The following is a 56315-nucleotide window of genomic DNA, read 5'->3' as shown; positions in this document are numbered from 1 at the left end:
GCCCCCTGCTCATCGAGGTCCACTTCGTACGTGGCCAGCAGGCTGGTCGTATCGGGAATGCGGGGGAGTTCGAGTACATCCACGTCGACGTGCCAGCCGCCGTCGGTCCGCGAAACAGCGGAGACGCCTTCAGTTCTGTGACTGATCAGCCTCTTCAGGCTCAGGCATGCGCGCTCGGCCGCCTCCTCCGCACCCTTCACCCGCTTTCTGTCCGCGGTGGTGGATTCGGATCGGGAGGTCCCGGATTTCCGGGCGCGCTGTTCTGCCATGTCCGTCATTCTGTGGACCGCCCGGACACCCCGCATGCGGGGTGGGCCGAAAGGATTGCGGCGGTGCCGCGCCCTTTACCAGGCTGCGGCGCGGCCAATCAGGATCTACACGAATGGCGGCCTGGCGAAGGCCGGAGGACATTGGAAGGAGAGGTGCGTACCTCGATGTGGGTCAGCGCCGACTGGACGCATCCCGTCGCCCTCACAGACGCCGGCCTTCTTCTCACTGGAGGATCTCCCATGGCCAGTAACGACAGCACCGGCAGCACCCACTCGACCACTCTGGGCGGCAGCGGCGACAGCGGCAGCACCCGGGGCACGACCACCATCGCCGACACGGTCGTCGCGACCATCGCGGGCATCGCGGTCCGCGAGACCGACGGTGTGTACGCGGTGGGGGGCAGCGCCTCCCGGGCCATCGGATCCGTCCGCGACAGGGTCTCGAAGACACCCGCACCCAGCAGGGGAATCAAGGTCGAGGTCGGAGAGACACAGGCCGCGATCGACGTGGACGTGATCGTGGAGTACGGCGAGCCCATCGCGGACGCCGCGAAGGAGATCCGTACGCGTGTGACGGACGCGGTGGAGACGATGACGGGTCTGGAAGTCGTCGAGATCAACATCAAGGTGTCCGACGTCCACCTGGCCGGGCCGGACGACGACAGCGACGACGACGAGGACAGCGGACCGAGCGGGCGGGTCCGGTAAGGCGGAAGCTCGCTCGTCTCCGGGCAGCCCGACGAGGGTGCGCAGCCGCGGCGACGAGAGGGACCTGTCGCGTGAGCGCGCCCCTCTCAGACCTCGCTCCGCGTCCTCGCCATGGTGCGCGCCCCGGGGCCGGGGCCCGGACAAGCGGTGATCCAGCTCTGATTGAGGAGCAAGCATGGAGAACAGCACGAAGGTGTCACTCGCCGCTGCCGTGGCGGCTGGATATGTCCTCGGCCGGACGAAGAAGGGAAAGCTCGCCATCGGGCTCGCTTCCCTGGTAGCCGGCCAGCAACTGCCGCTCAATCCGCGGGACATGATCACCATGGGCGCCCGGAAGCTGGCGGAGAACCCTCAGGTCGCTCCCCTGATCGAGCAGGTACGGGGTGAGGTGCTGACGGCCGGGCGTACCGCCCTGTCGGCGCAGGCGAACCGCCGCCTCGAATCCGTCGCCGACGCGCTCCAGCAGCGGACCAGCGCCCTGCTGGAGCCGCCGGGTGAAGAGGATGAGGACGAAGAGGAGGAGTACGCGGCAGAAGAGGACGAGGACGAGCCTGAGGACGGGGAGGCCTCCGACGAGGAGGAGGACGAAGAACCCGAAGAGCCGGAGGAAGAAGAGGACGAAGACGAGGAGGAAGAGGAGGAGCCGCCACGTCGTCGTCCCGCGAAGCGGCCGGCGGCGAAGAAGCCTGCTGCCAAGAAGGCGCCCGCCAAGAAGACACCGGCCAAGAAGACCGCGTCCACGCCTGCCGGGAAGAAGCCTGCCAAGAAGGCGGCAGCGAAGAAGACAGCGGCCAAGAAGACTCCGCCGAAGAAGGCTGCCGCCAAGAAGACTCCGAGCCGTAACAGCCGTAGGAGGTAGCTCTCATGGCGAAGCAGGAGGCCAAACCAGCGGACGACGGCCTGTCCGCCCTCGACAAGGTCAAGGACGAGCTTTCCGCCTATCTCGGGGCACAGGGACAGCGGTTGGTGGATTCGGCCACGGGGAAGATCTCGGATCTGGCAGAAGGACTGGGAGATTCCGATGGCGGCGGCGGGGGCCTCCTCGACATCGGGAAACGGGTCATGGGCGGTGAGAATCCCGTCAAGGCCTTTGTGGGCGAGAAGGCCGGCGATATGAAGGACAAGGCGGTGGACTCCGTCAAGAGCGCCTTCGGCGGCGGCAGCGGCAGCGGTAAGGCCGGGAGCCCCAAGGTCATCAATATCATCGAGGCTATCGACGTCGGAAAACCACTGCGTACGGTGTATGACCGGTGGACCGAGATCGAGGAGTTCAGCTCGTTCACCAAGGGCGTCACCGGTGTGAAGCAGTCGGATGAGATCGAGAGCGACTGGAAGCTCAAAGTCGCCTTTTCCAATCGCAGCTGGAAGGCCTCGGTACAGGAGCAGGTACCCGACGACCGGATCGTCTGGACATCCGAGGGCGGCAAGGGCACGACCCGCGGCGCCATCACCTTCCACGAATTGGCCCCGAGCCTGACCCGTGTCGTCGCTGTCGTCGAGTACACGCCCGCGGGCTTCTTCGAGAAGACGGGCAACATCTGGCGGGCACAAGGGCGCCGGCTGCGCCTGGACCTCAAACACTTCCAGCGTTACGTCACCCTGACCGGGGACGACGACGAGGTCGAAGGCTGGCGCGGCGAGATCCGCGACGGTGAAGTCGTCCGCAGCCACGAAGAGGGCCTGGAGGACGACGAGGACCAGGGCGACGAGGAAGAGGGAGAAGACGAGGAGGAGGGGGACGAGGACTACGAGGACGGGGAGGAGGAAGACGGGGAGGAGGAAGAAGAAGGAGACGACGAAGAGGACGCATACGAAGACGAAGACGACGACGAGGACGAGGACGAGGACGAACGCTGATGTGGCAGGTGGGCGGGGGCCGGAATGGGATTCCGGCCCCCGCCCACCACGTGGCTGCTGCTCCCGCTCAGCCGCTCACAGGTTTCCGCGTCGCTCCTGCTCCCGCTCGATCGCCTCGAACAGAGCCTTGAAGTTCCCCTTGCCGAATCCCATCGATCCGTGCCGCTCGATCATCTCGAAGAAGACCGTCGGCCGGTCCTGGACCGGCTTCGTGAAGATCTGCAGCAGGTAACCGTCCTCGTCCCGGTCGACGAGGATCTTCTCCTCACGGAGGGTCTCGACGGGGACGCGGGTCTCGCCCGCCCACTCCCCCAGCGTGTCGTAGTACGAGTCGGGCGTGTCCAGGAACTGGACGCCCGCCGCCCGCATGGCGCGGACCGAGCCGACGATGTCGTTCGTCGCGAGCGCGATGTGCTGGACGCCCGCGCCGCCGTAGAACTCCAGGTACTCGTCGATCTGCGACTTCTTCTTCGCGATCGCCGGCTCGTTGATCGGGAACTTCACCTTCAGCGTGCCGTCGGCGACGACCTTCGACATCAGGGCGGAGTACTCGGTGGCGATGTCGTCGCCCACGAACTCCTTCATGTTGGTGAAGCCCATGACCTTGTTGTAGAAGGCGACCCACTCGTTCATCTTGCCGAGTTCGACGTTGCCGACGCAGTGGTCGATGGCCTGGAACGTGCGCCGGGCGGGCGGCTCGACGATCGGGTCGGCAGCGGCGTACCCGGGCAGGTACGGGCCGTCGTAGCCGGTGCGTTCCACCAGGGTGTGGCGGGTGGTGCCGTAGGTGGCGATGGCCGCCAGGACCACCGTGCCGTGGTCGTCCTTGACCTCGTACGGCTCCTGGAGCCCGGTGGCGCCGTGCGCGGTCGCGTAGGCGTACGCGGCGCGGGCGTCCGGCACCTCGATGGCGAGGTCCACGACGCCGTCGCCGTGCTCGGCGACATGGCCGGCGAGGAAGCGGCCGTGGTCTGTCGCGGGCTTGATGACGGAGGTGAACACGAAGCGGGCCGACCCGTTCGTCAGGACGTAACTGGCGGTCTCCCGGCTGCCGTTCTCCGGTCCGGAGTAGGCGACGAGCTTCATGCCGAAGGCGGTCGCGTAGTAGTGCGCGGCCTGCTTGGCGTTGCCGACGGCGAAGACGACCGCGTCCATTCCCTTCACCGGGAAGGGGTCGGCCTCACGCGCGGTGTCCGGGGTGTGCTGGGTGGTCTCAGTCATGGCAGAAGCGTCCCGCCGTATCGCAAGGTGCGCAATAGTTCGGGATTCTGCTGGGCAATGTGTGTACTGGGAGGCCAGGATGGGCGGTCTATCTGTACAGGGTGACCACAGAACAGTGGCATCCGTGAGCGGCGGGAGCGAAGCGTGGGCATCGACGCACTGGACGGCCGGCTGATCGTGCTGCTGGCCCGTGAGCCCCGGATCGGGGTGCTGGAGGCGTCACGGCGGCTCGGCGTGGCGCGCGGCACCGTACAGGCGCGGCTCGACCGGCTCCAGTCGCATGGAGTAATCCGGGGATTCGGCCCCGACGTCGACCCGGCCGCCCTCGGCTACCCGGTGACCGCCTTCGCGACCCTGGAGATCAAACAGGGGCAAGGCGCCGATGTACGGGCGCACTTGACCGGGGTGCCCGAGGTGCTGGAACTGCACACAACGACCGGCCACGGCGACATGCTCTGCCGTCTGGTGGCCCGGTCGAACGCGGATCTTCAACGGGTGATCGATCTGGTGGTGGGTTTCGATGGCATCGTGCGCGCCTCCACGGCGATCGTCATGGAAAACCCTGTTCCTCTGCGGATCATCCCGCTGGTGGAGCAGGCGAGCCGAGGAAGGGGCCCCGAGGGGTGAATTTCTGGGAGTACCTCGGCAACCGCTACCAGCAGCTGCTGGCGGACGCGGGCCAGCACGCGAGCGCGGTGTTCCAGGCGATGGTCATCGCGACCGCGCTCGGGGTGCTGATCGGGGTCCTCTCGTACCGCAGGGAGTGGGCGGGCAACGTCGCCATCACGACGACCTCGTCGATCCTGACCGTCCCCTCGCTGGCCATGATCGGTCTGCTGATCCCGATCGTGGGTCTCGGTGTCGCACCGACGATGATCGCCCTGGTGCTGTACGGACTGCTGCCGATCGTCCGCAACACCATCGTCGGGCTGCGCGGGGTGGACGAGGACCTGGTGGACGCGGCCACCGGTATCGGGATGTCCCGGATCAGCCGGCTGCTGCGGGTGGAGCTGCCGCTGGCCTGGCCGCCCATCCTCACCGGCATCCGGGTCGCCACCCAGATGCTGATGGGGATCGCCGCCATCGCCGCCTTCGCCTCGGGTCCCGGCCTCGGTAACCAGATCTTCCGCGGGATCTCCAGCCTCGGCAGCGCCAACGCGCTCAACGAGGTGCTGTCCGGGACACTCGGGATCATCATCCTGGCGCTGCTGTTCGACGCCGCGTACGTCCTGATCGGACGCCTGACCATTTCCAGGGGTATCCGTGCCTGATCACACACCGTACGAGGGTTCGGTGCCCGGGCCGGAGCGGACGGAGCGGCAGCCCGCGGCAACGGACCCGCGGAACGCCGTCACCGGCGCCACCATCCAGCTGGAGAACCTCACCAAGCACTACCCGGGGACCCCGCTGCCCGCCGTGGACGGCGTCAGCATGGACATCGCGGCCGGGGAGATCGTGATCCTGGTGGGTCCTTCGGGGTGCGGGAAGTCCACGACCCTGCGGATGATCAACCGGCTGATCGAACCCTCGTCCGGGGTGATCAGGATCGGTGGCGAGGACGTCACCGGCATCGACCCGGTGAAGCTGCGCCGCAAGGTCGGTTACGCGATCCAGTCGTCCGGCCTGTTCCCGCACATGACGGTCGCCGACAACATCGCCCTCGTACCGAAGATGATCGGCTGGTCCAAGCAGCGGGTGAAGGACCGGGTCGAGGAGATGCTCGATCTCGTCGGGCTCGACCCGCGCGAGTACCACGGCCGCTATCCGCGCCAGCTCTCCGGCGGCCAGCAGCAACGGGTCGGCGTGGCGAGGGCGTTGGCAGCCGACCCGCCGGTCCTGCTGATGGACGAGCCGTTCGGCGCGGTCGACCCCATCACCCGGGACCATCTCCAGGACGAGCTGATCAGGCTCCAGCAGGAGCTGCACAAGACGATCGTCTTCGTCACCCATGACTTCGACGAGGCGATCAAGCTCGGCGACCGGATCGCGGTGCTGCGCGAGCAGTCGCACATCGCCCAGTTCGACACCCCCGAGGCGATCCTCACCAACCCGTCCGACGACTTCGTCTCCGGTTTCGTGGGAGCGGGCGCCGCGCTCAAGCGACTGAACCTGACCCGCGTACGCGAGGTGGAGATCGCCGACTTCCCGACGGCGACGATCGACGACCCGCTGGAGTCCATCTTCACCCTGCTGCGCACCGGCAGTACGAACGAGGTGCTGCTGCTCGACAGGCACCACCGTCCGTACAAGTGGCTGCGGCGCGGCGATCTGATGCGGGCCCGCGGCTCCCTGGCACGGGCCGGGACGCTCGTGCACGACCACGTGACCCGGGACGCGACGCTGCGCGACGCGCTGGAGGCCGTGCTGACCGACAGCGGCGGTCGGGCCCCGGTGACCGGCCGCAGGGGCGAGTTCATCGGTGTGGTCACCATGGAGACGCTGATGAACTCGGTGCACGAGATGCTGGAGGCCGACCGGCTCGCCGCACTGGAGCACCAGCAGGACCTGGCGGATCTGCGGGCGCGGCAGACCCACGCGCTCCAGGAGGGTGGGTCCGGCGGTGGGTCCGGCGTACGGGAAGACCCGTCGTGAGCTCCGGCCGGCGGCGCCCGCCGCAGCGGCCCGACGGCGAGCACGAGGTCCGCGGGCTGGCGTTCCGCGACGAGCAGGCCGAGCAGGACGACCAGGACGAGGCCGGGGCCGAGGAGACGGGGCGGGGGCTGACCGCCGCGCGCCGGCCGCCCGGACGGCCGGTGCGCCGGCTGACCTGGCTCAAGCTGCTCTTCATGCCGGTGCTGCTGGCCGTCGTGGTCGGCGCGACCCTGATCTGGATCACCCACGCCCATCTGGACTCGATCTCCCGGAACTCACTGGCCCACGACGCGACGCAGACCGCCCTGTGGCAGCACATCCAGCTCACCGCGATCTCCACCTTCTTCGTACTGGTCATCGCGATCCCGCTGGGGATCGCGCTGACCCGCAGCGCGCTGCGCAGGGCCTCGCCGTACGTCGTGGCGCTGGCCAACATCGGACAGGCGACCCCTGCGATCGGCCTGCTCGCCCTGCTGGTGATCTGGCTCGGCACCGGCCGGGAACCGGCCCTGATCGGCATCACCGTCTACGCCGTGCTGCCGGTCCTCAGCAACACCATCGCGGGCCTGCGCGCCACCGACCCGGGCCTGATCGACGCGGCACGGGGCATCGGCATGTCGGCGCCCGGCGTGCTGCTGCGGGTGGAACTGCCGCTGGCCGTACCGCTGATCCTGGCGGGGGTGCGGACGGCGCTCGTGCTCAACGTGGGCACGGCCACGCTGGCCACGTTCGGCGGTGGCGGCGGCCTCGGGGACCTGATCAACGCCGGGATCACCAACCAGCGGATGCCGGTACTGATCCTGGGCTCCGTCCTGACCGTGGCGCTGGCGCTGCTGGTGGACTGGCTCGCCTCGATCGCCGAAGTGCTGTTGCGGCCGCGCGGACTGGAGACGTGATGCGGGTACGTACGACACTCGCGGCGGTCGGGGCCGGGGTCCTGGTGGGGTCGGCCGCGCTGTCGGGGTGCGGGCTCACCAGTGGCAGCCCGATGGTCGACGACGTGAAGCCGGGGTCCATCGGCCGCGGGCTGCCGCTGAAGGGGGCGAGCCTCACGGTCACGTCGAAGCAGTTCACCGAGCAGATCATCCTGGGCCAGATGATGGGTCTTGCCTTCAAGGCGGCCGGTGCGTCGGTCCTGGACCGGACGGACGTCCAGGGGTCGATCGGCGCGCGCGAGGCGGTCAAGTCCGGTTCGGCGGACGGGATGTACGAGTACACGGGCACGGCCTGGATCACCTATCTCGGGCATACGAAACCCATCCCCGACCCGCGGAAGCAGTGGCAGGCGGTGCACGACGCGGACCTGGCGAACGGCATCACCTGGCTGCCGCCCGCACGGCTCAACAACACGTACGCGCTGGCGGCGAACAAGAAGAACGCGGCGAAGTACCACCTCAAGGACCTGTCCGACGTGGCACGGCTGGCGAAGGAGAACCCGTCGGCGGCGACGGTCTGCGTCGAGGCCGAGTTCGCGGTACGCAACGACGGGCTGCCCGGAGTGGAGAAGGCGTACGGCTTCTCGATCCCGCCGTCGCACATCAGGAAGATGGACAGCGGCGTCGTCTACACCCAGGTCTCCGGCGGCAGCACCTGCACGCTGGGCGAGGTGTTCACGACGGACGGCCGCATCCCCCATCTGGGGCTCACGGTCCTCACGGACAACAGGAAGTTCTTCCCCAACTACAACGCGGCGCCCGAGATGTACACCAAGGCGATGAAGAAGCACCCGGCCATCGCGGACGTACTGAACCCGATCACGAAGAGGCTGACGACGCGGATCGCTCAGCAGCTGAACGCGAAGGTGGACGTGGACGGGCAGGACCCGCACGAGGTGGCGAAGGCGTGGCTGATCAGGGAGGGCTTCATCAGGAACGGGTGAGCGGGGCGGGGCGGCCGGGAGCGGCGGAACGGAACCGGGCCGGAATCGGGCCCTGCGCCGGTCAGCAGCCGGGGACCGGACCGCCCTTCTTCAGCGTCCGCAGGACCGACACCGCGCCCTTGAGCGTGGTGACCGGGATCAGCCGCAGCCCGTGCGGCAGCCCGGACCTGGCGTCCGAGCACTCGGCCTTCGGTACGAGGAAGACGGTGGCCCCGTCCCGGGCGGCGGACTGCGTCTTCAGCGCCACTCCCCCGACCGCGCCGACCTTCCCGGAGTCGTCGATCGTTCCCGTACCGGCGATGGTCCGGCCGCCGGTGAGGTCGGCGCCCGCACCGTCGCCGTCCAGCTTGTCGATGATGCCGAGCGAGAAGAGCAGTCCCGCACTGGGGCCGCCGACGTCCGCGAGGTGCAGGGCCACTCTGATCTTGTCCGAGCTGTCACCGAGGTAGGAGAGGGCGGCCTCGGTCGCGGCGTCCTGCGAGCCCTTCATCTCGTCGAGGTTGTGCTGCTCGATCTGGGAGTCGCTGCCGCCGCCCGGATAGACGGCGTCGCGCGGCATGACCGCCCGGTCGGTACGGAACCAGCCGTCGACCACCTGCCCCAGATCCACGTCGGTGGACGGCCCGGTCGCCTCGATGGTCACCATCCGCAGCTGCCCGGACGTCTTCCGCACGGGTGCGCCGGTGATGCTGATCACGGGCTGCCCCTTGTCGTCACCGAGCACGTTGGCGGTGAGCCCCGGCTGCGCCACCGAGAACGGCAGCGGCGCGAAGGCCGCCGTACCGAGGAGGGCGAGCACCAGGACGGCACAGACGGCGAGGACACGGGAGCGCGGATTGCGGAGGAGCACGGTGCCAATCTATCGGGCGGGGCAAATCAGGCCTGCCCGGCAGGCGGGCACGGGGTTCCGGGGCGGCGGGCGCACGTGCGCACACCTCAACCCGGCGGCGCCTCCGCTCACCGCAGTGCCTCCGCGACCTCCCGTGCCGCCTCGACCACACGCGGCCCCACCCGCTCCGGTATGGAGTCGGCGAGCATCACCACCCCCACGCTCCCCTCCACGCCGGTCACCCCGACCAGCGGCGCGGCGGCGCCACTCGCGCCCGCCTCCAGTTCGCCGTGGGTGAGCGTGTAGCCGGGCCCGTCGGGCAGCCCCTGCCGGGAGGCGAGGATCGCGCGCCCGGCGGCGCCCCGGTCCAGCGGGTGGCGGAAGCCCGCCCGGTACGCCACGTGGTAGTCCGTCCACGTCGGTTCGACCACCGCGACGGCGAGCGCGTCCGAACCGTCGACCAGGGTGAGGTGGGCCGTCGCGCCGATGTCCTCGGCGAGCGAGCGGAGCGCGGGCAGCGCCGCCTCCCTGACGAGCGGGTGCACCTGTCGGCCCAGGCGCAGCACACCGAGCCCGACCCGGGCACGGCCCCCCAGGTCGCGGCGGACCAGGGTGTGCTGTTCCAATGTGGCGAGCAGTCGGTAGACCACGGTGCGGTTGACCCCGAGTTTGTTGGACAACTCGGTGACGGTGAGCCCGTGGTCGGTGTCTGCAAGCAGTTTGAGGACGCGGAGTCCCCTGTCGAGCGTCTGAGAAGTCTCGGCGGTCACGACGCCCACTCCTTACGTGGTAGTCGCGGCGGCTCACCACGGACGTCACGACGCCGGTTCCCGTCGGCGACGCGCGCGCAGCGGCCGCCGGCAGGCCAGGGCACCGGCTGCGCTCCGAGGCGGCTCTGCCACGGGGCGTATGCGTTGCCGGGACAGTAGCGAGCCGGTCCGCTCAGCGGAAGGGTAAGTCCAGAATCCGGGCAGTCGGCGCGAGGTTTGTCCCGTTGGTGACGGAATGACCGCAGTCCGTGACCGAATCACCTTCCCTTACCGTCGCTCTCTTTATGCCGACCTTTTACCTTCACGCCGGGCCGCTACGCGCCCGGCGAACATCCCCACCTCCCTGCCACCGGCCGCGCCAGGGTGAGGACCATGCCGAAGAACGTAGCCGTCCTGTCCGACATCCACGGAGTCCTGCCCGCCCTGGAGGCCGTGCTCGCCGAGCCCGACGTGCGGGCCGCGGACCGCATCGTGCTGACCGGCGACATCGCCGCAGGCCCCCAACCGGCCGAGGTGATCGACCTGTTGGCCGGCCTCGGCGACCGGGCCGTCTGGATCAGCGGCAACGCCGACCGCGAACTCCTCGAATACCGCCGCGGCGAGCGCGACTCGATTCCGGACCCGATCGCCCCCTGGGCGGCCGGGCAGTTGCGCGACGACCACCTCGACCTCCTCAGCAGGCTGCCGGGCTCGCTCCCCCTGCCGGTGGACGGCCTGGGGTCCGTGCTGTTCTGCCATGCCACTCCCCGGGACGACGAAGAGGTCGTCCTGGTCGACTCGCCCCTCGACCGGTGGAAGGACGTGTTCGGCGGAGTCGACCCCGCCATCCGTACGGTGGTCTGCGGCCACACCCATATGCCGTTCGTCCGGCTGGCCCACGGCCGGCTGGTGATCAACCCCGGGAGCGTCGGCATGCCGTACGGCAGGAGCGGCGCCCACTGGGCCCTGCTGGGGCCCGGAGCCGAACTGCGCACCACGGCGTTCGACATCCCGGCCGCTGTCTCCCGGGTCTGCCGGGAATCCTCCTACCCCGGCATCACGGAGTGGGCGGACTACTTCCTGCACGCGCGCGCCACCGACGCCGAAGCGCTCGACACGTTCAGGCCAACACCGGGGAACCGGGGTTGACTTCACGACGCACTGCCCGGGTCTGCGGACTACTGTCGCGGGCATGGTCGAACACGACACCTTCAGCGCCACCCGCGAGGCCTACGACGCTGCCGCCCCCGCCTATGCGCAGCTGTTCCGCGACACGCTGCGTGACAGCCCCCTGGACCGCGCCGTCCTGGGCGCCTTCGCCGAGTCCGTCCGTGCGAGTGGGAACGGTCAGGTCGCGGACCTGGGGTGTGGACCCGGCCACATCACCGCCCATGTGCATGAGTTGGGGCTGACGGCGCGTGGCGTCGATGCCTCTCCCGCGATGATCGGGTTGGCCCGCCAGGCCTATCCGGGCCTGCGGTTCGACGTGGGCTCGATGGCAGCGCTGGACATCGCTGACGGCGCGCTGGGCGGCGTACTCTCACGGTGGTCCGTCATCCACACTCCCCCACCAGAACTCCCTTACGTCTTGACGGAGTTCCACCGTGTGCTGGCACCCGGCGGTCACCTTCTGATCGGCTTTTCGGCCAGCGATGACGCGTCCCACCCGACGCAGGTCTTCGACCACACGGTCGCGCCGGCCTACCGGTGGTCGCCGGACCACCTCGCCGCGAAGCTGCGCGAGTCCGGGCTGACCGAGGTGGCCCGGCTGGTTCGCGAGCCCCAGCCCACCGACCGGCGGCAGTTCCAGGAGGTTCACCTGCTCGCCCGCAAGGACGGCCGGCCCCGCTGAACTCTGCGCGTGAGCGGGCGCGGCGGCGCGTGGTGAGAGCGGAACCGTGCGAGAACCCGTTTGGCCGGCCACCGCGACCACTGCTACGTTGCCGGAGACCGTGCTGGAGAACGAGGAGGTGGTACCCGTGAACGTATCGACATGGGTGCTCTCCTCCGGGGTCACGGTCGGGCGATAGGTCGTCGTCCGGGAGCGCCACTCTGAGCACTCCCGAAAGGCACGACCGTGCACTTCACCTCTGAACAGCATCTCGACGACGGTGTCATCGAGCGCACCTTCACCCTCGACGAGATCCCCGGCATCCTGTGGACGCCCGGATCCGCGACCGCGTCCGCACCGGCGCCGCTGATCCTGCTCGGCCACCCCCCACTCGGACTGCGCACGATGTACCCCCGGCTGGCGGGGCGGGCCCGGCACTCCGCGGCGGAGGGCTTCGCCACGGCCACCATCGAGCTCCCGGGAAGCGGCGACCGGCCCCGTCTGCCCGCCGTCGACCAGGCCCGCGCCGCCCTGCGCCGGGCGATGGGAGCCGGCGAACCGGTCAGCGACGAGATCATCGACGCCCTCATCCTCCCGCTGGTCGACAAGGCGGTCCCGGAATGGCGGGCCGCGCTGGACGCCCTTCTTTCCCTGCCCGGGATCGGCGGACCGGTCGGGTACTCGGGGGGAGTGATCTCCATCGGAATCCGGCTTGCGGTCGTCGAGCCGCGCATCGCGGCCGCCGGACTCTTCGCCGGGAGTTTCGTGCCTCGCTCCATGTTCGAGGAGGCCCGCCAGGTCACCATTCCGCTGCATGTCCTGCTGCAGTGGGACGACGAGGGGAACGACCGGCAGGCGGCCCTTGACCTGTTCGACGCCTTCGGCTCCAAGGAGAAATCCCTGCACGCCCATATGGGCGGACACACCGGCGTCCCGCAGTTCGCGGGGGCCGCCGCGGCCCAGTTCTTCACCCGGCACCTGAAGTGAGACCGGGCCGTCAGGCCACCAGCGGACGGTGAGCCGTGCCGGCCAGACGCTCCCGTCGGGGGGGGAGGCCCGGGCACTCCTCCGCTGTCTGCGCCGCGGGCCCGTGCCGAGTCGGCACGGGCCCGCACGACGGCAATAATCGATTATCTTCTGGATCGTCTATTGTGGTGCCATGATCCGGACACCCCCTACCTCGACCTCACCGGGGAAGCAGATGCTCTCCGAGCAGGTCTACGTACACCTGCGGGACGCGATCCTGCGCGGGGACTACGCCCCCGGTGACGCCCTCAAACCCCAGGAGCTCGCCAAGGAACAGGACGTGAGTCTGGCCGTCGTCCGCGAGGCGCTCGTGCGGGTGGTCGGCGAGGGCCTCGCCGACCGGCTGCCCAATCGCGGCTTCGCCGTCCCGGCCTACACCGACCGCCGCTGGCAGGAGATCGCGGAGGCCCGCCGGACCATCGAACCGGTTCTGCTGCGCATGTCCGTCGAGCGGGGCGACGTCGACTGGGAAGCCCGCGTACGAGCCGCCCACCACCGCCTGGCCCGCACCCCCGCGTACGTGCCCGAGGAAGGCGAGCACTACAGCAGCGCATGGGCCGAAGCCCACCGGGTCTTCCACCGCACCCTGTTGGAGGGCTGCGGCAACCCCGTCCTGCTGGAGACCTTCGACCGGATGTGGACCGCGAGCGAGCTGGCCCGCCGCTGGTCGGCACACCGCAACCCCAACCGGGACGGCGTCCTGGAACACCGCCGACTGGAGGAAGCCGTACTCGCCCGCGACGCCGACACCGCGGCCGAGGTCCTGACCCTGCACCTCACCCGGACCGCGGCCGGACTGACCGACTGCTCCGGCCACGAACCCACGGGCGAAGCCTGATGCGCCTCGCCCGCCCGACCGTACATCCACACCTGATCACCGACACAGGAGCCACAGCATGACTGCCTTCGAAGCGAGCACGGGCCGCCACTGCCACAACGCCGTCAGCCCCCTGCACGCATCCATGTACTTCGCGCCGGAGCCGGAGGACGAACTCGCGGCGCTCGGGCTGGAGCGCGGGACCATGATCTACCTCGCGGGCCGCGCGGCCCCGCTCGGGGCCGTCGGCGCGGGCACCGTCACAGCGACGTTCTACAACTTCAACCACGAGCACGTACAGCGGTACATACCCGCCGCGTGGACCGTCACCACTCCGGAGGCGGTGCTCACGGCACGGCTGCGCGGCGCGGACCGGACGCTGCAACGGCTGCTCGGGAAGGAGACCCTCACGTCCACCGATATGGCCGAGGCGGCCGAACTGGCCCTGCACGCCGCCGAAGCCTGCCGCCGAGAGGCACGGCCGCTGTACGCCGCCAACGCCGACCTCCCCGTACCCGAGGAGCCGCACCTGGCTCTGTGGCACGCGGCGACGCTGCTGCGCGAGCACCGGGGCGACGGACACCTCGCCGCCCTGGCAGTCGCCGGCCTGTCCGGCATCGAGGCGCTGGTCCTGCACAACGCCACCGGCAAGGCGCCGACATCGGCACTCTTCATGCGGACCCGCGGGTGGTCCGCGCAGCAATGGGGCGGAGCCCGGGACCAGTTGCGTGAGCGCGGCCTGCTGGACGAAGCAGGCGACCTCACCGAGGCGGGCGCTGCCCTGCGCGGGGAGACCGAGGCACTCACCGACCGCCTCGATGCCGCCCCGTACGACCACCTCGGCCCGGCAGCCACCGCGCGCCTCACCGAACTGGCGGGCGGCTTCACCAGAACCCTCAGGGCAGCGGGCGCCTTCCCCGCGGTGCACTTCGGCAGGGGCTGAGGGCCGAGGCGGGCGCCCGGGCTCGTCCGCGTCGTGACCGTCGAGGAGTGGTGAGGTCGCCGCCCGCCGCACACCCGCGCGGGACGGCACCCGTCGGGGTGCCGTCCCACCGCGTACCGCACACCGCACACCCGCTCCGACCGGGTGTCACCGCATCCGGGTGGCCCACTCCTGGACCTTCGCGATCCGCTCCTTCAGCTGGCCGGCGGTCGCCTCCGCGCTCGGCGGGCCCCCGCAGGTGCGGCGCAGCTCCGTGTGGATCACGCCGTGCGGCTTGCCGCTCTGGTGGGTGTAGGCCGAGACCATCGTGTTGAGCTGCTTGCGCAGTTCGAGCAGCTGCTTGTGCGTGACGACCGGGCGCGCCTCGGCGGCCTTCTCCAGCAGGTCGGCCTCCTCGGCCGGCTTCTGGCGGCTGTGCGCGATCTGCCGCGTCTGGCGCTTCTGGAGCAGCAGCTGCACCTGGTCCGGCTCCAGCAGGCCGGGGATGCCGAGGTAGTCCTGCTCCTCCTCGCTGCCCGGGTGGGCCTGCATCCCGAACTCGGCGCCGTCGTAGAGCACCCGGTCGAAGACCGCGTCGGATTCGAGGGCCTCGAAGGGCAGCTGCTCCTCGGTCTCCTCGTCCTCCAGCTTCTCCGCGTCGGCGAGGAGCTTGTCCTCCTCCGCGTACGGGTTCTCCTCGTCGCTGCCCTTCTTGGGCTTGTCGAGTACGTGGTCGCGTTCGACCTCCATCTCGTTCGCGAAGTCGAGGAGCATGGGGATCGTCGGCACGAAGACGGACGCGGTCTCGCCGCGCCTGCGGGAGCGTACGAAGCGGCCCACGGCCTGGGCGAAGAAGAGCGGTGTCGAGATGGTGGTGGCGTACACGCCGACGGCGAGGCGCGGTACGTCGACGCCCTCCGACACCATGCGGACCGCGACCATCCACCGTGACTCGTCGGCGGCGAACTGGTCGATCTTCTTCGATGCGGCCTTCTCGTCGGAGAGCACGACGGCGGGCCGGTCGCCGGTGATCTTCCGGAGGATCTTCGCGTACTCGCGGGCGGTGTCCTGGTCGGAGGCGATGACGAGACCGCCGGCGTCCGGGATGCCCTTACGGACCTCGGTGAGCCGCTGGTCGGCGGCGCGCAGCACGTTCGGGATCCACTCACCGGTCGGCGCGAGCGCGGTGCGCCAGGCCTGGCCGATGGCGTCCTTGGTCATCGGTTCGCCGAGCCGGGCGGCGATCTCGTCGCCCGCCTTGGTGCGCCAGCGCATGTTGCCGCTGTAGCTGAGGAAGATCACGGGACGGACGACGCCGTCGGCGAGCGCGTTGCCGTAGCCGTACGTGTAGTCGGCGGAGGAGCGCCGGATGCCGTCGTTGCCCTCCTCGTACGCGACGAAGGGGATCGGGTTGGTGTCCGAGCGGAACGGCGTACCGGTCAGCGCGAGCCGCCGGGTCGCCGGGTCGAACGCCTCCTGGCAGGCCTCACCCCAGGACTTGCTGTCGCCCGCGTGGTGGATCTCGTCGAGGATCACGAGCGTCTTGCGCTGCTCGCAGCGGTTGCGGTGCAGCATCGGGCGCACGCCGACACCGGCGTAGGTGACCGCGACGCCGTCGTACTCCTTGCTCAGGGGCCCCGCGCTGTAGTCCGGGTCGAGCTTGATCCCTATCCGGGCGGCGGCCTCCGCCCACTGCTTCTTCAGGTGCTCGGTCGGCGCGACGACGGTGATCTGCTGGACGACGTGGTGGTGCAGCAGCCACGACGCGAGGGTCAGCGCGAAGGTGGTCTTCCCTGCGCCGGGGGTCGCGACCGCGAGGAAGTCACGGGGCTGCTCATGGAGGTAGCGCTCCAGGGCGCCTTCCTGCCAGGCGCGCAGCTTGCTGGCGGTGCCCCAGGGGGCGCGGCCGGGAAAGGCGGGTGAGAGGTGGTGGGAGGCGGTAGTAGTCACGGTCTCCGTCGGTTCTCAGAGGTGCACGGGGCGTCGGTACGACAACCGGGCCACCCTACCGGGGACGACCGTGGCTTGAGTCAGCGCGCAGCGAAGCTGGGCAGCTGACCGGCAATCCTGGGCACATCGAGCAAGCCCTGGCAGACATCCAGCACGAACCGCTCGGCCTCGTTCACATCAAACGCAGCATCCAGCGGGTGCTCGTTCATGTGCAGAAAAACCCAGGTCGCGTACCACGCAATGCGCTTATTTCCATCGACAAGCGCGTGATTCCGGGCCAACGACTCCATCAGCGCAGCACCCTTGTGCCAGACATCGGGATACGCGTCCTGCCCGAACACGCTCGACTGCGGGCGTGCCAGAGCGGAGTCGAGCAGACCGTAGTCGCGCACCTCGTCCGCTCCCAGCCGCTTTGCGAGGTTCAGCAGCTCAGGGAGTGTCAGGTAGTACATCAAGCGAGCCTGCGGTTGAGCTCCGCGCTGGCTGCGAGGACATGGTCAGCTGCCTGGTTGAAGAGCCGGGAATGCTCGTTCATGGCAGCGATGACGGCATCGTGAGCGAAGACCTGCATGCTTCGGCCTTCTGCGGCCGCACGCTCCCGCAGCATGTCGAGTTCTTCGTCCGTGAATCGCAGATTCAATCCAGCCATGCCCCGATGGTACTACGTGGTACTACGTAGTGCCATCAGGCTTCGCCCACCCGCAGCCGCGTAGCCACCCAAGCCCCCGCCAGGGCCACCGCCGCCATGGGCAGGAACACCGCCGCGAACGCCGCCGGGTGCGGGGCCGAGGCCCCGTCGTGCAGGGCGCCCACCGCTCCCCCGCCCAGCGCCGCGAAGGCCGCGCCGCCCGCCGCGAGCATCAGGGCGTTCGAGAGGCCGTCCGAGATCTGCAGGGCGGCCGAGTTCGCGCCCGCCTCCTCCGGTGCCGACAGCTTCAGCATCATCACGCTCGTGGAGGCGACGACCGTACCCATCCCGTAGCAGCCGAACGCCCACGCCACCGCGACCGTCCAGGCCGGGACGGAGTGGAACAGGACGCTCGGCGCCGCCAGGATGGCCGCCGCCACGAGGAGCATGCCGATGACCATCAGCCGCTGCCGGTACGGCTCCATGCGCGGCCGGGACTGTACGTACGAGCCGAGCGCCCAGGTCCCGCCGCCGGCCGCCAGCGAGAGCCCGGCCAGCGTCGGCGAGAGTCCGCGCTGGGTGACCAGCATCAGCGGTACGAAGCTCTCGGCCGCGATGAACGACCCCGCGGCCACCCCGCGCAGCAGGACGACAGAAGGCAGCCCGCGCGCCGCCCGGCAGGTGCCGCGCGGCAGCAGCCCGAGCACCGCGGGGACCAGCAGTGCCGCGCCCAGCGCCGCCGGGACCAGGGAGAACCACCGCAGGTCCTGGCCCGCGTACTGGAGCAGACCGGCCCCCACCGAGATCCCGAGCGCGAGACGGATGCGCCGCCGGTCGAAGGCGGGCGGCGGCACGGAGGGGTCGGCGGGGCCCGCCGCCTTCCGGCGGATGGCGGGCAGCGCGAGGGCGAGCGGCGGGACCACCAGGACCGGGATGGCGATGAAGACCCAGCGCCAGCCGAGGTGTTCGGTGACCGTTCCGGCGGCGAGCGGCCCGACGACGGAGGGGATGACCCAGCTCGCGGCGAAGGCGGCCATGATCGAGGGCCGCAGCCGCTCCGGGTAGGCACGGCTGACGACCACGTACAGCGCGACGATGACGAGCCCGCCGCCGAGGCCCTGCACCGCACGGCCCGAGACGAAGATCCACATCGTGGACGCCGTGCCGGAGAGCAGCAGTCCGGCCGCGAAGGCGGCGATCCCGGTGGCGAGCGGCCGCAGCGGCCCGTTCCGGTCGGCCCACTGGCCGGAGAGGACCATCGCGAAGAGCGAGGTGGTGAAGTACGCGGAGAACGCGAAGGCGTAGAGCGCCACGCCGTGCAGCTCCCGCGCGGCGACGGGCATCGCCGTGCCGACGGCGGTCGCCTCGAAGGCGATGAGCAGGACGACGGTGACGATGCCGATGCTGAGCGCCCGGTGCGCGCTGCCGAGAATCCCGCCGGTCGCAGGGGCGGATGTGCCGTCGGGTACGTCGGTGGATGCGACCTCGGGGTCGCGGGATTCCAGGGCGGTCATGGAATCAGAGTAAGGGGCGAAATACCGGATGGCCCCTGTCGGGAGGCGGGGCTCGGCTCGTCCCTTGGTCGTACGACCATGAACGGGGTGTGGCAGTCACGTTGCGGGACGGCCCGCGGCCTTGAGGCGGGGGGCGAGGGGCGCCTACGGTCGGCGTACTGGATCAGTTCCGAGCGGACGAACGGAGCGGATTCCGGTGGCTTGGCCGTGTGCCCGAGTGGTTTAGGGACTCGCCTGCAAAGCGAGTTACGTGGGTTCGATTCCCGCCACGGCCTCTGTGTACGGAGGCCCGGCGCCCCCGGTTGTTCCCGGCCGGGGGCCCGGCTGCTGGTCCTTCGGGCCCTAGCTGGCTAAGGCCTCTTCAAAGTCCCGCCTGCCCTTCGGGCGACGACGCGACTTTGCGCAAACGGCCTAGAGCTGCGACGCCCCTCCGTCGACAGGGAACTCCGTTCCCGTCGAGAAGGTCGCACCGAACGCCAAGTACGCCACCGCGGCGGCCACTTCCTCGGACGTCCCCAGCCGCTGCATCGGGTTGGTGCTCCGGTAGGTGTCCTTTATCGTCTCGGCGACGTCGGCGGGGACTGAGCGGTCCAGGATGCCCGTGTCGGTCGGGCCGGGGCTCACGGCATTGACTCGCACCTTGTGCGGCAGCAGCTCGCGGGCCAGGGTGCGCGTCATCGACCGCAGGGCTGCCTTACTCGCCGAGTAGACACTGAGCGTGTCGAGGCCCAGGACGTTCACCACCGACGTGGTGAGGACCACGCCGCTTCCCTCGCGCAACAGCGGCGCCAACGCCTGCACCGTGAAGTACGGGCCCTTGGTGTTGATGGCGAACAGCGTGTCGTACATCTCCTCCGTAATCGAGTCGAACGGCGCGGACTCGGTGACCCCGGCGTTGACGAACAGCGCGTCCACCGCACCGAACCGCTCCTGGACCGTGCCGGCCAGCGCCTTGATGTCCTTCATGGACGCGGCGTCGCTGCGGACGCCGACCGCCTTGTCCCCCAGCTGCTCAAGCGCGGCGTCCAGAGTGGATCGGGTGCGGCCGGTGATCAGTACGTGCGCCCCACCGTCCGCGAACAACCGGGCCGTAGCCAGGCCAATACCGCTGCTTCCGCCCGTGATCACGATCTTCTTGCCGTCATAAGTGGTCATGCCCTCAAGCCAATATCCACCCGCACACCCTGTCCAAGACCTGTTCCGTATGCCGTCATGCCCCAGGCGTATGACGACGCGCGACGTACCCTGAGCGAATGGACGTCGATCTCCGGCTCGTGCGCTATTTCACCGTCGTGGCGGAGTACGGCAACTTCGGCCGGGCCGCGACCAAGCTGCACCTGGCACAGCCGTCGCTGAGCCGTCAGATCCAGCGACTTGAGGCTCAGCTCGGTGTCCGGCTTTTCGACCGCTCGCCGCAGGGCAGCAGCCTCACCGACGCCGGTCAGGCATTCCTTCCCGGGGCCCGGATACTGCTCCAAGAGGCCGAGCAAGCCGCTCGCAAGGCCAGAGCCGCCGTCCAGCCCCGTATCGTCACCGTCGGCTGCGCCGAAGGACTGGTCATCACCGCCTGTGTGCAGGAACTGCGCCGCCGGCACCCCGACGGCCAGGTCCGCACCCGGCACCTCGACTGGCGGGACACGCGCGCCCTCGCCGAGGGGCGGGTCGACGCCCTCGTTGTGTACAGGCCCCTGCCCTTCCCCACGGACGGGTTCCGGGTGACCAAGCTCCATCAGGAATCGCGGATACTCGTCACGTCGGCAAGTCATCATCTGGCGAACGAGGAAGCCGTCAGCCTGCGGGCTCTGTCGGACGAGGAACTGGTGGCCTGCGTCAGCACTCCGGTCCTCTGGAGCACGCCCAAGCCGGTCGACGACCGCCCGGCACCACCCCCACCCGCGATCGACGACAGCTACGAGGACAAGCTGGAACTCATCGCCACCGGCCACTGTGTCGCGATCTTCCCTGCCGCCGATCGACGCGCTGCTGCGCGCGAGGACATCGCCCTGGTGCCCGTCATCGACATCGATCCCTGCGAGCTCGTGCTCGTCACGCGCGCCGGCGACCCAAACCCGCTGCTCGGATCCCTGGAAGACGTCGCACGTACATTGCTCGGCACAGCCCCCCGACAGGAGAACAGCACGCTGCCGATCAGCTGACCCTCGCGGCGGAAGCGGCTGGATGGTCGGAGGGTCCTCAACGGGATCGTCCGGAAGTTCCGGACGGGCACGGGCGGACGCGGCCGGTGAGATCGACTGGCTGGTATCGGTCGACTCCACCATCGTCCGCGCCCACCAGCACGCGGCCGGGGCCCGAAAAGGGGGCTCCGGAACCCCGCGCTCGGCCGCTCCAGAGGCGGACTGACCAGCAAAATTCACCTGGTCTGCGATGCCGTCGGCCGACGGCGTGGAACGGTGCTTCAACCGCCTGAAGCAATGGCGCGGCATCGCGACCCGCTACGACAAAACCGCCGAGTCCTACCAGGCAGCCGTAACCCTCGCCTCGCTGCTGATGCGGGCGTGACACCTTGACGACAACTCCTACGCGGCGTCCGAGCCGCCAGGAACGACGACGAGGCTGTCTCCGGCAGGGGACGGCTGTGGCCGCGTGGGCGGGGTGCCCAGCAGTTCGGCACGGGTGAGGCTGTGGAGCCGGTCCGCGCTGGCGCGGTAGAAGCGGCGCTGTGTCATGCGGCCGAACAGGATGAACCCCGCGCGGACGACGGGGTTGCGGATCGGCGCCCGGCGCGAGTATCCCGTGATCAGGAACTCGACGTCGCCCGTGCGCGGGTACTTGATGACTTGGTAGTGCAGTTCCCCCTCCTCCAGATGCCCCTGAAGAGTTCGGTAGCCCCAGCCCCACACCCGCTGTGCGGTGTCGTCCGTGCCCCGCAGGTCGTCGGTGACCGACGTGATCCTGACCCCCATGTCGAAGCGGAGCCCGAGGAAGCGCCCCTCCAGCAGGATGTTCCGCCCGAGCAACGCGTCGTCGCGGCGGTAGAGCGCACGGAGGATGCCCGGTTCGGGGAACTGGTAGTCGCGCACGAGCCGGCAGGCGATGTCCCAGGCCCCGCCCGGCTCCGGGTCGCCCGGCCGCTCACGGGCGAGCGTCCGGCGGAGCGAGTCGACATGCCAGCCGTCCTCCCGGGCGGGCGTACGGCCGGGCGGGAGGGAGTAGTTGACGGTACGGCCTTTCAGGGAACGCAGCGCCGAGGCGGCGCCCTCGCCGTGGAGTCGCCTTTCACGCAGCACGGACGCCCCTCCAGGGGAGAAGTGGAGAGCCCCGCAGGCCGACGCTAACCGGTCCATCCCTTTCGCCCGGGCCGCACGGCCCGCCCGAACGGCTTGGACGGTCCGGCCCGCCCGGTCCGACCGAACCGCCCCGTCCGCTCGAACCGCTCGATTTCGCTGATGGACTGGCCCACGAGCCACAGCGTGGCCGGCCAGAGACCGACGAACAGCGCCCGCCGCTCCGCATTGCCCCGCTCGTCCTGGTCGTAGCCCTTGGCCCGCAGCCAGAACCCGATGCAGACCGCCACCCCGGCCATCGAGGCCGCCTCCATGTACGCGCCACGCACGCCCGCGCGTTGCAGCACCCGCGAAATCCGCACCGTACCTCCCAGCCTCCCACCGCAGCCGCATAAGAAGTGCAGAAGAATATGAAATGTCTGCTTTGACCGTATCGTGAACGGTATGACGTCAGCGCACACCGAGCAACCGTGGCAGTTGTCCCGTCGGCGCCGGCTCGGAACTCTCCTGCGGTTCCCCGCCGGGGTGGCGATCATGTCCTGGAACTACCTCTGGCGGATCTGCGCCCTGCACCGCAGCGAGACGCCCGGCGACAGCAGCGATCTGCCGCCCGTCGTGCCTGCCGAGTTGCTGGACCGGCGCAGCAAGCGCCTGGAGGACGGCGTCGGACCGATGCTCCACCGGCGCTTCTCCGTGCTGATCGAAGGCAGCGACGTGGGTCCGCAGCAGCTGATGAGCTCCGTCATGGCCGACTTGAACCAGGCGGCTCCGCGGGGCGCCGCGGTGTTCGACAAGACGGCCGGCCGCCCGGGGGCCGTACGGACCGGCGACGAATACCGGGTGCGGATGCCCGGGCCGTGGGACGGGCCCGTACGCGTGCTCCACCAGGACGCCTCGTCGTTCAGGTTCGGCACACTGCAGGGCCATCTCGAAGCGGGCCAGATCGAGTTCCGGGCCAGGGACGAGGGCGAGCTGCTCTCCTTCGAGATCGAGGCATGGTCCCGGGCGGGCGACCGGCTGGCGGACGTGCTGTACTGCCGCCTCCGGGTGTCCAAGGAGATCCAGTTCAACATGTGGGTGCACTTCTGCCTGCGGGCGGCGGACATCTCCGGCGGGCGGCCGCGTGGCGGCGTCACCATCGACACCCGGGTCGTACCCGCGGACGGCTGCCGCGAAGTGCCGGTCGCCTGACCCGCCGCCGGGCCCCTTCTCGGCGTCCCGGGACTCAGGCGCAGCGCCCATGCCTCAAACGCGGCGTCCCGGGACTCAGGCCTCCGGCCTCGTCGTGGGCTGCTCCGTGCCGCCGACCCGTGCCGCCGAGGCCTCCGGCCTCGTCGTCGGCTGCTCCGTGTCCCTGCCCCGCGCCGCCCGGACCATCGACTTCAGGTGCTCCTCGTCCTCCGACGAGAGGGACGTCTGGACCAGCTGGCCGCCGAACGGCGCCAGCTCGGCGACGACCTTGTCGACCGCGTCCGACTTGGCCAGGGCGAAGAGCGCGGCGGCTCCCGGGCGGAGGTTCGAGCTGATCTCGCGCATGAAGTCGTCGTTCACGCCGGTGTCACTGACGGCCCCGCCCGCCGCGCCCGCTGCGGCTCCGACAGCCGCGCCGAGCAGCGGCGCCAGGAAGAGCAGCCCGATGAGCCCGCCCCAGAGCGCGCCCCCGGTCGCCCCCGCCGCGGTGAGGTTGACGGCCTGGTGCAGCTTGATCTTGCCGTCGGCCTCGCGGCGCTCGACCACGACCACGTCCTCCAGCTCGATGAGGTGCTGGCGGCTCAGCGTGACGACCTTGTCGCGGACCTGGTTGGCGGTGGCGACATCGTTGTAGGCGACGACGAACAGATTGCTCATGCGGCTGGCTCCTCAGCGGGGTGCACCGGACGCACCGGGTGCAGGGAACGCACGGGGTGCAGGACCCACCCCACTATAGGAAATAAGCCACAAAGAGGACACGTGGCGGTGGCGTCCGGGTACCGGGCAGGCCCGGAGGGGCGGACATCCCCTCCCGGCCTGCCGCCGGACCTGCCGCCGGACCCCCGCCAACGCCCCTCCGGCCCCCTTCGATGATCGAAGGGCGCCGCCTCACCCCCGGCCGACCAGCTCCGCCAGACCCAGCGCCGCCATCCCGAACCCCGACGGGACGGGCGGCAGATAGCGGGACCCCGGGCCGCCCGCGAGCAGATCGGCCTCCGCGTACCGGCGGGTCTTGCGGTGCCAGTTCAGGATGGCCGCCATCCAGTCCTCCAGCTCCCGCACATAGGTCCGCAGTGCGTCACGGGCCTCGTCGTCCAGCCCGAAGTCCTCGCAGACGACCGGGATCTCGTGCTCGGCCACATGCTGGAACTGGCGCATGCGCGACACCATCAGGTCGTCCACCATGGCCAGCGCGGTCGGGTAGTCGACGTTGAAGAACGCCTGGACGACCAGGACGCAGTTGTGCACCTCCCCCTCGAACTCGATCTCCTTCTGGTACGAGAAGACATCGTTCATCAGGCAGGCGTAGTCGGCGGCCGAACTCTCCAGCGACTTCACCGGACCGCTGCGGAACACCTCGTCCGGGATCTGGTGCCCGTGGCCGAGCCTGGCCAGCGACATCGTCAGATCGGAGCCGAAGGTCATCCGGCGCATCTCGATGTAGTCGACCGGTTCCGGGATGCGGTGCTGCGCCTGGTTGGCGAGCTCCCAGAGCCAGCTGGCCGTCATGTTCTCGACAGCCGTACGGAAGGTTCGGCGCGCCGCCCGGTCCATCGGCGCCGCCGTGCGCGCCCACAGGTCGGCAAGGGCCCGCTCCATGACGTTCTCCGCTGGGGGCGCCTCCCCCTCCAGGGGCATGAACAGTGAGAACCGCTCGTTCTGCACCTTCGCACCCGCGAGGTCCCGGGTCCGCCCGTACACCAGCGGGAAGTAGTCGTCGGCGTACGTGCCCCACGCCAGCCAGCCGGACGACAGGTCCAGCTCCTCCGCTGTGGCGTCCGGGTCGATGCCCGCCGCGCAGACCGGGAAGTCGTACCCGGCGAGCTGCCGCTCGTCCCAGATGTCGTCGAGCATCCGCATCCGGTGCGCCCACGTGACGAGATTGCGCCGCGCGGCCTCCAGGTGGGGCGAGAGCGAGAGCGCGAACGGCATGTCGAAGTCGGGGAGCCGGGACGGCCCGACGTGCTGGTGCGGGACGTGCAGGTGGTTGCGCAGCCGGGCCGCGCCCGTCTTCCCCATGAGCCGCTTGATGTCCGCGGCGGACGTACCTAGCCCCAGCGGTGCGAGCGGCAGCCCGCGTTCCGCCACCGCGCCACCGTCGTTCATGTAGCGGCTGGAGCGCATGTGCCACTCGTGGCCGCCGGACTGCCAGTCCTGGAGCCCCTTCACATAGGTGAGCGTGTCGGCCACGCCCTTCGGGTCGACCGCGAACTCCGCGAAGAGCGGGCCGAGTTCGGTGAAGAAGGTGTTCTCGAACTGCTGGAGCCGCGCGGTGAGCAGATCGTTGACCGCCTCCGCCGCCTCCTGGGTCGTGCAGCCGAGGAAGGTCTCAAGGACCAGGACCCCGTTGCTGAGTTCACCCTCCTCCTGGATCTCCCGCTCGTACGAGAAGAGGTCGTTGCGCAGATGCACGCCGTCGGAGAACGTGTCCTTCAGTACGCGCAGCGGGCGCGATCCCGCGATGACCGCGGGCACCTCCGCGCCCGTCGCGTACTCGATGAGCCCGGCGGACCAGGGGGCGCCGCCGACCTTGCGCCGCATCTCGATGTACTCGACGGGGTTGGAGACACGCCCCGCGTTGATGTTGGAGAGTTCCCAGAGGGACTCGTTGAGCAGGTTCTCGGTGCTCACGGCGAAACGTTCCCGCCACTCCATGGACATGCTGGGGACGGTGCGCGCCCAGAGGTCGGCCAGGCCGGCTTCCACCTGGTTCTGCGGCTCGGGGAACCCGTCGGCCAGATCCATCGGCATGAAGGCGGGCAGCCGGTCCAGGTACGCCTTCCCGCCCTGCCGGTCCTGCGACCGCTTGAACAGCTCCAGGAAATGGTCGTCGAAGAAGAAGACCCACACGTACCAGTCGGTCACGAGCGACAGTTCGGGTCCAGCGCAGTCCGGGTGGGTGTACGCGCAGAGCAGGGCGTAGTCGTGGGAGTCGAGGTCGTGCTCGTCCCAGATCCCCGATCCCTCCAGCATCTCCATGTCCCTGGCCCACTGTTTGGTATGGGCTCTGGCCTCTTCGAGATGGGGATTCAGCCTGGCCGGATGCGGCAGGTAGAACTCCGGCAGTTCAAAAGGCTTTGACACTGACGTTAGGCCCTTCGCGCGAGGTCGCTGATCAGAGCAGCACTACCCCTGCACACCACGGGCATCCGCCGGCGCACGCCGGTATGCCCATATGTGTGACGCGGGCGCGAACCGGGTGCGGGACGACGGGTGATGTGCTGCGGATGTCAGCGACTCCGGGGCAGCCGAGGCGGTTGCGACCACTCCGGGCCCCAGGCGGTCCCGGGGGCCGGGCGGTCGAGGAGCCGGGAGCCCGGGGGCGGGGCCCCCGGGCCGCGCCTCAGCCCGTGACCACCGCGGCCTGCGGCCGGATCGGGAGCCGGCTCACCGGGCGGCCGGTCGCCGCCCGTACCGCCGCCGCCACCGCGGCCGGGGCCGTGACCACCGGTACCGCGCTCGCCGCCTTCGCGCCGAACGGGGCCACCACGTCGCGCTCCTCGATGAGTTTCACGATGCGGATGTCCGGCGTGTCCAGGGACGTGGGGAGCGCGTAACCGGTCAGGTCCGGGTGGCGCACCACGCCGCGCGTCGTACGGAGGTTCTCGGTCAGGGCCGCGCCGACGCCCTGGGTGACGCCCGCTTCGATACGGGAGGTCAGCAGCCGCGGGTTGAGGACCCGGCCGACGTCCTGCGCGACGGCCATCTCCACGACCCGGACCGAGCCCAGTTCGATGTCGACGTCCACCACCGCGCGGATCGCGCAGAAGGCGAGGCCGACGAAGGCGTCGCCCTGTCCCGACTCGTCGAGCGGCTCGGTCGGATGCGGGCGGCACTGGGCCGTCGCCCAGAGTTCCTTGCCGTCCATGGCCTCGGTGACCGTCGTGGAGAGCACCCCGTCGTACGAGGTGATCTTGCCGTCGGCGATCTGGAGCAGCTCGGTGGACATCCCGAACTGGTGGGCCAGCGGCTGGAGCAGCTGGGTGCGGACCATCTTCGCCGCCCGTTCCACCGCACCGCCGGAGACCCAGGTGTGCCTGCCGTGCGTGGCGGGCCCGGCGGGGGGCTGGTCGGTGTCGACGGATGCGACATGGACCTCCTCGATACCGAGGGTGTCCTGCACGATCTGCCGGGCCAGCGTGGAGAATCCCTGGCCGGTCTCGACGGCCGCGCAGATGACCGTGGCGATCCCGTCGTGGACCTTGACCGTGGCCGTGGAGACCTCGTCGGCGCCCTCGGCACCGAGCATGTGGACCATGCCCAGCGCGTAGCCGACCCCGCGGCGCACCGCACCCGGCTCGCCCGCGCCCTCCGGGCCTCCGGGCAGCAGCCAGTCGCCCTCGGGGGTGTCCTTGGGCAACGCGGGCAGCGGGAAGTCCTTGACGGAGCGCAGGAGTTCGGCGACCGGGGCCGGGCAGGTGACGGGCTGCCCGGTGGGCAGCAGATCGCCGGTGGCCAGCACGTTGCGCAGCCGCAGTTCGGCCGGGTCCATGGAGAGCCGGGCCGCGAGCTTGTCCATCTGGCCCTCGTACGCGGCGCAGACCTGGAGCGCGCCCTCGCCGCGGACGTGGCCGGACGGCGGGTTGTTCGTACGGACCGCCCAGCCCTCGATGAAGGCGTGCGGGACGACGTAGGGACCGCAGGCGAACGAGACGGCCGCCGCCAGCGATTCGGACGACGCGTCGGCGTACGCGCCCGCGTCCAGCAGGATCTGCGCCTCGACCTTCACCAGACGGCCGTCGGCGTCCGCGTGGTGGCGGTAGCGCAGCAGGGTCGGGTGGCGGTGGGCGTGGCCGAGGAAGGACTCCTCGCGGGTCGCGGCCAGCTTGACCGGGCAGCCGGTCTTCAGCGCGAGCAGGCCGAGCGGGAGCTGGAAGCTGGTGTCCTCGCGGTCACCGGTCGCGCCGGGCACCCCGGTCACCACGACCTTGACCCGGTCGGGTTCCAGGCCGAAGCAGGCGGCGGCCAGGTCGCGGTCGGTGTGCGGGTCGGTGGACGCGGTGTAGATCTCGACCCCGCCGTCGGGCCGGGGCACGGCGAGTCCGGCCTCGGCGCCGATGGGCGCCGGGTCCTGGCGGCCGATCCGGTAGAGGCCCTCGACGATGACCTCGCCGGTGACGTCCGGGTCGCCGAACCTCAGCGGGATGTGGCGGATCAGATTGCCGTCGGGGTGCAGCGGTTCGGCCGCGAACGCCTTCTCCGGGTCGGTGACCGGCTCCAGCACCTCGTACTCGACCGCGATGGCGGCCGCGGCGAGCCGGGCGGTGTCCGGGTGGTCGGCGGCGACCGCTGCGATGGCCTCGCCGTGGTGGCGGACCAGTTCGGAGGCGAAGACGGGGCGGTCGGCGACCGCGCGGCCGTGCGCGGTGTCGCCGGGGATGTCGGCGTGCGTGACCACCGCGCGGACGCCGGGCATCGCCGACGCCTCGGACGTGTCGATGGAGAGGATCCGGGCGTGCGGGTGCGCGGAGCGCAGCACGGCGGCCCAGAGGAGGCCTTCGGCCCACAGGTCGGCCGCGTAGGGGAAGGTGCCCTCGGTCTTCGCGCGGGTGTCGGCCGGCGGGAGGGACGCGCCGAGCCCGTGCGCGGGCGGCTCCTGCTCCGGGCCGTCCGCCTCCGGGGACTTCGCGGTGGCCGCGGTGGCCGCGTCGCTGCTCACGCCATGCCTCCGTCGTGCTGCTGCGGGTTGTCCGGCTGCATGCCGCCGGATCCGGGTGCTGCCTGGTGCGGGATACGGGCCTCTTCGGACGCGGCGCCCGCCGCGGCGCGCCCGGCGACCACCTCGCCCACCGCGTCCAGCACACCCCGGTAGCCGGAGCAGCGGCAGAGGTTGCCGCACAGGGCCTGTCTGGTTTCGAGTTCGGTGGGGGCGTGGTTGCCCTCCAGGAGGTCATGGACCGTCATGGCCATGCCGGGAATGCAGAAACCGCACTGGACGGCTCCGCACTCGGAGAGTGCCCGCTGCACGTCGGAGGGTTCGCCGTTGACGGCGAGGCCCTCGACCGTACGGACCTCGGAGCCCGCGGTGGTGGCCGCGGGGACCAGGCAGGAGGCGACGAGGCGGCCGTCCACCTGGACGTTGCAGGCGCCGCACTCCCCCTGCGAGCAGCCGTCCTTGGCGCCCGCGAGCCCGAGGCGCTCCCGCAGGACGTAGAGCAGCGACTCGCCGATCCAGGCGTCGGTGACCGGCCGGTCGGTGCCGTTCACGCGCAGGACGTACGAGGCGGGCGTGTGCTCGCTCCAGGCCGTCACGGGGGCCGCGTCCGGCTCGGCGAGCGCATCCGGCGCCGGAGCCGCGTCCGCCGCGCCGGCGTCGGCATGCACGGCGTCGGGGTTCACGGCGTCAGGGTTCACGGCGTCGGAGTGGACGCCGTCGGGACCGGCTGCGGGAGGCGCGGTCTCCTGGCCTGCCCCGGGCGCCGCGTCGAACTCGGCCGCACGGGGGGCCGGGACGTCGTGCCGGTCCGGTGCCGGATGCGGGACACCGTCCTCGTGCGCGTCCCGCGGATCGTGCCCGTCGTGCGCGTCGTGCTCACTGCCGTGTCGGGCGGGGTCGTGCCCGGAGTCGTGACCGGCACCCGGAACGTCCCGCTCCCCGGCCGTCGTTCCGTGTCCGTCCCCGGCGGTCGGCTCCGGGTCCGTCCCGTGCTCGTCCCGCGGTACGGGAGTGCCGTCGGCCGGAGTCGCGTGGTGCGGCTCGGGCTCCTCCGCCGGTACGGCCCACGGCGCGGGCGCGCCACCGGGCAGCGTGGCCGGGCGCGAAAGCGAGGAGGCGGCGTACTCACCGGACTCCTCGGGGACATCCCCCTCGGCGACCGGGATCGTCCACTGGCCGGTGAGGTCCCCGCCGTGCTGCTGGTGCGGCTGTTGCTCATGCTGCTGCTGGTGCGGCTGTTGGGGGACGTGCGAGTCCTGCGCGTCGCCGAACGTCCAGTGGCCCGTGGCCGTCGGCTCCTGCGGGTACCCCGGACCGGCGTGCGGAGCCTGTGCGGGCTCCGGCCAGTACGGCGTCACAGGCTCCTGGTGGGACTGATCGAACTGGAGGGAGTGGTCAGGCTGGTGTGAGTGGTCGGGCTGGTGAGAATGGTCGGGCTGGTAGGGCTGGTGCGTCTGATAGGGCTGATGAGCCGGGCCCCCCTGCTGCCCCTGCCCCGGTGCCTGCGGCATCTGCGGCACCGACCACTGCCCGGTGCCGGCCGGATCCGTGCCCGCCGCGGGCGTCAGCGGCAGGATCATCGGCGGTACGTACCCGTGGCCGGGCGCCGCCAGCGGTGCGCCGGACGGGTCCATGCCCTCCGGGAGCTGTACGAACGCGGTGGCCTCGGCGTCGTACTCGCCGCCCTGCGGGACCGGCTGCCAGCCGCCGTGGTCGTCGTTGGTGGTCACGAGAGTGCCCTCCCCAGTGCTCGCCGGGCCAGTGCGGCGACGGTCCGCCGCAAGTGCAGTACGGCCGGGGGCAGCGGCTGCGCCTCTCCCCCGTCGGGGGGCGGAGCCGCGTCGGGGATGCAGGCGGCGGCGACGTACTCGCCGAAGGCGGTGAGCGCCTCCTGCGCCAGCCCGCGTTCTCCGTCCCAGTCGATGAGTGAGGCGATCCACTGCTCGGCCTCCATCGGCCGCAGCGGCATCGGGGCGACGGCTCCGACCGCGCAGCGCACACCGCGCCTGGCCGGGTCGAGGACCACCGCGACCGACGCCGTGGCACGGCCGGGGCCGGTGCGCCCGGTGGCCTTGAGGAAGACCTGGGGCGCGTGCAGCAGCGGTACCCGTACGAATCCGACGAGTTCGGCGGGCTGGAGCATGTCCCGGCCCGCGAGCAGATGCGACACCGGGGTCTCGCGGCGGGAGCCGCCCGGACCCGCGACGACCAGGGTGGCCTCCAGCGCGGCCAGCACGGGCAGTGCGTCGCCGGTCGGTGCGGAGGTGACGATGTTGCCGCCGAGCGTGCCCGCGTTACGGATCTGCGGCGGGCCCGCGGCGCGTGCGGCGGCGGCCAGCGCGGGGATGAGCGCGGCGAAGTCGGGCCGTCCCATCCGGGCGTGTGTGAGGCCCGCGCCCAGCAGCGCGTGGCCGTCCTGGTAGTGCCAGCCGCGGATCTCGCTGATCCTGCCGAGTCCGACGAGTCCCGTGGGCCGCAACAGCCCCGAGTTCACGGCCGCCATCAGATCGGTGCCGCCCGCGACGGGGACGGCGGCAGGCATCGCCGTCAGTGCCGCCACAGCCTCGTCGAGCGACGTCGGCAGCGTCACGGACTGCGCCGCCTGCGGTGCGTGCGTGGTCAACCCAGCTGCCCCTTCCCGGTGTCCCGGTGTCCCGGCTGTCCCGCCTGTTGCGCCGTACGGTACGTGCTCGGAGCCCGGACGTGGCAACTCTGGCACATCTTCCGGACTGCCCGACGGGAGGGTCCGCGAAGGGCAGATCCATCCCTTCCCAGACTGAACGTCCGCATTCACGCGGGATTGCCGCGAAGTGCCGATTACCGCTCTTCTGCACCCGTTGCCTGAGTTGTTCGGCCCGGCGGTTCATGGTTCCGGAGCGCCCGGGACTTGGTACACACCTTGCCCGCACGCTCACACGTTTGGGGGCGCCCCCTCGATCGGGCGTCCGAGAGCCGCGGCGGCCATGCCCTCGGGTGCGGGCCGCTGCTGCGAGGGCAACGGGCCGCCGGGCGGACGGTACTGGACACCGAGCGCGTCAAGTCGGGCGTAGTGCGCGGCCATCCGCCGGCCGAAGTCCGCGAAGTCCCGGGCGGCCGGTTCCGGCAGCGCCGACCAGGCGACCTCCGCGAAGGCCGCGAGCCTCGGGAACACCTGGTAGTCCACCCGGCTCTGGTTCTCCATCACCTCGGTCCAGACGTTGGCCTGGGTGCCGAGGACATGAGCCGCGGCCTCGGGACCCAGCTGCGGCGGCACGGGCTCGAAGCGGTAGACGTCCTCCAGGGTGCGGACGTAACCGATGGGCATCGGCTCGTCCTCGCCGCCGTCCTGCCGGTGGTCCAGGTACACCTGCTGCTCGGGGCACATGACGACGTCGTGCCCTGCCTCGGCCGCGGCGATCCCGGCCGCGTAACCGCGCCAGGACGAGACGGCTGCACCCGGTGCGAGACCGCCCTCCAGGATTTCGTCCCAGCCGATCAGACGCCGGCCACGCTCGGCGAGCCAGCGGTCGAAGTGCAGGATGAACCAGGACTGGAGTTCGTCCTCGTTGCCCAGCCCCAGTCCTTCGATGTTCGCCTGCGCGGCCGCGGACTCCTTCCACTGGTCCTTCGGGCACTCGTCGCCGCCCAGGTGGATGAAGGTCGAGGGGAAGAGGGCGAGGACCTCCTCCAGCACGCCTTCGTAGAAGCGCAGCGAACTCTCCGTCGGGGCGAGCACATTGGGGTTGACGCCCCAGGTGTCCCAGACGGTGAGGGCGGCCGTGTCGATGACATCGGTGTTGCCGAGCTCGGGATAGGCGGCGATGGCGGCCTGCGAGTGGCCCGGGATGTCGATCTCGGGAACGACGGTGATGTGCCGCTCTGCGGCGTACGCGACGATCTCGCGGATGTCGTCCTGGGTGTAGTAACCACCGTGCGGCTTCTCGTCCCAGAGCGGTGACGCGCGGTGGCCCCACTTGGTACGGGCGCGCCAGGCGCCGACCTCGGTCAGCCGCGGATAGCGCTTGATCTCGATGCGCCAGCCCTGGTCGTCGGTGAGGTGGAAGTGGAAGACGTTGAGCTTGTGGGCGGCGAGGAGGTCGAGGTAGCGCAGGACTCCCTCCTTGGGCATGAAGTGCCGTGCCACGTCGAGCATCATGCCGCGCCAGGCGAACCGGGGGCTGTCCTCGATGGCGCAGGCGGGGATCCGCCACGCGGCGCCGGGGCGCAGCGGCGCCCGCCGGAAGGCGTCGGGGCCGAGCAGCTGACGGAGCGTCTGCGCACCCCAGAAGAGGCCGGCCGCGCTGCCGCCGCGCAGACGGACTCCGCCGCTGTCGACGGACAGCGTGTAGCCCTCGGAGCTGTCGCCGCCCCGGTCACCGGGCGTACCGGGGTCGATCCGCAGCCGGACGGTCCCGGCCGTGGAGCACTCTCCGGAACCAGAACCAGAACCAGAACAGGAACCGGAATCAGAACCGGAATCCGCGCCGGCGCCCAGGGGCAGACCGGTCGCGTCACCGAGCACCTGCCGCAGCCACCGGGCGACCCCCTCGGTACCGGGTCCGGCGTCGATGACCGTGGCGGCGTCCAGCGTGAACGCGCCGCCGTTCTCCGTGTCCTGTGCGCCGAGGGGCGCGGGAATCAGATCCATGCGCCCATCCTGCCGGACCCACCGGCAAGTGGCATAGACCAATTCGCCGGTCAGCCGGTCAGGTTCTCAGGCCGGTCGGCACAGCCGTACGGCGGTCACGGCCCGCCTCCCGGAGGAGGCCGCAGCCGCGCCGCACGCGTACGAAGGAGCGAGGCGGGAGCGGGGTGGGGCAGGAGCGGGGGCTACTTCTTGCCGCCGTCCTTGCCGCCCTTGTCCTTGTCGCCTCCGGCGCCCATGGACTCGTAGATCTCCTTGCACATGGGACAGACCGGATACTTCTTCGGGTCGCGGCCCGGCACCCAGACCTTGCCGCAGAGTGCGACGACCGGCGTGCCTTCCAGCGCGCTCGCCATGATCTTGTCCTTCTGGACATAGTGGGCGAAGCGCTCGTGGTCGCCGTCGCCGTTCGACACCTGCGGCGTCGGCTCTACGAGGGTCCCCGTACCTGCCCCGCGCTCGGGCTCAAGAGTGCTCATGAGGGCCAAGGGTACTGACTCATTCCGCCTTCAGTTCAGCGAAGGGTCGTCCGGATAGGTGGCGATCATCGCCAGACCGCTCCGCTGGCGCCTCAGCACCGACCGCCACAGCCTCTCCGGGGCGGGCGACGACACGTCGCCGGGCTCCGAATCCACCACGTACCAGGCCCCCGCCGCCACCTCCGCGGCCAGCTGTCCCGGGCCCCAGCCCGCGTAACCGGCGAAGATGCGCAGCGAGCCGAGCGCCGCCGCGAGCAGTTCGGGCGGGGTCTCCAGGTCGACCAGGCCGATCGCGCCGTACACCCGCCGCCAGCCGATGGGGTCGTTCCGGTCCGCGCGGCGCCGCAGCCCCGTGGCCGCGTCGCCCCACGGCCGGCGCCGGGGGGTGGGCTCGTCGATGCCGGCCGGCTCGGACGCCTTGCCGCCGCCGGGGATCACCGCGATGCCCAGCGCCGAGTCAAGCGAGACCGGGCCGCCCTGGAACACGACCCCGGGCTCCCCGGTGAGCTGCTCCCAGCCCGCCAGGATGTCACCGACGCCGACCGGGGTCGGGCGGTTCAGGACCACTCCGAGCGAGCCCTCCCCGTCATGGTCGAGGACGAGCACCACGGCACGGTCGAAATTCGGGTCCGCCAGGGCGGGAGTGGCCACGAGCAGCCGCCCTGTGAGCGAGGACACCTCCGTCATGGCACACATGATCCCGCACATCCGCGTTCCGTGGGGCGCCGGGCCGGGAGCGCGCACCCGGCGCAGCTCAGCGCGGGAGGAGCACGGTCCTGCGGGCAGCGGCGGCGGGCCCGGGAGCGGCGGCGGGCCGTGACCGATCCCGTACGGAGCGTGTTGTAGCGAAGTCATGACGCACGACAGTCCCCCTTTGCCTTATGGAAGGGGGGTGTTCGCCCCTTACCCTTTGAGACTGCCCCTCTGTCCACCCTCCCTCCACCGGAACGCGAGATTCATGACCGGCACTGGCACCGACGATGTCCTGCTCGTCCACGGCGGCAACCCGCTCGAGGGCGAGATCCGCGTTCGCGGCGCGAAGAACCTCGTGCCCAAGGCGATGGTCGCCGCCCTCCTCGGCAGCGGTCCGAGCAGACTGCGCAATGTGCCCGACATCCGGGACGTACGGGTCGTGCGCGGGCTGCTCCAGCTGCACGGTGTGACCGTCCGCCCCGGTGAGGAACCGGGTGAGCTGATCCTCGACCCGTCGCACGTCGAGAGCGCCAACGTGGCGGACATCGACGCCCACGCGGGCTCGTCGCGCATCCCGATCCTCTTCTGCGGCCCGCTGCTGCACCGTCTGGGTCACGCGTTCATCCCCGGTCTCGGCGGCTGCGACATCGGCGGCCGGCCGATCGACTTCCACTTCGAGGTGCTGCGCCAGTTCGGCGCGACGATCGAGAAGCGGGCGGACGGCCAGTACCTGGAGGCCCCGCAGCGGCTGCGCGGCTGCAAGATCCGGCTGCCCTACCCGTCGGTCGGTTCGACCGAGCAGGTGCTGCTGACGGCCGTGCTCGCCGAGGGCGTCACCGAGCTGTCGAACGCCGCCGTGGAGCCGGAGATCGAGGACCTCATCTGCGTACTGCAGAAGATGGGCGCGATCATCTCGATGGACACCGACCGGACCATCCGGATCACCGGTGTCGACCAGCTCGGCGGCTACAACCACCGGGCGCTGCCGGACCGTCTGGAGGCCGCGTCCTGGGCGTCGGCCGCGCTGGCGACCGAAGGCAACATCTATGTGCGCGGCGCGCAGCAGCGCTCGATGATGACCTTCCTCAACACCTTCCGCCGGGTCGGCGGTGCCTTCGAGATCGACGACGAGGGCATCCGCTTCTGGCACCCGGGCGGCCCGCTCAACGCCATCGCCCTGGAGACGGACGTCCACCCCGGCTTCCAGACCGACTGGCAGCAGCCGCTGGTGGTGGCGCTGACGCAGGCGAGCGGGCTCTCCATCGTCCACGAGACGGTGTACGAGTCACGGCTCGGCTTCACGTCCGCGCTGAACCAGATGGGCGCGCACATCCAGCTGTACCGCGAGTGCCTGGGCGGTTCGGACTGCCGCTTCGGCCAGCGCAACTTCCTGCACTCGGCGGTCGTCAGCGGCCCCACCAAGCTGCAGGGCGCCGACCTGGTCATCCCCGACCTGCGCGGCGGCTTCTCGTATCTGATCGCGGCGCTGGCGGCCCAGGGCACGTCCCGGGTGCACGGGATCGACCTGATCAACCGCGGCTACGAGAACTTCCTCGACAAGCTGATCGAGCTGGGCGCGAAGGTGGAACTGCCGGGCGCGGCACTGGTCTGACCCACCTGGCCGGACGGGCACACCGAAGGCTGCGCGATACACCCGCAGCCTTCGGCACCGCACCGCACCGCACCTCACCGCTCGGCGACGAGCACCGGATTCTCGTGCGGTGAAAGCGTGCAGCGGGCCCCCACCGTGAGCTGCCCGGCCTCCCAGCTGGGCAGGTCGGCCTTGAGCGCGAGACCGCTGTCCGTGGTGAGGTGCAGCCGGGTGGTGGGCCCCAGGAAGGTCGCCACCCGGACGGTCGCCCCGGTCCCCCCGTCCGCGTCCGCCGCCCCGACCGCGAGCCCTTCCGGCCGCAGCAGGACGTCGACCTCGCGGCCGGTGGCCGGCGCGTCCCCGTGGATGGGGAGCCGGCGCCCGAAGAGCTCCACGACCCCGCCGTCACGGACCGTGCCCGGCAGCCGGTTCATCGTGCCGACGAACTCGGCCACGAACGGCGTCGCCGGACGCTCGTACAGCTCGGACGGGGCCGCGCACTGCTCCAGCCTGCCGTCCTTCATCACGGCGACGCGGTCCGCCATGGACAGCGCCTCCTCCTGGTCGTGCGTGACGAAGACCGTGGTGATGGCAAGCTCCAGCTGGATACGGCGGATCTCCTCGCGCAGCGTGAGCCGCACCTTGGCGTCCAGCGCCGACAGCGGTTCGTCGAGGAGCAGCACCTGCGGCTGGACGGCGAGCGCGCGGGCCAGGGCCACGCGCTGCTGCTGGCCGCCGGAGAGCTGGTGCGGGTAGTGGTCCCCGCGACCGGGGAGGCCGACGAGTTCGAGGAGTTCGGCGGAGCGCGCCCGCCGCTCGGCCGCATTCTTGCCGCGCACCCGCAGCCCGTACGACACGTTCTCGGCGGCCGTCATGTTCGGGAAGAGGCTGTACGACTGGAACACCATGCCGATGTCGCGCCGGTGGGCGGGGACGGAGGTGACGTCCCGGCCGTCCATCAGCAGTTCGCCGCTGTCCGCGGACTCGAAACCCGCGATGATGCGCAGCGCGGTGGTCTTCCCGCAGCCGGAAGGTCCGAGGAGTGCCACCAGTTCGCCGGGGCCGATGTCCAGGTCGAGACCGGCGAGCGCCACCGTGGGGCCGAAGTCCCTCCGCAGGTTCCTGAGTTGTACGGGAACACTCATCGTGTGGCCTTCCTTCGGTTGCGGCCGCCGGCCAGGGTGGTGAGCAGGAGCAGCAGCCCCCAGCTGATCAGAAGGCTCAGCATCGCGGCGGCGACGGAGAGCTGGGCCTCGCTGTCGCCGACCTGCACCATCCACACGGCGAACGGTGCGAAGCCGAGCACGGAGGCGACGGTGTACTCACCGAGCACCATGGCCAGGCTGAGCACGGCCCCGCCGATCACCGCGGAGCGCAGGTTCGGTACGACGACCCGCAACAGGGTCTGGGTGCGTGAGGCACCGAGGCTCCGGGACGCCTCGACGAGCGTACGGAGGTCGACGGCGCGCAGCCCCGCGTCCAGCGAGCGGTACAGGAACGGCAGCGACATCACCGTGTAGACCAGCACGAGGATCAGCGGGAAGTCCTTGTTCTGCAGGGCCTGGAAGGTCCCGTAGAGCGGGGTCGTGGCGAGGTCCTGCTGCCAGGAAAGGACGGTGCTGACGCCCGCGACCAGGGCGATCGGGGGCACCACCAGCGGCATCATGGAGAGGATCTCGACGGTGCGCCGGAGCCCGGGGAAGTACAGGGCGACCGCGACGGTCGTGGGCACCATCAGGGCGAGCCCGAGGACGACGGTGGCGAGTCCGAGCCCCAGTGAGAGCAGCAGACTGCTGGTCATCCCGTCGGAGCCGAGGCCCTTGGTGTACGGGTCGAAGCTGATCCCGTCGGCGTTGTCGACCGTGAACCAGAGCGAGGCCAGGACCGGTACCAGGAAGTAGAGCGCGGCCAGCACGAGCACCGGTCCGCGGGTGCGCCCGGCCGTGCCTGCTGTCGTCATCCGAGCCATCGGGCACTCCGTCGCTGCAGCGGGATCTGTACGGCCATCACAAGGAGCGCGATCACGACCATGTTGAGGCTCATGGCGAGCGCCAGGTTCTCCTGCCCGGCCAGCACGTTGCCGTTCAGGGCGTTGGAGATCTGGAGGGTGATCAGCGGTACCGAACTCCCCGTCATCACCGCCGCGGTGGCCTGCGAGGCGAAGGCGGTGCCGAACATCAGGACCGCGCCGCCGAGCAGCGAGGGCGTCAGCACCGGGATGCCGATGTGCAGCCAGAACTGCCGGCGGGTGGCTCCGCAGGACGCGGCGGCCTCCTGCCACTGGGTGCGCAGCCCGTCCAGCGCCGGCAGCACGGTCACCACCATCAGCGGGATCATGAAGTAGAGGTAGGCGAGCACCAGGCCGGTGAAGCTGTAGAGGCTGAAGCCGGTGGAGCGCAGCGACAGCAGCCTGGTGAGCGTGCCGGTGGTACCGAGGGTGGCGATGAAGGCGAAGGCGAGCGGCGCGCCGCTGAAGTTCGCGAAGACCCCGGAGGCCGCGACGACGGCCTTGCGCAGGGCGGGGCGCTTCGACGTGGCGACGGCCTGGGCGATCAGCGCACCGAAGACGGTGGCCAGCAGGGCGCTGACGACGGAGAGTTCGATGCTTCCGGTCAGCCCGGTCGCGTACGCCCCGGAGAGCGAGTTGCTGACGTTGTCGGTGCCGAACCGCGTCGCGCCGCTCGGGTCGGAGACCATGAACGCGTTGTACGCCATGGTCCCCGCGGGCAGGCCGAAGCAGAGGGCGAGGAAGACGAAGAACGGGAGGACGGCGGGCCAGCGGTGGCGGCCCCGGCGGCGTACGGCCGGTTTCGCCTCAGCGACGACGGCCGTACCGACGGCTTGGTCGGCCATGGTCAGCTGACCGCCTTGGCCCAGCCCTGCACGACGGCCTCCTTGGCCTTGGCCTCCTGGGCGGGGCTCGCGGTCTTCGCGGTTCCCTCCACGTGCGGAAGTGCCTTGGCGGCCTGGTCGGCGGTGCCGTTCTTCTCCATCACGTCGAGCAGGGCGGGCCGGGAGAAGCCGCGCAGCCAGATGTTCTGGCCCTCGGTGCTGTAGAGGAACTCCAGCCACAGGCGGGCGGCCGCCGGGTGCGGGGCGTACTTGTTGACGCCCTGGTTGTAGTAGTTGGAGTACTGGCCGTCGGCCGGGGCCGTGACCTTCCAGTCGACGCCCTTGGCCTTCAGCTTCGCCGCGTAGCCGAGGTTGAGGTAGTCCCAGTCGATCGAGATGGGCGTCTCGCCCTTCTGGATGGTGGCGAGGGTCGACTCGGCGGGGACGTAATTTCCCTTCTTCTTGAGCTCCTTGAAGAAGTCGAGGCCGGGCTGTACGTCGTCGAGGGAGCCGCCGTTGGCCAGCGAGGCGGCGAAGACCGCGGCCAGCGCCGAACTGGACTCGCCCGGATTGCCGTTCAGGGCGACCTTGTCCTTGTACTCGGGCTTCAGCAGGTCCTTGAAGGTCTTCGGGCAGTGCGTGACGGCCTTGGCGTCGCAGCCGATCGAGATGTAGCCGCCGTAGTTGTTCAGGTACGAGCCGTCGGCCTGCTTCTGGGCCGCGGGTATGCCGTTCCAGCCGGTGACCTTGTACGGGGCGAGCAGCTTCTGCGCCTTGGCCTGCTGCATGTACGCGGTACCGAGGTCGAGCGCGTCGACGGCCCGGTCCTGGCCCTTGCGCTTGGCCGCCGCGTTGAGCGCCTGCTGGCTGCTGCCGCCCGGGTTCTCGTTGTTGACCTTGATCCCGTACTTCTTCTCGAAGGCCGAGATCATCTCGCCGTAGTTCGCCCAGTCGGGGGCGAGCGCGTAGACATTCAGCGTGCCCTCCTTCTTGGCCTCCTTTGCGAGGGCCGCCATCCCGCCGAGATCCGCCGCCGAGGACGCCTTCGCCGCCTTGCTGTTCGCGGCGTCGGCGATGGGGGCGGCCCCGCAGCCGCTGGCCACCGCCGCGGTGGCGAGCACGGCTGCCGCGATGCCTGCGAAGCGGGCCGGTCGGGATGGGTTCACGTTGTACTCCTGCGATTCAAGGCCAGCCACTTGTCTGGACAAGCCATCAGTCAGTAAGCCTGGGCAAGCTAACAGCAAGACGATCGTCAAACAACCCCGAACGATCCTAAAAACCGCAGGTCAGAAGCGTTATATAAGTTTTGGTTTAAGATGGCGAGGATCGGTGAGACACATACCTCGAACCTCCGTGGGATGCATGACGGTGTGTACAGATGGCATGATCAGCCGTCGCCCGGAACCCCGGGCCCAGCAGGAGGAGTGACGTGCCCCGACGGCATCAGCAGATCGCCGACTCTCTCCGCCGTGACCTCGCGGAAGGCCGGTTTCCGGTCGGTTCCGCACTGCCGTCGGAGACCGAACTGGCAGCCGTGCACAGCGTCTCGCGCGGCACCGTCCGGCAGGCCCTGGCGACGCTGCTCGCCGAGGGGCTGCTCGGATCCCGGCAGGGCACGCGCCACACTGTGCTGAGCACCACACCCAGTCAGAGCTTCACCGAACTGCGGAGTTTCGCGCAGTGGGCGCGGGCCGGCGGGCATCTCCCGGGCGGGCTCGTCCTGGACTCCGTACGCGGCGGCGCGAGCGCCGAGGAGGCCGCGCTGCTCCAGCTGGCACCCGGCGACCGTGTGCTGCGCGTCCTGCGGCTGCGCACCCTGGACGGCGCCCCGGTCCTGCTGGAGCGCACGGTGTACGCGGGCTGGACGGCCGATGCCGTCGAGGCCCTGCCCGCCGACTGCGAGTCCGTCACCCAGCGGCTGCTCGACGACACCGGGCTGGTCTTCGCGCACGGGGAGCACCATCTGGACGCCGTCGCGGCGGGCACCACCGAAGCCCGCGAACTGCGGGTGCGCCGCGGCAGCCCGCTGCTGCGGGTGCGGCGCACCACGCTCACCTCCGACGGGCGGCCCGTCGAGACCTCGGACGACCGCTACCGCCCCGGCTCGGTCGTCTTCACCGTACGCAACTCCATACAGGCCAATCCCCTGGCCCGTACCGCACCGGAACAGAAAAGCGAGCCCTCATGACGCTCCCCGCGGCGCTGCTGTGCGACATGGACGGCACCCTGGTCGACACCGAGCACGCCTGGCTCCAGACCGTCGCCCGGCTGCTCAGCGCGGAGGGCGTCCCCGCCGGGCCCGGTGTCGTGGCCGCCTACGCCGGGGCCGCGGTGGCCGACGCGGCGGAACGCGCGGTCCACGAGCACGGCGTCGGTCTGACGGTGGCCGACGCCGCGGCCCGTCTCGACCGGGACTTCACGGCCGGTGTGGCCTCCGGGGTCACCGTCCAGCCGGGCGCCCTGCGCCTGCTCGACCAGGCCGCGGCGCTGGGCATCGCGGTGGCCCTGGTCACCGCGTCCGAGCGGCATGTGGCGGACATGGTGCTCGACGCGCTCGGGGCGCACCGGTTCGCGACGTCCGTGGCCTCGGGCGAATCGGCGCGCGGGAAGCCCCACCCGGACCCGTATCTGGCGGCAGCGGCGGCGCTGGGCGCGGACCCGGCCCGCTGTCTGGCCGTGGAGGACACACCGACGGGGGCAGCGGCGGCGCTGGCCGCGGGGTGCCGCCTGCTGGCGGTCCCCACGGTCCCGGGCATCGCCGCGGGGCCCCGCACCACCGTCGTGACCTCCCTGACGGGCGTGGACCTGCGGATGTTCCGCGAGGACGGCGGCCGGGACCGGAACGAGGCCGCCGGGACCCGGCCGGCCTGAGGGCGCTCGGCCCGGTCGGTCCGGTCGGTCCCATCGGTCCGGTCGGTCCCATCGGTCCGGTCGGTCCGATGGGACACAGTCCGACGACACTCGTCCGGACATGCCGGAGGGCGGCCCACCCTGACCGGGTGTGGCCGCCCTCCGTTCTGTGCTCTGCGCTTGGGACTACTTGCCCTTGGCGGCTTCCTTGAGCTTCGAGCCCGCGGAGACCTTCACGCTGTAGCCGGCGGGGATGTTGATCGGGTCGCCGGTCTGCGGGTTACGCGCGGTGCGAGCGGCACGGTGGGTGCGCTCGAAGGTCAGGAAGCCGGGGATGGTGACCTTCTCGTCGCCCTTGGCGACGATCTCGCCGACCGTCTCGGCGAGAGCGGCCAGAACGGCGTCGGCGTCCTTACGAGTCACCTCGGCACGATCGGCCAGGGCGGCCACCAGCTCACTGCGGTTCATGTTGTTACTCCCGTGTTCTTCTTGCCTGTAAGGCGTGAGATCGAAGCCGATGCTGCCAGGGCCCTAGGACAGTCCCCGGACCCGGGTCTGACGTCAGACCCTCGCGCCCGAATATGCATCCTGCCCCCACCAACGGCGGGAAAGCCAATCCGGCACTCACCGGAGTCACACGAACGCGTCACTGTCCCGGGACGGTGACGCTCCGTCGACTCCGTGAAACCCGGCTGTGGGCGCCCAGGGGCTCATTTCCCGCCACCCTAAAGGGGCGTTTGGGGCGGTGAGTCCCGCGACGCGCCGAGCGTCAGGCGGACGTGGGCGCCGACACCGTCACACCGGCCGCCTTCGCGGCCGACCTGACGGCTCCCGCGACCGCCCCGGCGACCTTGTCGTTGAAGACCGAGGGGATGATGTAGTTGGCGTTGAGCTCGTCCGCGCCGACGACATCGGCGAGCGCGCCCGCGGCGGCCAGCATCATCTCGGTGTTGACCGTCCGGGACTGGGCGTCCAGCAGACCGCGGAAGACACCCGGGAAGACCAGCACGTTGTTGATCTGGTTCGGGAAGTCCGACCGGCCGGTGGCCACAACTGCCGCCGTCTGGCGGGCGATCGTCGGGTCGACCTCGGGGTCCGGGTTCGCGAGCGCGAACACGATCGCGCCGTCCGCCATGGCCGCGACGTCCTCGCCGTCCAGCACGTTGGGAGCCGAGACACCGATGAAGATGTCGGCGCCGACCATGGCCTCCTTCAACGTGCCGGTCACACCTTCGGGGTTGGTGTTGTCGGCGATCCAGCGCAGCGGCGACTCGGGCGTGGCGTCGACCAGGTCCTGGCGGCCCGCGTGCACCACACCGTGGATGTCGGCGACGACCGCGTGCTTGACGCCCGCGGCCAGGAGCAGCTTCAGAATGGCCGTACCGGCCGCTCCGGCGCCGGACATGACCACCCGGACCTCGCTGAACTCCTTGTCGACCACGCGCAGCGCGTTGGTCAGCGCGGCGAGCACGACGATCGCGGTGCCGTGCTGGTCGTCGTGGAAGACCGGGATGTCCAGGGCCTCGCGCAGCCGGGCCTCGATCTCGAAGCAGCGGGGCGCCGAGATGTCCTCCAGGTTGATGCCGGCGAAGCCGGGCGCGATGGCCTTGACGATCTCCACGATCGCGTCGGAGTCCTGGGTGTCGAGGCAGATCGGCCAGGCGTCGATCCCGGCGAAGCGCTTGAAGAGGGCCGCCTTGCCCTCCATGACCGGCAGCGCGGCCATCGGGCCGATGTTGCCGAGGCCCAGCACCGCGGAGCCGTCCGTCACCACTGCAACGGAGTTGCGCTTGATGGTGAGCCGGCGGGCGTCCTCGGGGTTGTCCGCGATCGCCATGCAGACGCGCGCCACACCCGGGGTGTAGATCATCGAGAGATCGTCACGGTTGCGGATGGGGTGCTTGGACGCCATCTCGATCTTGCCACCGAGGTGCATCAGGAAGGTACGGTCGGAGACCTTCCCGAGCTCGACCCCCTCGATGCCCTTGAGCTGCTGGACGATCTGGCTGGCGTGGTCGGTGGAGGAGGCGGCGATGGTGACGTCGATCCGCAGCTTCTCGTGACCGGAAGCCGTGACGTCGAGGCCGGTGACCGAGCCACCGGAGGACTCCACGGCCGTGGTGAGCTGGCTGACCGCGGTCCCGCTCGCGGGAACCTCCAGACGCGCCGTGATCGAGTACGAGACGCTGGGCGCCGTTGCCATGGCCGACTTCCTTTGCTTTTCCCTGGTTGTTCAGTAAAACGCATCCGATGGTCGCACCTACCAGCCAGTAGCTGGTAATGAGGCCTCCGATTCGGAAAGTGTTTTCCACCATACGAGAAAGCGCCTGGTCGGGGAAGCCCCCGGAGCCGGACGGTCCGCAGAAACATGCGCCCGGGACGGTCACAGCGCGTCACAGAACCCGCTGGAGCACGCCGAACACGCCGTACCGCACCGGAGCACGCCACGCCCCGCCGGATCGGATCACAGAAAAGGTCCGCACCACCCGGAAGCGGTACGGACCTTCTTCAACTGAGTGACACCGGCCCGCCATGCTCGCCTCGCGGCAAGTGGTCGCTCGAAGCGACGAAGGTTGGGCCCGGGGGCTTGGATCGAGCCGGTGTCACCGCCCAGGTTAACAAACCACCCGGGAAAGTGATTCCCCTGCGAGATATTGACTCCCGGTCCGCCGCCGGGACCCGTAGCCCCGTCGACGGGACCCCGGCGGAGCAGGGACGTCAGTCCCGCAGCAGATCCGGTACGCCGTCGCCGTCCGGCGCGTCTCCCGCCGCCGAGACCACCGTGAGCTGCTGTGTGGCACGGGTCAGCGCCACGTACAGGACCCGCAGCCCGGCCGGCGACTCGTCCGCGATCTCCGCGGGCGACACCACGACCGTCGCGTCGTACTCCAGCCCCTTCGCCTCCAGGCTGCCCAGCGCCACCACCCGGTCCCCGAGACCGGCCAGCCACTTCCTGGCCTGGTCGCGCCGGTTCATGGCGACCACCACCCCGACCGTGCCGTCGACCCGGTCGAGCAGCAGCCTGGCCTCCTCCCGGACCGTGCCCGCCAGGTCCCCGTCCGGCACGACAGCGAAGCGCGGCTCGACCCCGGTGGAACGGACCGCCGACGGCGACTCCATGCCGGGCATGGCGAGCGCCAGCACCTTCGCCGCCAGCTGGGCGATCTCCGCCGGATTGCGGTAGTTGACGGTCAGTGTGAAACGGCGGCGCGGGCGGGCGCCGAGCGCCTCGTCGCGGGCCTCGGCCGCCTCCTCCGGGGCCGACCACGACGACTGGGCCGCGTCGCCCACGACCGTCCAGGTCGCCTGGCGGCCGCGGCGGCCGACCATCCGCCACTGCATGGGCGTCAGGTCCTGCGCCTCGTCGACGATGACGTGCGCGTACTCGGTGCGCTCCTGGGCCAGCCGCTCGGCCCGCTCCCACTGGGTCTCCTCGCGGTGCGGCATCAGCTCCTCCAGACCGGTGAGCTGGTCCAGCGGGTCGTACTCGCGCTTCTTCCGGGGCCGGTGCGGGGTGCCCAGCAGCGCCTGGAGCTCGTCCAGGAGCGCCACGTCGTGCACCGAGAGCGCCTCGCGCCGGAGCGAGCGGGCCAGCTTGCGCACCTCACCCTGGTTGAGCACCCGGCGGGCCCAGCGGCCGAGCCTGCGCTCGTCGGCCATCGCGGCGAGCACCCCGCGCGGGGTCAGCTCGGGCCACCAGGCGTCCAGGAATTCGATGAAGCTGTCCTCGTTCGACACGTCGTCGTCGAAGGACGACCGCAGCTCGGCGGCCAGTTCCGGGTCACCCGGGTACGAGGACGCGCCCCGGGTCCGGCCGCCGGACTTGGACCACAGCGCGTCGAGCAGCAGTCGACGGGCGCGGGGGCGCAGCAGGTTGAGGGGCGCCGTGCCGCCGAGGACGTTCTGGCGGATGCGCCGGAGCTCGTCGGATTCGAGTTCGAGCCGGCCGCCGAAGGCGACCACCCGCAGCCGGTCCGGAGTGACGGGGGACGACGGCGCCTCCTGCGCGGCCTGCGTACCGGCCGGCCGTTCCGGCTCCCCCGGTGCTTCCACGTCGCCGAAGGCCAGCTGCCCGTCTCCTCCCCGGCCCCCGGCGCCGCCGCGGGTCCGCTGCCGTGCCGGGCGCTGCGCCGGGTTCTCCAGCGCCCCGCGTGCCGCCTTGCGCAGCACCTGGAGCATCCGGGACGAACCCTTGACGCGGGCGACGGCCGGATCGTCGTACGCCGTCGCCTCCGCGCCGTCCACCAGCGAGCCGACCGCCCGGATCGCGACCTGGCCCTCCTCGCCGAGCGAGGGCAGCACGCCCTCCGTGTACGCCACGAGCAGCGGCGTCGGCGAGACGATCAGGATGCCGCCCGCGTACTTGCGCCGGTCCTGGTAGAGCAGGTACGCGGCGCGGTGCAGCGCCACGGCCGTCTTGCCGGTGCCGGGGCCGCCCGCGACCTCGGTGACGGACGCGGCGGGGGCCCGGATCACCAGGTCCTGCTCGGCCTGGATGGACGAGACGATGTCGCGCATGGTGTGGCTGCGGGCCTGCCCGAGCGCGGCCATCAGCGCGCCGTCCCCGACGACGGCCAGCGGGGCGCCGTCCAGCGCCGCCGTCAGCTCGGGGCGCATCAGGTCGTCCTCGACCCCGAGGACCTGGCGGCCCTTGGAGCGGATGACCCGGCGGCGGACGACCCGGCCGGGGTCGACCGGGGTCGAGCGGTAGAACGGCGCGGCGGCCGGGGCGCGCCAGTCGATGACCAGCGGCGAGTAGTCGGAGTCCAGGACCCCGATCCGGCCGATGTGCAGGGTCTCGGCGACGTCGGCGGTGTCGTCGGGGCGTACGGCGTCGTCGGCCGGCTCGACGGCGGTGTACGCGCCGTCCGGGCCCTTCTTGCCGTCCTTGCCCTGGAGCAGGTCGATACGTCCGAAGAGGAAGTCCTCGAACTCGTTGTTGAGGCGGTTGAGGTGGATACCGGCCCGGAAGACCTGGGCGTCCCGCTCGGCGAGTGCGCCAGGCGTGCCGACCTGGCCGCGCTGGGCGGCGTCGTTCATGAGGAATTCAGCCTCGTGGATCTTCTCCTCGAGGCGTCGGTACACCTGATCGAGGTGCTCCTGCTCGGTTGCGATCTCGCGGTCTCTGACCGAGTCGACAGCGGCGTCCTGCGCGGCCACTGAGGCCCCCTTCTTGCATGCATTGGGCGACCGTCAACCCTATGCGAAGGGGGAGCGTATGTCAGGCGCCGTTCCGTCGGGCCTTCCTGCGGTCGTCCTGCGGTCGTCCCGGCTGCGTCCTGCGGCGCCGGACCTCTCAGGCGCGGGCCGCCACGGCCGCCCTGCGGCGGTGCCTGGCGACCCGCTCGCGGTTGCCGCAGACCTCGCTGGAGCACCAGCGGCGGCGGCGCCCCCGGGAGGTGTCGAGATAGAGCCGCCGGCAGGTGTCGCCCTCGCACTGGCGCAGCAGCGCCCGGGCCCCGGGGTCGGTGAGCAGTTCGACGGCGTCGCGGGCGACGACGGCGAGCAGGGCGTCGCGCTCGGGGACGGCGGTCAGCTCCCTGACGAGGCGGCCGCCCTCACCGCGAACCGCCCGCAGCCCCGGGGGTGGGCCCGCCGCACGGGCGTTGACCTCGGCCAGGGCCCGCTCCGCCGGACGGCCCGCGACCTCGGCCAGGATCAACTCGACCACGTACGTACGGAGTTCGGTGAAGGCGTGCAGCCAGTCGGTGCCGAGCGCCGGGAGCGGGGTACCGGCCGGGACGAGTCCGGCGCCGGTCAGCCAGGCGGCGAGCCGCCGCCCGCAGTCGAGTTGTTCAACGGCATCCGTCCCTGTCGCCACCAGGTCCAGGCAGATGCGCCCGGAGTCGAACCGCAGCTCGTACGCATGCGAACCCATACCTCTTACAGTGCCCGGCGACGTGCCGTGCCGTAACCCCCGCCACCGGGCGCGCTTGAGACCTGCTGCTGACGGGGCTCGGCCGACGGGTCCGGGCTGACGGGTCCGCGCTGATGGGTCCGGGGCTGACGGCCCTCAGTTGCGGTCGTGCAGGATCCGCTGGAAGAACCGGTGGTCACGCCATTCGCCGTTGATGTGCAGATAGCGGGGCGCCATCCCGTAGGTCTCGAAGCCGCACTTGGCGAGCACGCGCTGCGAGGCAACGTTGTCGAGCAGCGTCGCGGCCTCGACACGGTGCAGCCCGAGATCGTCGTGGGCGATCCGGCAGACCTCCTCGGCCGCGCCGGACGCCACGCCGCGGCCGGTGCAGCCGGCGTCGACCCAGTAACCGAGGACACCGCTCAAGAGCGGACCGCGGACGATGTTGTTGAGGGCGATGCTCCCGACTATGTCCCCGGTGCCGGTCTCCTCCAGCACCCACTGCATCGCCCGCCCGGCCTCCTGTTCGGCCAGCGAGATCCCGACCCGCTCCCGTTGGCCGGCGGCGGTGTAGAAGAAGTCGGACCTGGCCGGGTCCGTGGGGCGCATGTGCTCACGGTTGCGGTCCAGCACGGTGGCCAGGGCTTCGGCGTCGGAGAGCTCGACCGGACGCAGCCGGATTCCTTCGGTCATCATTCCGGCACGGTAGCGCCGGGGGCGCGCCGCCCGGCCGCCGGGTCGGATCGGCTCTCGTTCGCGGCGGACCGGATCAGGGAGCGGAGTCCGGCGTGCGGGCCGGGTCGACGGCCAGCCGGTAGCCCCGCTTGACCACCGTCTGGATCAGGGCCGGCGACCCGAGCGCCGTCCGCAGCCGGGCCACGGCCGCCTCCACGGCGTGCTCGTCGCGGCCCGGCCCCGGGAGCGCCGCCAGCAGTTCCGCACGGGACACCACCCAGCCGGGGCGGCGTGCGAGGGCCCGGAGCAGGGCCATTCCCGCCGGGGGTACGGAGTGGAGCGCACCGTCCACCAGGACCGCCCGGCCCCGGATCCGGACCTGGTGGCCCGCGACGGACAACTCGGCTGCCCGGGCGGGGAGTTCCTCGCAGAGGACCTGTACGAGCGGCCCGAGCCGGAAGCGTTCCGGCTGGAGCGTGTCGATACCCTGCGCCTGGAGCGGCAGCGCCGTGACCGGCCCCACACAGACCGCCGGCACGTCCTGGCGGAGCGCGGCGACCAGGTCGGCACGCAGCCCGCGTGTTTCCGCGCGGGCCAGCAGAGAGGTGGCGGCGGGCGCGCTGGTGAAGGCCAGGGCGTCGACCGACCCGGCGAGCGTCGCGTCGATCAGCCGGTCGAGCGGGCCGATGTCCTCGGGCGGCATCCACCGGTACACCGGTACGCCGATGACATCCGCGCCCGCGCCCCGCAGCGCCTCGACGAACCCCGTCAGCGGCTCACCGTGCAGCTGAACCGCGACCCGGCGGCCCGCGACGCCCTGCGCGAGCAGCCGGTCGAGCACTTCGGCCATCGACTCGGAGGCGGGCGACCATTTCTCCCGCAGTCCGGCCGCCCGGATCGCGCCCTTGACCTTGGGCCCGCGGGCGAGGAGCTCCGCACCGTCCAGCCGCTGGAGCAGCGCCTCGCCGAGGTCCCAGCCATCGGCGGCCTCGATCCAGCCACGGAAGCCGACCGCGGTGGTCGCGATCACGATGTCCGGAGCTTTTCCGATCAACTCATGGGTAGCAGAACGGAGTTCGCTGTCGTCGGCCAGTGGCACGATGCGCAGGGCAGGCGCGTGCCGGACCACGGCGCCCCGCCGCTGGAGCAGTGCGATGAGCTCCTCCGCGCGCCGGGCGGCGGTGACGCCGACAGTGAACCCGGCGAGTGGGCCCTGCTCGGATGGTTCGGATGGTGCGGTGTCGTGCATGGCGCGTGAGCCTCCCAGGAGCGCGTGACAGTGGCTGAGCTGCGGCGTTGCCAGGACCGGGTCCGTAGGGCGACGGTATACCGCCGGGGCCGCGGCGGAACAAGCAGAGCAGGGGAGGCCCCGGGCGGGGGCGCGATCCAGGCGATCCGGGCGAGGCGCTCGCCGTCAGTGCTGTGGCGGCTGCCCGTACGCCGGCGGCGGGCCGAACGTCTGGGGGTGCCCCGGATTCGGCTGCGGCTGCGGATTCGGCTGCGGCTGCGGATTCGGCTGCACGTAAGCCTGCGGATTCGGCTGCGCGTACGGCTGGGGCTGCGCGTACGGCTGGGGCTGTGGCGTCGGCTGGGTGCCGTACGGGCCGGGAACCTGGCCGTTTCCGCCGTACGGGCCGGGCGGCTGCGCACCGTACGGCCCGTGGGCGGAGGTTCCGTACGCCCCCTGGGCAGGTACCCCGTACGGTCCGGCAGTCATCTGGCCACCCTGATAAGGGAGTTGGGCACCGGGTGGCAGGTAGCGCAACCGGCCCGATTCGTCCGTCAGCGGTACGAAGCCGTGCGACTGGAGCCGCGCGGCGAACTTCTTGTGGCGGCTGCGGTTGACGAAGAGGCTGACCACGAAGACCGCCATCAGCGCCACCCAGACGATCCCCGCGATCAGGTAGGAGGGGGCGTCCCCGCCGAGCCGGTAGCCCAGGATCACGACGGCGACCGTCGAGCCCAACGCCCCGTAGAGGATGCGCTGTTCGGCGTTCTTTCCGGTCAGGTCGAACTTCAGCCGCGCCTTGAGCAGTTCGACGGCGTCCTGCTGGAAGGGGGGCAGCGGTCCGCCCTCAGCGGCCTGCGGGTAGTTCGACCGGTGCCACGCCGCGCGCTGCTGGGCCTGCGGATCGAGGTCGGGAACGAGCTGCATCTTGAGCACGCTGTGCCGGCCGCCGGAGTGCCGGGCGTCCAGGTAGCGGTATCCGAACTGCTCCGCGATGAAGGCGAGTCGGGCCAGTTTCCTCACCGATGACATCGGACTCGTGAGCTCCATGGGCTCCCCGGTCGCCATATGCCGGAACATACGGCGCATTTGCAGACTGCTCACGTGTACCGCTCCCCCTCCGGGCCGCTGCTGAGCCCGCTGTCGAACCACCGTTCTACGTCCCGTACAGCGGAATCGTCCAGCCGGTCAGGAGAACGTCAGGTCAGCCGCCCGGTCGTGCCGGAGCGCGGCCGCGCCGTCCGCCGTCCGGCCAGAGGCGCGGGCGGCGTCCGGCCGCCAGGTCCTCGATCCAGCCGACAGCGAGCACGGTCAGCCCGATCAGTGGCCAGACCGCGAGGAACATCCACACGTTGTACGTCGCGGTCAGCGCCGAGTCGAACCGGCCCTCGATGAACGGCACGTCGTACAGCTGGTCGACGACCGGCACGGTGGCCATGATGAGGGCGTTGTGCCAGAGGTAGATGGTCACCGCGCGGTTGTTGGTGAGCGTGATCACCTTGTCGAACGGGTCCAGCCTGGGTGGGAGTTGACGCCAGGAGGGCGAGTACGCGAGGAGCAGCGCGCAGGCACCGAACGACCAGGTGGCCTGGGCGAGCGGGATGTCGTTGAGGTCCCAGCCGTCGGGACCGAGATGGCCGTGCGCCCACCAGAGGCCGAACGCCATGACCGGGACGGCGCACGACACCAGGAAGTAGCGCGGCACTTTCTTGAGCAGCCCGTCCTGATGGGCGAAGCCCAGGATCCAGCAGGAGCCGTAGACCGCGAAGTCGGTGAGGGCGAGGCCCGGTTCACCGGGCACCGTCACCACTCCGGTCCCGATGACCGCGGTCAGCGCGAGCGGGGCCAGCAGCGTGGGCCAGGGCACTCTGCGGAAGGCTCTCAGCAGCAGCGGCGACAGCAGCACGAACCAGAGATAGGCGCGCAGGTACCAGAGCGGGCCCACCGCCTGGTCGGGCCAGTCCTGATCCAGCCAGCCGGAAGCGGAGCCGATCGAGTCGGGGTAGGGCGGGGCGCCGACCGGCACGAGGTAGAGCAGCACCTTGGTGACGGAGGGCCGCCACCCGGCGTACGCCATCATCCCCACCATGAGCGCGCCGAACGCCCACATCGGCGGCAGCAGCCGGCGGATCCGGCCGCGGATGACCGCCAGAGCCGGGCGGCTCAGGGAACGGGCCATCAGGGAGCCGGCGAGGGCGAACATGACGCCCATCGAGGGAAAGACGACCGACAGCCAGGCCCAGCCGAACAGGTGGTAGAAGACGACGCGGACCAGGGCGGTGGTGCGGAGCAGATCGAGATAGCGGTCGCGGCCGGGCGCGGGGCGGGGTGTGGGTGCGGCGCCGGGGCCGGGTGTGGGGCCGGGCACGGGTTCAGGCGCTGTCCGGGTCGGCCGGAAGGCCGGTGCGGGACCGGGTACGGCCGGGACGGACGCCGGTGTGGTGGCGGTCATGCGACGGGGCTCCGGTTCTCGCTGGGACGGTTCTCGCGGGGGCGGTTCTCTCCGGGAGGAGCCTGGCTGGGACGGCTGCGGTGGGACCCGACCGGGGCCGCGACCACTCCGGTGCGGCGCAGCTTCTGCCAGCGCAGTCGGCCGCCGGTGAGAGCAGTGATCCACGACTGGAGCAGCACGACGTACATCAGCTGCCGGTACAGGATCTGCTGGAGCGGCAGCGAGATGAGATGGCGCGTCCGTTCGCGGTCGAGCCGGAACGCGTACGCGGCACATACGGCCTGGAGGGAGAGCACGGCCAGCCACGCGAGCACGGTCCTCTCCGTCGGGCCGAAGATCAGCCCGTACAGCAGGAAGACGTCGATGAGCGGGGCCAGCAGCGGCGCCAGCACCATGAAGAGCGCGACCAGCGGCAGGCCGACCCGGCCGAACCGCCCGGACGGCCCGCGCTCGACCAGGGCGCGGCGGTGCTTCCAGATCGCCTGCATGGTGCCGTAGGACCAGCGGTAGCGCTGCGACCAGAGCTGCTGGACGCTCTCGGGGGCCTCGGTCCAGGCGCGGGCGTTCTCCGCGTAGACCACGCGCCAGCCGTCGCGGTGCAGGGCCATCGTGATGTCGGTGTCCTCGGCGAGGGTGTCCTCGCTCAGCCCGCCGACGCGGTCGAGGGCGGTCCTGCGGAAGGCGCCGACGGCTCCGGGGATGGTGGGCATGCAGCCCAGGACGTCGTACATCCGGCGGTCCAGGTTGAAGCCCATCACGTACTCGATGTGCTGCCAGGCGCCGATGAGGCTGTCCCTGTTGCCGACCTTGGCGTTCCCGGCGACCGCGCCGACCGCCGGGTCGCCGAAGGGCCGCACCAGTTCGCGCACGGTGGCCGCTTCGAAGACGGTGTCGCCGTCCATCATCACGACGAGGTCGTGCCGGGCGTGCGCGATGCCGTTGTTGAGGGCGGCGGCCTTGCCCGCGTTGTGCTGGCGCACGACCCGGACGCCGGGCAGCCGCAGCGCTTCCACGAGGTCCGCCGTGCCGTCCGTCGAGCCGTCGTCGATGACGACGACCTCGACGGGGTGGTCGCTCCCAGCGAGCGAGCGGACCGTACTGACGATGCAGGCGCGTTCGTTGAACGCGGGGACCAGCACCGAGACGGGTTCGGTGACCGGCGGCCCCCAGCGGAAGCCGGGTGCGCGGACCTTGCGGGCGTGGACGAAGGAGAGCACCAGCATCAGTCCGAAGCGGGCGAACACCAGGACACCCACGACGGCGAGGCAGCCGATCAGAATGCCGGAGACGTCGTCGGAGAGCCCGACGGCGAAGACGAACGCCTTGCCGCGCCACAGTTCGGCCCCGCTGACCGGGGTCTGTGCGGAGGGCGCGCCCAGGGCGTCGGTGAGGCTGGCGAACTCGTAGCCCCTGCTCTGGAGTTCGGGCAGGTAGTGGCCGAGCGCCGCGACGGTCTGGGCGCGGTTGCCGCCCGAGTCGTGCATGAGGACGATCGCACCGCGACCGCCCTTGGGGGTGGCGTTGCGCAGGATGGCGGGGACGCCGGGCCGCTGCCAGTCCTCACTGTCGATGGAGTCGAGCACGGTGATGTAGCCACGGCTCCCGATGTACTTCACGACCGGCCAGTTCTTGTCGTCCAGCGCGTCGGCGAACGACGAGTAGGGCGGCCGGAAGAGCGAGGAGCGGATACCGGCGGCGCCCGCGAGGGCCAGCTGGGTCTGGGAGAGCTCCCGGTCGATACGGCTCTTCGACTGGTACGAGAGGTCGGGGTGGTTGAAGGTGTGCACACCGACCTCGTGTCCCTCGTCGACCATGCGCCTGACCAGGGCCGGGTAGCGGGAGGCCATGGTGCCGGTGACGAAGAAGACGGCGTGCGCGTGGTACTTCTTCAGCTCGTCGAGGACCTTCGGAGTCCACTCCGGGTCGGGTCCGTCGTCAAAGGTCAGGACGATCCGGTGGTCGGGGATGCGCAGGCTGGTGGGTGCACCCCTGCCCCGGGCGTCGATGACCGGGCCGCCGCCGAGGATGCGGTCGGGGACGCCGCCGGTCGGGGCCGGTGGCCGGACCCGGTGGTCCGCGACGATCTCGCTGTGGACGTAACCGCGCATCACGAGCATGCCGAAGAGCGCGACGAGCAGGAGCAGCGGCAGGAGGTACCGCATGGGCGGCCTGCGCCGGAGGGGCCGCTTGACGCGGGCGGGGGTTGTTGACCGGGCGGCTTTCGGCCCTCGGACGGTTCTCATTGCTTACGGTGCGCTCTCTGGGGGTGCGGACTGCCCGGGTCCGTTGCGGACTGCCCGGGTCCGGGCGGTGCGGTCGCGCTGCCCGACGGGGCCGGTGCGGACGGGGCCGGCGTACGGCCGCCACCGGACGGCGGAGCGGACACCACCGGCGCCGGAACCGTGGATCCGCCACCGGGGACCCGGACGGGCGGCGCGGGCTTGCGGGACGTGCCGGACCCGGCAGCCTTGCCGGACGGGGCGCTCCGGGCACCGGGGGCTGCGGGCACAGCACGTACCCCGTGGGAGACAGCGGTGGCCGGTTTCGGCGCTCCGGTGGACACGGCGTCCACCGACACGGGCGCCGGCGTCGCCCCCGGGACCCGCTGCCCCGGTGCGGGAGACGCCACAGGTCCGGCTGGAATCCTGACGGTATCCGCCTTCTTCCCGGTGGCCGGCCCGGGGATCAGCAGCCAGGGGGCGGCGGAATCCCCGCCGAAGACGGCGAACACCAGCAGCACCGCGTAGGAGGCGCAGGCGAAGGCGATCAGCCAGCCGATACGCCGGTACTTCCGGCCCCGGCGACCACTCGCGTCCACGAAGACGGGGCTGTCGGCGACGGGCACATCACCACCACCAGAGGTGGTCAACTCCCGTCCCGGTCGGTCGAGTTGAACCGTCACGTCATGCGGCTCACGCATGCGCCCGAAACGGGCGCCTTCTCGCCATTTTTCCACCACTGTCCACACATCCCCCCAAGGTCGATTCACCGCGCGTCATGGATCGGACGGACAACCGCCGGACCGAGTCCCCACTCAGGCCCGAACGCCCCCTGCCGTGCTCGTCCGGTGGGCGAATCTAGCGCAGCTTCAAGCCACTTCAGGACGCTTGTTCACAGTTGCTCATATAGACCCCTGATCTGCCCGCATATCGCCATGTCCACGGCAGGGAGCCAGGCCCCGGCAGGCCGGTCCAGCCAGCCGTGCGCGGCCACACCCTCGTCAATCGCCTGGTGAAGGGCGCTGAGTCCCGGGTGCCGCAAGGATTTTCGCCAGACGAGCGAAACAGGTGACAGCGGTACGGGATCGACCAGAGGACGGAGCGCCATGCCCGCAACCCCGACGAACTCCGTGCTCGCCAGCACCGACCAGCGGCGTCTGCGCATCACGCGCGCGAACTCCTCCTCGCCGTCGATCTCCGGGAACGGCTCCGCCAGGGCGATCCCCCGCCCGGCGAACAGCCGGGCCGCCAGATCGGTCCACTCCGCCGTGGCCGGATTTCCCGCCGCCGCATAGAGCGTCTCCCCCGCCAGAGCGGCCAGCGGAACCTCGGTGAGGGCGGCGAGAGGGTGCGCGTCGGGCAGCAGGACCGCCATCCGCTCGAACCGGACCGGCCGGTGGTCGAGCAGATCGAGCACCTCCGGGGCGAGCCCGGCGATCCGGCCGGCCGAGACATCGAGGCGGCCCGCCACGATCTCCGCCGCCCCGCCGGTCAGACCGCTGTGGAACCGCGCCACGAACTCCACATCGGGCGCGACCTCGCGGGCCCGCGCCAGCACCCGGGAGGCAGTGCTGACCGGGGCCCCCACATCGACCAACAGGGGGCGTTCGTCATGGGTCCAGGCCGCCGCCAGTTCGCCGTACGCCGCGAGCACCCGCCGGGCGTAGGGCAGCAGCCGCACCCCGTCGGCCGTGAGCGAGACCTGCCGGGTGGTCCGTACGAACAGTGCGGCCCCCAACTCCCGCTCCACCCGGCGCACATCGCGGCTCAGCGCCTGCTGTGCCACATAGAGCCGGGCAGCGGCACGGGTGAAGTGCAGATCCTCCGCGACGGCGACGAAGGCACGCAGCAGACGGGGCTCGATGTCCGGAAGGCGCTGTGACATCCGCCGAACTTACAACGCATGCGCGTCAATCGGCCCCGAACAGGTG

52 protein-coding genes, 1 tRNA gene and 2 pseudogenes (1 of these 55 cut by a window edge) are annotated in these 56315 nt (G+C 70.9%); 21 read left to right on the top strand and 34 right to left on the bottom strand.

Translation table 11 applies throughout. The features are described from left to right. Window positions 1–269 carry the 5' portion of a gas vesicle protein gene (locus OG285_RS22695; RefSeq protein WP_356833206.1) on the bottom strand. 55 nt of this gene lie to the left of the window's left edge, so only the first 269 of its 324 coding nucleotides appear in the window; its start codon is at window positions 267–269; its stop codon lies off the left edge, out of view. Window positions 270–509: 240 nt separating this feature from the next. Between OG285_RS22695 and OG285_RS22690 the strand changes: the two genes are divergently transcribed. The 3 genes from OG285_RS22690 (at window position 510) to OG285_RS22680 (ending at window position 2834) form a co-directional block, all read left to right on the top strand. Beyond that, a complete protein-coding gene (locus OG285_RS22690; RefSeq protein ID WP_356833204.1) occupies window positions 510–977 on the top strand; it encodes an Asp23/Gls24 family envelope stress response protein in 468 nt (155 codons plus the stop codon). Between the two features lie 175 nt (window positions 978–1152). Then, the gene (locus tag OG285_RS22685) at window positions 1153–1836 is read left to right on the top strand and encodes a hypothetical protein (RefSeq protein WP_371792036.1); all 684 of its coding nucleotides are present in this window, start codon (window positions 1153–1155) and stop codon (window positions 1834–1836) included. A 5-nt stretch (window positions 1837–1841) separates the two neighbouring features. Continuing rightward, window positions 1842–2834, top strand: a complete 993-nt coding sequence (locus OG285_RS22680; RefSeq protein ID WP_371792035.1) for an SRPBCC family protein — start codon at window positions 1842–1844, stop codon at window positions 2832–2834. Between the two features lie 75 nt (window positions 2835–2909). On the opposite strand, the gene hppD is transcribed toward OG285_RS22680, so the two are convergent. Continuing rightward, complete coding sequence (gene hppD, locus OG285_RS22675) at window positions 2910–4055, bottom strand: 4-hydroxyphenylpyruvate dioxygenase (protein WP_356833198.1); 1146 nt, start codon at window positions 4053–4055, stop codon at window positions 2910–2912. Window positions 4056–4199: 144 nt separating this feature from the next. On the opposite strand from hppD, the gene OG285_RS22670 reads away from it, so the two are divergent. From OG285_RS22670 to OG285_RS22650, 5 genes are read left to right on the top strand one after another with little or no spacing between them, the layout of a single operon-like run. Continuing rightward, window positions 4200–4682 carry an Lrp/AsnC family transcriptional regulator gene (locus tag OG285_RS22670; RefSeq protein ID WP_356833196.1) on the top strand — a complete coding sequence of 161 codons (483 nt, stop codon included), beginning with the start codon at window positions 4200–4202 and terminating at the stop codon, window positions 4680–4682. Next, entirely contained in the window at window positions 4679–5326 is a 648-nt protein-coding gene (locus OG285_RS22665) for an ABC transporter permease (protein ID WP_356833194.1), read from the top strand. The genes OG285_RS22670 and OG285_RS22665 overlap by 4 nt, the downstream gene beginning before the upstream one ends. 22 nt (window positions 5327–5348) lie before the next feature. Next, on the top strand, window positions 5349–6647 hold the full coding sequence (locus OG285_RS22660; protein ID WP_371793587.1) for an ABC transporter ATP-binding protein: 1299 nt from the start codon (window positions 5349–5351) through the stop codon (window positions 6645–6647). Further along, entirely contained in the window at window positions 6644–7543 is a 900-nt protein-coding gene (locus OG285_RS22655) for an ABC transporter permease (RefSeq protein ID WP_371792034.1), read from the top strand. Before OG285_RS22660 ends, OG285_RS22655 begins: the two co-directional genes overlap by 4 nt. Continuing rightward, entirely contained in the window at window positions 7543–8526 is a 984-nt protein-coding gene (locus tag OG285_RS22650) for a glycine betaine ABC transporter substrate-binding protein (protein ID WP_371792033.1), read from the top strand. Before OG285_RS22655 ends, OG285_RS22650 begins: the two co-directional genes overlap by 1 nt. A 61-nt stretch (window positions 8527–8587) precedes the next feature. Here OG285_RS22650 and OG285_RS22645 read toward each other — a convergent pair whose 3' ends face one another. Then, the gene (locus tag OG285_RS22645; protein WP_356833188.1) at window positions 8588–9376 is read right to left on the bottom strand and encodes a S16 family serine protease; all 789 of its coding nucleotides are present in this window, start codon (window positions 9374–9376) and stop codon (window positions 8588–8590) included. Between the two features lie 107 nt (window positions 9377–9483). Beyond that, window positions 9484–10125 carry a helix-turn-helix domain-containing protein gene (locus tag OG285_RS22640; protein ID WP_356833186.1) on the bottom strand — a complete coding sequence of 214 codons (642 nt, stop codon included), beginning with the start codon at window positions 10123–10125 and terminating at the stop codon, window positions 9484–9486. Window positions 10126–10497: 372 nt separating this feature from the next. On the opposite strand from OG285_RS22640, the gene OG285_RS22635 reads away from it, so the two are divergent. From OG285_RS22635 to OG285_RS22615, 5 genes are all read left to right on the top strand, one after another. Further along, entirely contained in the window at window positions 10498–11253 is a 756-nt protein-coding gene (locus OG285_RS22635; RefSeq protein WP_356833184.1) for a metallophosphoesterase family protein, read from the top strand. 43 nt (window positions 11254–11296) lie between these two features. Beyond that, complete coding sequence (locus OG285_RS22630; RefSeq protein ID WP_371792032.1) at window positions 11297–11956, top strand: class I SAM-dependent methyltransferase; 660 nt, start codon at window positions 11297–11299, stop codon at window positions 11954–11956. 225 nt (window positions 11957–12181) lie between these two features. Continuing rightward, complete coding sequence (locus tag OG285_RS22625; protein ID WP_371792031.1) at window positions 12182–12922, top strand: dienelactone hydrolase family protein; 741 nt, start codon at window positions 12182–12184, stop codon at window positions 12920–12922. Window positions 12923–13094: 172 nt separating this feature from the next. Further along, window positions 13095–13799 carry a GntR family transcriptional regulator gene (locus OG285_RS22620; RefSeq protein WP_356833178.1) on the top strand — a complete coding sequence of 235 codons (705 nt, stop codon included), beginning with the start codon at window positions 13095–13097 and terminating at the stop codon, window positions 13797–13799. A gap of 58 nt (window positions 13800–13857) precedes the next feature. Further along, a complete protein-coding gene (locus OG285_RS22615; RefSeq protein ID WP_356833176.1) occupies window positions 13858–14721 on the top strand; it encodes a hypothetical protein in 864 nt (287 codons plus the stop codon). 147 nt (window positions 14722–14868) lie between these two features. Here the strand turns inward: OG285_RS22615 and OG285_RS22610 are convergent, their stop codons facing one another. The 4 genes from OG285_RS22610 to OG285_RS22595 all read right to left on the bottom strand — a co-directional run bounded on the left by OG285_RS22610 (window position 14869) and on the right by OG285_RS22595 (window position 18792). After that, window positions 14869–16650, bottom strand: coding sequence for a DEAD/DEAH box helicase (locus OG285_RS22610; protein WP_356833174.1), 1782 nt, complete (start codon window positions 16648–16650; stop codon window positions 14869–14871). Window positions 16651–16730: 80 nt separating this feature from the next. After that, window positions 16731–17102 carry a type II toxin-antitoxin system death-on-curing family toxin gene (locus OG285_RS22605; RefSeq protein WP_371792030.1) on the bottom strand — a complete coding sequence of 124 codons (372 nt, stop codon included), beginning with the start codon at window positions 17100–17102 and terminating at the stop codon, window positions 16731–16733. Beyond that, window positions 17102–17299, bottom strand: coding sequence for a hypothetical protein (locus OG285_RS22600; protein WP_371792029.1), 198 nt, complete (start codon window positions 17297–17299; stop codon window positions 17102–17104). The genes OG285_RS22605 and OG285_RS22600 overlap by 1 nt, the downstream gene beginning before the upstream one ends. Window positions 17300–17334: 35 nt before the next feature. After that, complete coding sequence (locus OG285_RS22595; RefSeq protein ID WP_371792028.1) at window positions 17335–18792, bottom strand: MFS transporter; 1458 nt, start codon at window positions 18790–18792, stop codon at window positions 17335–17337. A gap of 203 nt (window positions 18793–18995) precedes the next feature. Here OG285_RS22595 and OG285_RS22590 point away from each other — a divergent pair. Further along, window positions 18996–19067 (top strand) — tRNA-Cys (locus tag OG285_RS22590). A gap of 136 nt (window positions 19068–19203) precedes the next feature. Here the strand turns inward: OG285_RS22590 and OG285_RS22585 are convergent. After that, the gene (locus OG285_RS22585) at window positions 19204–19947 is read right to left on the bottom strand and encodes an SDR family oxidoreductase (protein WP_356833166.1); all 744 of its coding nucleotides are present in this window, start codon (window positions 19945–19947) and stop codon (window positions 19204–19206) included. 98 nt (window positions 19948–20045) lie between these two features. Here OG285_RS22585 and OG285_RS22580 point away from each other — a divergent pair, with 98 nt between their 5' ends. From OG285_RS22580 to OG285_RS22570, 3 genes and pseudogenes are all read left to right on the top strand, one after another. Further along, window positions 20046–20948, top strand: a complete 903-nt coding sequence (locus tag OG285_RS22580; protein WP_371792027.1) for a LysR family transcriptional regulator — start codon at window positions 20046–20048, stop codon at window positions 20946–20948. 103 nt (window positions 20949–21051) lie between these two features. Further along, window positions 21052–21191, top strand: a pseudogene (locus OG285_RS22575) (IS5/IS1182 family transposase); the annotation flags it as partial. Window positions 21192–21195: 4 nt separating this feature from the next. Next, window positions 21196–21312, top strand: a pseudogene (locus OG285_RS22570) (IS5/IS1182 family transposase); the annotation flags it as partial. Window positions 21313–21329: 17 nt separating this feature from the next. Here the strand turns inward: OG285_RS22570 and OG285_RS22565 are convergent. Then, complete coding sequence (locus tag OG285_RS22565) at window positions 21330–22040, bottom strand: DUF1990 family protein (RefSeq protein ID WP_371792026.1); 711 nt, start codon at window positions 22038–22040, stop codon at window positions 21330–21332. Window positions 22041–22084: 44 nt separating this feature from the next. Beyond that, window positions 22085–22399 carry a hypothetical protein gene (locus OG285_RS22560; RefSeq protein WP_371792025.1) on the bottom strand — a complete coding sequence of 105 codons (315 nt, stop codon included), beginning with the start codon at window positions 22397–22399 and terminating at the stop codon, window positions 22085–22087. A gap of 82 nt (window positions 22400–22481) precedes the next feature. On the opposite strand from OG285_RS22560, the gene OG285_RS22555 reads away from it, so the two are divergent. Then, window positions 22482–23228, top strand: a complete 747-nt coding sequence (locus OG285_RS22555; protein ID WP_371792024.1) for a DUF1990 family protein — start codon at window positions 22482–22484, stop codon at window positions 23226–23228. A gap of 75 nt (window positions 23229–23303) precedes the next feature. On the opposite strand, the gene OG285_RS22550 is transcribed toward OG285_RS22555, so the two are convergent. From OG285_RS22550 to OG285_RS22515, 8 genes are all read right to left on the bottom strand, one after another. Beyond that, window positions 23304–23885, bottom strand: coding sequence for a DUF1269 domain-containing protein (locus OG285_RS22550; protein WP_371792023.1), 582 nt, complete (start codon window positions 23883–23885; stop codon window positions 23304–23306). A gap of 231 nt (window positions 23886–24116) precedes the next feature. Beyond that, entirely contained in the window at window positions 24117–26312 is a 2196-nt protein-coding gene (locus tag OG285_RS22545; protein WP_371792022.1) for a germacradienol/geosmin synthase, read from the bottom strand. A 259-nt stretch (window positions 26313–26571) separates the two neighbouring features. Continuing rightward, window positions 26572–28887: a xanthine dehydrogenase family protein molybdopterin-binding subunit gene (locus OG285_RS22540; RefSeq protein ID WP_356833152.1), complete on the bottom strand. Its 2316-nt coding sequence runs from the start codon at window positions 28885–28887 to the stop codon at window positions 26572–26574. Beyond that, a complete protein-coding gene (locus OG285_RS22535; protein WP_356833150.1) occupies window positions 28884–30614 on the bottom strand; it encodes a 2Fe-2S iron-sulfur cluster-binding protein in 1731 nt (576 codons plus the stop codon). The genes OG285_RS22540 and OG285_RS22535 overlap by 4 nt, the downstream gene beginning before the upstream one ends. Then, window positions 30611–31507 carry an FAD binding domain-containing protein gene (locus tag OG285_RS22530; RefSeq protein WP_356833148.1) on the bottom strand — a complete coding sequence of 299 codons (897 nt, stop codon included), beginning with the start codon at window positions 31505–31507 and terminating at the stop codon, window positions 30611–30613. Before OG285_RS22530 ends, OG285_RS22535 begins: the two co-directional genes overlap by 4 nt. Window positions 31508–31795: 288 nt before the next feature. Then, window positions 31796–33511, bottom strand: a complete 1716-nt coding sequence (locus OG285_RS22525) for a beta-N-acetylhexosaminidase (RefSeq protein WP_371792021.1) — start codon at window positions 33509–33511, stop codon at window positions 31796–31798. Window positions 33512–33693: 182 nt separating this feature from the next. Continuing rightward, the gene (locus OG285_RS22520; protein WP_164266014.1) at window positions 33694–33987 is read right to left on the bottom strand and encodes a DUF3039 domain-containing protein; all 294 of its coding nucleotides are present in this window, start codon (window positions 33985–33987) and stop codon (window positions 33694–33696) included. A gap of 30 nt (window positions 33988–34017) precedes the next feature. Continuing rightward, on the bottom strand, window positions 34018–34674 hold the full coding sequence (locus OG285_RS22515; protein ID WP_356833144.1) for a YqgE/AlgH family protein: 657 nt from the start codon (window positions 34672–34674) through the stop codon (window positions 34018–34020). Window positions 34675–34945: 271 nt separating this feature from the next. Here OG285_RS22515 and murA point away from each other — a divergent pair, with 271 nt between their 5' ends. Beyond that, complete coding sequence (murA, locus tag OG285_RS22510) at window positions 34946–36292, top strand: UDP-N-acetylglucosamine 1-carboxyvinyltransferase (RefSeq protein ID WP_164266016.1); 1347 nt, start codon at window positions 34946–34948, stop codon at window positions 36290–36292. 74 nt (window positions 36293–36366) lie between these two features. Here the strand turns inward: murA and OG285_RS22505 are convergent, their stop codons facing one another. From OG285_RS22505 to OG285_RS22490, 4 genes are read right to left on the bottom strand one after another with little or no spacing between them, the layout of a single operon-like run. Beyond that, window positions 36367–37416: an ABC transporter ATP-binding protein gene (locus tag OG285_RS22505; RefSeq protein ID WP_356833141.1), complete on the bottom strand. Its 1050-nt coding sequence runs from the start codon at window positions 37414–37416 to the stop codon at window positions 36367–36369. Further along, on the bottom strand, window positions 37413–38240 hold the full coding sequence (locus OG285_RS22500; protein ID WP_371792020.1) for an ABC transporter permease: 828 nt from the start codon (window positions 38238–38240) through the stop codon (window positions 37413–37415). Before OG285_RS22500 ends, OG285_RS22505 begins: the two co-directional genes overlap by 4 nt. After that, on the bottom strand, window positions 38228–39124 hold the full coding sequence (locus OG285_RS22495; RefSeq protein ID WP_356833137.1) for an ABC transporter permease subunit: 897 nt from the start codon (window positions 39122–39124) through the stop codon (window positions 38228–38230). The genes OG285_RS22500 and OG285_RS22495 overlap by 13 nt, the downstream gene beginning before the upstream one ends. A gap of 2 nt (window positions 39125–39126) precedes the next feature. Beyond that, window positions 39127–40269 (bottom strand): ABC transporter substrate-binding protein, encoded by a 1143-nt coding sequence (locus tag OG285_RS22490; protein WP_371792019.1) that lies wholly within the window; start codon window positions 40267–40269, stop codon window positions 39127–39129. 263 nt (window positions 40270–40532) lie between these two features. Here OG285_RS22490 and OG285_RS22485 point away from each other — a divergent pair, with 263 nt between their 5' ends. Further along, entirely contained in the window at window positions 40533–41291 is a 759-nt protein-coding gene (locus OG285_RS22485) for a GntR family transcriptional regulator (protein WP_356833132.1), read from the top strand. Next, entirely contained in the window at window positions 41288–41974 is a 687-nt protein-coding gene (locus OG285_RS22480; protein ID WP_371792018.1) for an HAD family hydrolase, read from the top strand. Before OG285_RS22485 ends, OG285_RS22480 begins: the two co-directional genes overlap by 4 nt. Before the next feature lie 165 nt (window positions 41975–42139). Here OG285_RS22480 and OG285_RS22475 read toward each other — a convergent pair whose 3' ends face one another. From OG285_RS22475 to OG285_RS22425, 11 genes are all read right to left on the bottom strand, one after another. Beyond that, on the bottom strand, window positions 42140–42421 hold the full coding sequence (locus tag OG285_RS22475; protein ID WP_003968811.1) for an HU family DNA-binding protein: 282 nt from the start codon (window positions 42419–42421) through the stop codon (window positions 42140–42142). 301 nt (window positions 42422–42722) lie between these two features. After that, entirely contained in the window at window positions 42723–44156 is a 1434-nt protein-coding gene (locus OG285_RS22470; protein WP_371792017.1) for an NAD-dependent malic enzyme, read from the bottom strand. Between the two features lie 515 nt (window positions 44157–44671). Continuing rightward, a complete protein-coding gene (locus OG285_RS22465; RefSeq protein WP_371792016.1) occupies window positions 44672–47113 on the bottom strand; it encodes a UvrD-helicase domain-containing protein in 2442 nt (813 codons plus the stop codon). A 136-nt stretch (window positions 47114–47249) separates the two neighbouring features. Further along, window positions 47250–47831, bottom strand: coding sequence for an ABATE domain-containing protein (locus OG285_RS22460; RefSeq protein WP_356833124.1), 582 nt, complete (start codon window positions 47829–47831; stop codon window positions 47250–47252). 135 nt (window positions 47832–47966) lie between these two features. Beyond that, the gene (locus tag OG285_RS22455; RefSeq protein ID WP_356833122.1) at window positions 47967–48506 is read right to left on the bottom strand and encodes a GNAT family protein; all 540 of its coding nucleotides are present in this window, start codon (window positions 48504–48506) and stop codon (window positions 47967–47969) included. A 73-nt stretch (window positions 48507–48579) separates the two neighbouring features. Next, a complete protein-coding gene (locus tag OG285_RS22450) occupies window positions 48580–49734 on the bottom strand; it encodes a uroporphyrinogen-III synthase (RefSeq protein ID WP_371792015.1) in 1155 nt (384 codons plus the stop codon). Window positions 49735–49899: 165 nt separating this feature from the next. Next, a complete protein-coding gene (locus OG285_RS22445) occupies window positions 49900–50817 on the bottom strand; it encodes a hypothetical protein (RefSeq protein WP_371792014.1) in 918 nt (305 codons plus the stop codon). Window positions 50818–50917: 100 nt separating this feature from the next. Continuing rightward, window positions 50918–52165, bottom strand: coding sequence for an acyltransferase (locus OG285_RS22440; protein ID WP_371792013.1), 1248 nt, complete (start codon window positions 52163–52165; stop codon window positions 50918–50920). After that, window positions 52162–54327 (bottom strand): glycosyltransferase, encoded by a 2166-nt coding sequence (locus OG285_RS22435; protein ID WP_371792012.1) that lies wholly within the window; start codon window positions 54325–54327, stop codon window positions 52162–52164. Before OG285_RS22435 ends, OG285_RS22440 begins: the two co-directional genes overlap by 4 nt. A gap of 77 nt (window positions 54328–54404) precedes the next feature. After that, entirely contained in the window at window positions 54405–55085 is a 681-nt protein-coding gene (locus OG285_RS22430; protein WP_371792011.1) for a hypothetical protein, read from the bottom strand. Window positions 55086–55276: 191 nt separating this feature from the next. Continuing rightward, window positions 55277–56269 (bottom strand): LysR family transcriptional regulator, encoded by a 993-nt coding sequence (locus OG285_RS22425; RefSeq protein WP_371792010.1) that lies wholly within the window; start codon window positions 56267–56269, stop codon window positions 55277–55279. Window positions 56270–56315 lie beyond the last annotated feature (46 nt).

Origin of the sequence: Streptomyces sp. NBC_01471 (assembly GCF_041438865.1) — a bacterium.
Taxonomy (GTDB): Bacteria; Actinomycetota; Actinomycetes; order Streptomycetales; family Streptomycetaceae; genus Streptomyces.
This window is presented reverse-complemented; position numbering and strand designations above follow the sequence as displayed.

What these genes read in the sequence shown, in the direction of transcription:
- murA (WP_164266016.1), top strand. Translation starts at nt 34,946, where the DNA reads ATGACCGGCACTGGCACCGACGATGTCCTGCTCGTCCACGGCGGCAAC.
- OG285_RS22615 (WP_356833176.1), top strand. Translation starts at nt 13,858, where the DNA reads ATGACTGCCTTCGAAGCGAGCACGGGCCGCCACTGCCACAACGCCGTC.
- OG285_RS22580 (WP_371792027.1), top strand. Translation starts at nt 20,046, where the DNA reads ATGGACGTCGATCTCCGGCTCGTGCGCTATTTCACCGTCGTGGCGGAG.
- OG285_RS22495 (WP_356833137.1), bottom strand. Translation starts at nt 39,124, where the DNA reads ATGGCCGACCAAGCCGTCGGTACGGCCGTCGTCGCTGAGGCGAAACCG.
- OG285_RS22480 (WP_371792018.1), top strand. Translation starts at nt 41,288, where the DNA reads ATGACGCTCCCCGCGGCGCTGCTGTGCGACATGGACGGCACCCTGGTC.
- OG285_RS22690 (WP_356833204.1), top strand. Translation starts at nt 510, where the DNA reads ATGGCCAGTAACGACAGCACCGGCAGCACCCACTCGACCACTCTGGGC.
- OG285_RS22515 (WP_356833144.1), bottom strand. Translation starts at nt 34,674, where the DNA reads ATGACGGAGGTGTCCTCGCTCACAGGGCGGCTGCTCGTGGCCACTCCC.
- OG285_RS22475 (WP_003968811.1), bottom strand. Translation starts at nt 42,421, where the DNA reads ATGAACCGCAGTGAGCTGGTGGCCGCCCTGGCCGATCGTGCCGAGGTG.
- OG285_RS22520 (WP_164266014.1), bottom strand. Translation starts at nt 33,987, where the DNA reads ATGAGCACTCTTGAGCCCGAGCGCGGGGCAGGTACGGGGACCCTCGTA.
- OG285_RS22470 (WP_371792017.1), bottom strand. Translation starts at nt 44,156, where the DNA reads ATGGCAACGGCGCCCAGCGTCTCGTACTCGATCACGGCGCGTCTGGAG.
- OG285_RS22550 (WP_371792023.1), bottom strand. Translation starts at nt 23,885, where the DNA reads ATGAGCAATCTGTTCGTCGTCGCCTACAACGATGTCGCCACCGCCAAC.
- OG285_RS22605 (WP_371792030.1), bottom strand. Translation starts at nt 17,102, where the DNA reads ATGTACTACCTGACACTCCCTGAGCTGCTGAACCTCGCAAAGCGGCTG.
- OG285_RS22425 (WP_371792010.1), bottom strand. Translation starts at nt 56,269, where the DNA reads ATGTCACAGCGCCTTCCGGACATCGAGCCCCGTCTGCTGCGTGCCTTC.
- OG285_RS22505 (WP_356833141.1), bottom strand. Translation starts at nt 37,416, where the DNA reads ATGAGTGTTCCCGTACAACTCAGGAACCTGCGGAGGGACTTCGGCCCC.
- OG285_RS22555 (WP_371792024.1), top strand. Translation starts at nt 22,482, where the DNA reads ATGACGTCAGCGCACACCGAGCAACCGTGGCAGTTGTCCCGTCGGCGC.
- OG285_RS22680 (WP_371792035.1), top strand. Translation starts at nt 1,842, where the DNA reads ATGGCGAAGCAGGAGGCCAAACCAGCGGACGACGGCCTGTCCGCCCTC.
- OG285_RS22460 (WP_356833124.1), bottom strand. Translation starts at nt 47,831, where the DNA reads ATGGGTTCGCATGCGTACGAGCTGCGGTTCGACTCCGGGCGCATCTGC.
- OG285_RS22635 (WP_356833184.1), top strand. Translation starts at nt 10,498, where the DNA reads ATGCCGAAGAACGTAGCCGTCCTGTCCGACATCCACGGAGTCCTGCCC.
- OG285_RS22450 (WP_371792015.1), bottom strand. Translation starts at nt 49,734, where the DNA reads ATGCACGACACCGCACCATCCGAACCATCCGAGCAGGGCCCACTCGCC.
- OG285_RS22685 (WP_371792036.1), top strand. Translation starts at nt 1,153, where the DNA reads ATGGAGAACAGCACGAAGGTGTCACTCGCCGCTGCCGTGGCGGCTGGA.
- OG285_RS22455 (WP_356833122.1), bottom strand. Translation starts at nt 48,506, where the DNA reads ATGATGACCGAAGGAATCCGGCTGCGTCCGGTCGAGCTCTCCGACGCC.
- OG285_RS22500 (WP_371792020.1), bottom strand. Translation starts at nt 38,240, where the DNA reads ATGGCTCGGATGACGACAGCAGGCACGGCCGGGCGCACCCGCGGACCG.
- OG285_RS22650 (WP_371792033.1), top strand. Translation starts at nt 7,543, where the DNA reads ATGCGGGTACGTACGACACTCGCGGCGGTCGGGGCCGGGGTCCTGGTG.
- OG285_RS22595 (WP_371792028.1), bottom strand. Translation starts at nt 18,792, where the DNA reads ATGACCGCCCTGGAATCCCGCGACCCCGAGGTCGCATCCACCGACGTA.
- OG285_RS22620 (WP_356833178.1), top strand. Translation starts at nt 13,095, where the DNA reads ATGATCCGGACACCCCCTACCTCGACCTCACCGGGGAAGCAGATGCTC.
- OG285_RS22585 (WP_356833166.1), bottom strand. Translation starts at nt 19,947, where the DNA reads ATGACCACTTATGACGGCAAGAAGATCGTGATCACGGGCGGAAGCAGC.
- hppD (WP_356833198.1), bottom strand. Translation starts at nt 4,055, where the DNA reads ATGACTGAGACCACCCAGCACACCCCGGACACCGCGCGTGAGGCCGAC.
- OG285_RS22430 (WP_371792011.1), bottom strand. Translation starts at nt 55,085, where the DNA reads ATGCGTGAGCCGCATGACGTGACGGTTCAACTCGACCGACCGGGACGG.
- OG285_RS22435 (WP_371792012.1), bottom strand. Translation starts at nt 54,327, where the DNA reads ATGCGGTACCTCCTGCCGCTGCTCCTGCTCGTCGCGCTCTTCGGCATG.
- OG285_RS22600 (WP_371792029.1), bottom strand. Translation starts at nt 17,299, where the DNA reads ATGGCTGGATTGAATCTGCGATTCACGGACGAAGAACTCGACATGCTG.
- OG285_RS22440 (WP_371792013.1), bottom strand. Translation starts at nt 52,165, where the DNA reads ATGACCGCCACCACACCGGCGTCCGTCCCGGCCGTACCCGGTCCCGCA.
- OG285_RS22630 (WP_371792032.1), top strand. Translation starts at nt 11,297, where the DNA reads ATGGTCGAACACGACACCTTCAGCGCCACCCGCGAGGCCTACGACGCT.
- OG285_RS22525 (WP_371792021.1), bottom strand. Translation starts at nt 33,511, where the DNA reads ATGGATCTGATTCCCGCGCCCCTCGGCGCACAGGACACGGAGAACGGC.